This window comes from Synechococcus sp. OH30 (assembly GCF_047462175.1).
Taxonomy (GTDB): Bacteria; Cyanobacteriota; Cyanobacteriia; order Thermostichales; family Thermostichaceae; genus Thermostichus.
Genome location: NZ_JANSIP010000001.1, coordinates 54,391 through 109,767, shown reverse-complemented (window position 1 = coordinate 109,767; position 55,377 = coordinate 54,391). Strand labels below are relative to the sequence as shown.

At 58.0% G+C, this 55,377-nt stretch carries 53 protein-coding genes, 3 tRNA genes and 2 pseudogenes (2 of these 58 cut by a window edge); 19 read left to right on the top strand and 39 right to left on the bottom strand.

Going from position 1 to position 55,377, the window contains the following annotated elements:
• Both NW830_RS00595 and NW830_RS00590 read right to left on the bottom strand, forming a co-directional pair.
• Positions 1 to 3 carry the 5' portion of a methyltransferase domain-containing protein gene (locus NW830_RS00595; protein WP_414359869.1) on the bottom strand. It extends 984 nt beyond the left edge of the window, so the window shows 3 of its 987 coding nt (coding positions 1–3); it begins with the start codon at positions 1 to 3; its stop codon lies beyond the left edge, outside the window.
• A gap of 283 nt (positions 4 to 286) precedes the next feature.
• Complete coding sequence (locus tag NW830_RS00590; protein WP_414359871.1) at positions 287 to 703, bottom strand: DUF4278 domain-containing protein; 417 nt, start codon at positions 701 to 703, stop codon at positions 287 to 289.
• A 196-nt stretch (positions 704 to 899) separates the two neighbouring features.
• Between NW830_RS00590 and NW830_RS00585 the strand changes: the two genes are divergently transcribed.
• Positions 900 to 2,819, top strand: coding sequence for a cation:proton antiporter (locus tag NW830_RS00585; RefSeq protein WP_414359874.1), 1,920 nt, complete (start codon positions 900 to 902; stop codon positions 2,817 to 2,819).
• On the opposite strand, the gene NW830_RS00580 is transcribed toward NW830_RS00585, so the two are convergent.
• Positions 2,816 to 4,180: a CRTAC1 family protein gene (locus NW830_RS00580; protein WP_414359877.1), complete on the bottom strand. Its 1,365-nt coding sequence runs from the start codon at positions 4,178 to 4,180 to the stop codon at positions 2,816 to 2,818. The genes NW830_RS00585 and NW830_RS00580 overlap by 4 nt on opposite strands.
• Before the next feature lie 72 nt (positions 4,181 to 4,252).
• Here NW830_RS00580 and rpsT point away from each other — a divergent pair, with 72 nt between their 5' ends.
• Positions 4,253 to 4,555, top strand: coding sequence for a 30S ribosomal protein S20 (gene rpsT, locus NW830_RS00575; protein ID WP_414359880.1), 303 nt, complete (start codon positions 4,253 to 4,255; stop codon positions 4,553 to 4,555).
• A gap of 25 nt (positions 4,556 to 4,580) precedes the next feature.
• On the opposite strand, the gene NW830_RS00570 is transcribed toward rpsT, so the two are convergent.
• A complete protein-coding gene (locus NW830_RS00570) occupies positions 4,581 to 5,042 on the bottom strand; it encodes a hypothetical protein (RefSeq protein WP_414359883.1) in 462 nt (153 codons plus the stop codon).
• Positions 5,043 to 5,180: 138 nt separating this feature from the next.
• Between NW830_RS00570 and NW830_RS00565 the strand changes: the two genes are divergently transcribed.
• Positions 5,181 to 5,253 (top strand) — tRNA-Arg (locus NW830_RS00565).
• Here the strand turns inward: NW830_RS00565 and NW830_RS00560 are convergent.
• The 4 genes from NW830_RS00560 to zds form a co-directional block, all read right to left on the bottom strand.
• Positions 5,215 to 7,521 carry a GAF domain-containing protein gene (locus NW830_RS00560; RefSeq protein ID WP_414360086.1) on the bottom strand — a complete coding sequence of 769 codons (2,307 nt, stop codon included), beginning with the start codon at positions 7,519 to 7,521 and terminating at the stop codon, positions 5,215 to 5,217. The genes NW830_RS00565 and NW830_RS00560 overlap by 39 nt on opposite strands.
• Positions 7,522 to 8,087: 566 nt before the next feature.
• Positions 8,088 to 9,218: a citrate synthase gene (locus tag NW830_RS00555; RefSeq protein WP_414359885.1), complete on the bottom strand. Its 1,131-nt coding sequence runs from the start codon at positions 9,216 to 9,218 to the stop codon at positions 8,088 to 8,090.
• 67 nt (positions 9,219 to 9,285) lie between these two features.
• Complete coding sequence (locus NW830_RS00550; protein ID WP_414359888.1) at positions 9,286 to 10,245, bottom strand: sugar phosphate nucleotidyltransferase; 960 nt, start codon at positions 10,243 to 10,245, stop codon at positions 9,286 to 9,288.
• Between the two features lie 125 nt (positions 10,246 to 10,370).
• Positions 10,371 to 11,816 (bottom strand): 9,9'-di-cis-zeta-carotene desaturase, encoded by a 1,446-nt coding sequence (gene zds, locus NW830_RS00545; protein WP_414359891.1) that lies wholly within the window; start codon positions 11,814 to 11,816, stop codon positions 10,371 to 10,373.
• Positions 11,817 to 11,953: 137 nt separating this feature from the next.
• Here zds and NW830_RS00540 point away from each other — a divergent pair.
• A tRNA-Gly gene (locus NW830_RS00540) sits at positions 11,954 to 12,025 on the top strand.
• Positions 12,026 to 12,073: 48 nt separating this feature from the next.
• On the opposite strand, the gene NW830_RS00535 is transcribed toward NW830_RS00540, so the two are convergent.
• From NW830_RS00535 to NW830_RS00520, 4 genes are all read right to left on the bottom strand, one after another.
• A complete protein-coding gene (locus NW830_RS00535) occupies positions 12,074 to 12,679 on the bottom strand; it encodes a D-alanyl-D-alanine carboxypeptidase family protein (RefSeq protein WP_414359894.1) in 606 nt (201 codons plus the stop codon).
• Between the two features lie 178 nt (positions 12,680 to 12,857).
• A complete protein-coding gene (locus NW830_RS00530) occupies positions 12,858 to 13,295 on the bottom strand; it encodes a peroxiredoxin (RefSeq protein ID WP_414359897.1) in 438 nt (145 codons plus the stop codon).
• 45 nt (positions 13,296 to 13,340) lie between these two features.
• On the bottom strand, positions 13,341 to 13,979 hold the full coding sequence (locus NW830_RS00525; protein ID WP_414359900.1) for an HD domain-containing protein: 639 nt from the start codon (positions 13,977 to 13,979) through the stop codon (positions 13,341 to 13,343).
• Between the two features lie 261 nt (positions 13,980 to 14,240).
• Complete coding sequence (locus tag NW830_RS00520; protein WP_414359902.1) at positions 14,241 to 14,597, bottom strand: hypothetical protein; 357 nt, start codon at positions 14,595 to 14,597, stop codon at positions 14,241 to 14,243.
• 381 nt (positions 14,598 to 14,978) lie between these two features.
• On the opposite strand from NW830_RS00520, the gene treY reads away from it, so the two are divergent.
• The gene (treY, locus tag NW830_RS00515; protein WP_414359904.1) at positions 14,979 to 17,780 is read left to right on the top strand and encodes a malto-oligosyltrehalose synthase; all 2,802 of its coding nucleotides are present in this window, start codon (positions 14,979 to 14,981) and stop codon (positions 17,778 to 17,780) included.
• 5 nt (positions 17,781 to 17,785) lie between these two features.
• Here the strand turns inward: treY and tpiA are convergent, their stop codons facing one another.
• The 3 genes from tpiA to NW830_RS00500 form a co-directional block, all read right to left on the bottom strand.
• Complete coding sequence (tpiA, locus tag NW830_RS00510) at positions 17,786 to 18,550, bottom strand: triose-phosphate isomerase (protein ID WP_414359907.1); 765 nt, start codon at positions 18,548 to 18,550, stop codon at positions 17,786 to 17,788.
• A 92-nt stretch (positions 18,551 to 18,642) separates the two neighbouring features.
• A complete protein-coding gene (locus tag NW830_RS00505; protein WP_414359908.1) occupies positions 18,643 to 19,353 on the bottom strand; it encodes a hypothetical protein in 711 nt (236 codons plus the stop codon).
• A 7-nt stretch (positions 19,354 to 19,360) separates the two neighbouring features.
• Entirely contained in the window at positions 19,361 to 20,038 is a 678-nt protein-coding gene (locus NW830_RS00500; RefSeq protein WP_414359911.1) for a hypothetical protein, read from the bottom strand.
• 138 nt (positions 20,039 to 20,176) lie between these two features.
• Here NW830_RS00500 and NW830_RS00495 point away from each other — a divergent pair, with 138 nt between their 5' ends.
• Positions 20,177 to 20,557 (top strand): hypothetical protein, encoded by a 381-nt coding sequence (locus NW830_RS00495; protein WP_414359912.1) that lies wholly within the window; start codon positions 20,177 to 20,179, stop codon positions 20,555 to 20,557.
• 19 nt (positions 20,558 to 20,576) lie between these two features.
• On the opposite strand, the gene NW830_RS00490 is transcribed toward NW830_RS00495, so the two are convergent.
• Both NW830_RS00490 and NW830_RS00485 read right to left on the bottom strand, forming a co-directional pair.
• Positions 20,577 to 21,692, bottom strand: coding sequence for an aldo/keto reductase (locus NW830_RS00490; protein WP_414360087.1), 1,116 nt, complete (start codon positions 21,690 to 21,692; stop codon positions 20,577 to 20,579).
• Positions 21,693 to 21,780: 88 nt separating this feature from the next.
• A complete protein-coding gene (locus NW830_RS00485) occupies positions 21,781 to 23,070 on the bottom strand; it encodes a cysteine desulfurase (RefSeq protein WP_414359914.1) in 1,290 nt (429 codons plus the stop codon).
• A 143-nt stretch (positions 23,071 to 23,213) separates the two neighbouring features.
• On the opposite strand from NW830_RS00485, the gene NW830_RS00480 reads away from it, so the two are divergent.
• Both NW830_RS00480 and psb35 read left to right on the top strand, forming a co-directional pair.
• Positions 23,214 to 23,432: a hypothetical protein gene (locus NW830_RS00480; protein WP_414359916.1), complete on the top strand. Its 219-nt coding sequence runs from the start codon at positions 23,214 to 23,216 to the stop codon at positions 23,430 to 23,432.
• 88 nt (positions 23,433 to 23,520) lie between these two features.
• Positions 23,521 to 23,817, top strand: coding sequence for a photosystem II assembly protein Psb35 (gene psb35 / locus NW830_RS00475; RefSeq protein ID WP_414359919.1), 297 nt, complete (start codon positions 23,521 to 23,523; stop codon positions 23,815 to 23,817).
• Between the two features lie 92 nt (positions 23,818 to 23,909).
• On the opposite strand, the gene NW830_RS00470 is transcribed toward psb35, so the two are convergent.
• Together NW830_RS00470 and NW830_RS00465 are read right to left on the bottom strand one after the other, a co-directional pair.
• Positions 23,910 to 25,061, bottom strand: coding sequence for a glucose-6-phosphate dehydrogenase assembly protein OpcA (locus NW830_RS00470; RefSeq protein WP_414359922.1), 1,152 nt, complete (start codon positions 25,059 to 25,061; stop codon positions 23,910 to 23,912).
• Between the two features lie 125 nt (positions 25,062 to 25,186).
• Complete coding sequence (locus NW830_RS00465) at positions 25,187 to 26,785, bottom strand: glucose-6-phosphate isomerase (RefSeq protein WP_414359924.1); 1,599 nt, start codon at positions 26,783 to 26,785, stop codon at positions 25,187 to 25,189.
• A 156-nt stretch (positions 26,786 to 26,941) separates the two neighbouring features.
• On the opposite strand from NW830_RS00465, the gene ribD reads away from it, so the two are divergent.
• Positions 26,942 to 28,048: a bifunctional diaminohydroxyphosphoribosylaminopyrimidine deaminase/5-amino-6-(5-phosphoribosylamino)uracil reductase RibD gene (gene ribD / locus NW830_RS00460; RefSeq protein WP_414359927.1), complete on the top strand. Its 1,107-nt coding sequence runs from the start codon at positions 26,942 to 26,944 to the stop codon at positions 28,046 to 28,048.
• Between the two features lie 10 nt (positions 28,049 to 28,058).
• On the opposite strand, the gene NW830_RS00455 is transcribed toward ribD, so the two are convergent.
• Positions 28,059 to 28,286, bottom strand: coding sequence for a hypothetical protein (locus tag NW830_RS00455; protein ID WP_414359929.1), 228 nt, complete (start codon positions 28,284 to 28,286; stop codon positions 28,059 to 28,061).
• Positions 28,287 to 28,485: 199 nt separating this feature from the next.
• Here NW830_RS00455 and NW830_RS00450 point away from each other — a divergent pair, with 199 nt between their 5' ends.
• The gene (locus tag NW830_RS00450; protein WP_414359932.1) at positions 28,486 to 28,731 is read left to right on the top strand and encodes a hypothetical protein; all 246 of its coding nucleotides are present in this window, start codon (positions 28,486 to 28,488) and stop codon (positions 28,729 to 28,731) included.
• Here the strand turns inward: NW830_RS00450 and NW830_RS00445 are convergent.
• The 4 genes from NW830_RS00445 to crtE form a co-directional block, all read right to left on the bottom strand.
• Positions 28,695 to 29,555 (bottom strand): DUF1350 family protein, encoded by an 861-nt coding sequence (locus tag NW830_RS00445; RefSeq protein WP_414404513.1) that lies wholly within the window; start codon positions 29,553 to 29,555, stop codon positions 28,695 to 28,697. The genes NW830_RS00450 and NW830_RS00445 overlap by 37 nt on opposite strands.
• Positions 29,556 to 29,735: 180 nt before the next feature.
• Positions 29,736 to 30,122, bottom strand: coding sequence for a hypothetical protein (locus tag NW830_RS00440; protein ID WP_414359938.1), 387 nt, complete (start codon positions 30,120 to 30,122; stop codon positions 29,736 to 29,738).
• A gap of 255 nt (positions 30,123 to 30,377) precedes the next feature.
• On the bottom strand, positions 30,378 to 30,839 hold the full coding sequence (locus tag NW830_RS00435) for a divergent PAP2 family protein (RefSeq protein WP_414359940.1): 462 nt from the start codon (positions 30,837 to 30,839) through the stop codon (positions 30,378 to 30,380).
• Positions 30,840 to 30,897: 58 nt separating this feature from the next.
• Positions 30,898 to 31,791, bottom strand: coding sequence for a geranylgeranyl diphosphate synthase CrtE (crtE, locus tag NW830_RS00430; protein WP_414359943.1), 894 nt, complete (start codon positions 31,789 to 31,791; stop codon positions 30,898 to 30,900).
• Between the two features lie 244 nt (positions 31,792 to 32,035).
• Between crtE and hemE the strand changes: the two genes are divergently transcribed.
• Positions 32,036 to 33,136, top strand: a complete 1,101-nt coding sequence (gene hemE, locus NW830_RS00425; protein WP_414359946.1) for a uroporphyrinogen decarboxylase — start codon at positions 32,036 to 32,038, stop codon at positions 33,134 to 33,136.
• A gap of 182 nt (positions 33,137 to 33,318) precedes the next feature.
• Here the strand turns inward: hemE and NW830_RS00420 are convergent, their stop codons facing one another.
• A complete protein-coding gene (locus NW830_RS00420) occupies positions 33,319 to 33,741 on the bottom strand; it encodes a hypothetical protein (RefSeq protein ID WP_414359949.1) in 423 nt (140 codons plus the stop codon).
• Between the two features lie 674 nt (positions 33,742 to 34,415).
• On the opposite strand from NW830_RS00420, the gene NW830_RS00415 reads away from it, so the two are divergent.
• Positions 34,416 to 34,901 carry a transposase gene (locus tag NW830_RS00415; RefSeq protein WP_414359951.1) on the top strand — a complete coding sequence of 162 codons (486 nt, stop codon included), beginning with the start codon at positions 34,416 to 34,418 and terminating at the stop codon, positions 34,899 to 34,901.
• Between the two features lie 110 nt (positions 34,902 to 35,011).
• Here the strand turns inward: NW830_RS00415 and NW830_RS00410 are convergent, their stop codons facing one another.
• From NW830_RS00410 to NW830_RS00380, 7 genes are read right to left on the bottom strand one after another with little or no spacing between them, the layout of a single operon-like run.
• Positions 35,012 to 35,464 (bottom strand): molybdenum cofactor biosynthesis protein MoaE, encoded by a 453-nt coding sequence (locus tag NW830_RS00410; RefSeq protein WP_414335721.1) that lies wholly within the window; start codon positions 35,462 to 35,464, stop codon positions 35,012 to 35,014.
• Positions 35,465 to 35,728 (bottom strand): MoaD/ThiS family protein, encoded by a 264-nt coding sequence (locus NW830_RS00405; RefSeq protein ID WP_414359954.1) that lies wholly within the window; start codon positions 35,726 to 35,728, stop codon positions 35,465 to 35,467.
• A gap of 8 nt (positions 35,729 to 35,736) precedes the next feature.
• Positions 35,737 to 36,804 (bottom strand): cyclic pyranopterin monophosphate synthase MoaC, encoded by a 1,068-nt coding sequence (gene moaC / locus NW830_RS00400; RefSeq protein ID WP_414359956.1) that lies wholly within the window; start codon positions 36,802 to 36,804, stop codon positions 35,737 to 35,739.
• 4 nt (positions 36,805 to 36,808) lie between these two features.
• Entirely contained in the window at positions 36,809 to 37,747 is a 939-nt protein-coding gene (moaA, locus tag NW830_RS00395; RefSeq protein WP_414359959.1) for a GTP 3',8-cyclase MoaA, read from the bottom strand.
• Between the two features lies 1 nt (position 37,748).
• Positions 37,749 to 38,912, bottom strand: coding sequence for a molybdopterin molybdotransferase MoeA (locus NW830_RS00390; RefSeq protein WP_414359961.1), 1,164 nt, complete (start codon positions 38,910 to 38,912; stop codon positions 37,749 to 37,751).
• A 55-nt stretch (positions 38,913 to 38,967) separates the two neighbouring features.
• A complete protein-coding gene (locus NW830_RS00385; protein ID WP_414359963.1) occupies positions 38,968 to 39,435 on the bottom strand; it encodes a nitrate reductase associated protein in 468 nt (155 codons plus the stop codon).
• A 26-nt stretch (positions 39,436 to 39,461) separates the two neighbouring features.
• Positions 39,462 to 41,540, bottom strand: a complete 2,079-nt coding sequence (locus NW830_RS00380) for a molybdopterin oxidoreductase family protein (RefSeq protein WP_414359966.1) — start codon at positions 41,538 to 41,540, stop codon at positions 39,462 to 39,464.
• Between the two features lie 943 nt (positions 41,541 to 42,483).
• Here NW830_RS00380 and NW830_RS00375 point away from each other — a divergent pair.
• The 4 genes and pseudogenes from NW830_RS00375 to NW830_RS00360 form a co-directional block, all read left to right on the top strand.
• Positions 42,484 to 42,762: pseudogene (locus NW830_RS00375) on the top strand (hypothetical protein); the annotation flags it as partial.
• An 80-nt stretch (positions 42,763 to 42,842) separates the two neighbouring features.
• Entirely contained in the window at positions 42,843 to 45,050 is a 2,208-nt protein-coding gene (locus NW830_RS00370) for a phosphoketolase (RefSeq protein ID WP_414359968.1), read from the top strand.
• Between the two features lie 26 nt (positions 45,051 to 45,076).
• Positions 45,077 to 46,410 (top strand): annotated as a pseudogene (locus NW830_RS00365) (AAA family ATPase).
• The gene (locus NW830_RS00360) at positions 46,403 to 47,047 is read left to right on the top strand and encodes a Rho termination factor (protein ID WP_414359970.1); all 645 of its coding nucleotides are present in this window, start codon (positions 46,403 to 46,405) and stop codon (positions 47,045 to 47,047) included. Before NW830_RS00365 ends, NW830_RS00360 begins: the two are co-directional and overlap by 8 nt.
• 37 nt (positions 47,048 to 47,084) lie before the next feature.
• Here the strand turns inward: NW830_RS00360 and NW830_RS00355 are convergent, their stop codons facing one another.
• Positions 47,085 to 47,639: a GDYXXLXY domain-containing protein gene (locus tag NW830_RS00355; protein WP_414359972.1), complete on the bottom strand. Its 555-nt coding sequence runs from the start codon at positions 47,637 to 47,639 to the stop codon at positions 47,085 to 47,087.
• A gap of 130 nt (positions 47,640 to 47,769) precedes the next feature.
• Between NW830_RS00355 and NW830_RS00350 the strand changes: the two genes are divergently transcribed.
• Positions 47,770 to 47,841, top strand: a tRNA-Met gene (locus tag NW830_RS00350).
• A 113-nt stretch (positions 47,842 to 47,954) separates the two neighbouring features.
• Here NW830_RS00350 and NW830_RS00345 read toward each other — a convergent pair.
• Positions 47,955 to 48,389, bottom strand: coding sequence for a DUF29 domain-containing protein (locus NW830_RS00345; RefSeq protein ID WP_414404512.1), 435 nt, complete (start codon positions 48,387 to 48,389; stop codon positions 47,955 to 47,957).
• A gap of 25 nt (positions 48,390 to 48,414) precedes the next feature.
• Entirely contained in the window at positions 48,415 to 48,864 is a 450-nt protein-coding gene (locus tag NW830_RS00340; RefSeq protein WP_414404511.1) for a DUF29 domain-containing protein, read from the bottom strand.
• 135 nt (positions 48,865 to 48,999) lie between these two features.
• Between NW830_RS00340 and NW830_RS00335 the strand changes: the two genes are divergently transcribed.
• Positions 49,000 to 49,296, top strand: coding sequence for a DUF2470 domain-containing protein (locus NW830_RS00335; RefSeq protein WP_414359976.1), 297 nt, complete (start codon positions 49,000 to 49,002; stop codon positions 49,294 to 49,296).
• Between the two features lie 71 nt (positions 49,297 to 49,367).
• On the opposite strand, the gene grxC is transcribed toward NW830_RS00335, so the two are convergent.
• The 4 genes from grxC to cobA form a co-directional block, all read right to left on the bottom strand.
• Positions 49,368 to 49,628, bottom strand: a complete 261-nt coding sequence (gene grxC / locus NW830_RS00330; protein WP_414359978.1) for a glutaredoxin 3 — start codon at positions 49,626 to 49,628, stop codon at positions 49,368 to 49,370.
• 37 nt (positions 49,629 to 49,665) lie between these two features.
• On the bottom strand, positions 49,666 to 52,464 hold the full coding sequence (polA, locus tag NW830_RS00325; RefSeq protein WP_414359980.1) for a DNA polymerase I: 2,799 nt from the start codon (positions 52,462 to 52,464) through the stop codon (positions 49,666 to 49,668).
• Between the two features lie 61 nt (positions 52,465 to 52,525).
• Positions 52,526 to 53,350 (bottom strand): 1,4-dihydroxy-2-naphthoyl-CoA synthase, encoded by an 825-nt coding sequence (gene menB, locus NW830_RS00320; RefSeq protein WP_414359983.1) that lies wholly within the window; start codon positions 53,348 to 53,350, stop codon positions 52,526 to 52,528.
• A 36-nt stretch (positions 53,351 to 53,386) separates the two neighbouring features.
• Positions 53,387 to 54,886 (bottom strand): uroporphyrinogen-III C-methyltransferase, encoded by a 1,500-nt coding sequence (cobA, locus tag NW830_RS00315; protein WP_414359985.1) that lies wholly within the window; start codon positions 54,884 to 54,886, stop codon positions 53,387 to 53,389.
• A 147-nt stretch (positions 54,887 to 55,033) separates the two neighbouring features.
• On the opposite strand from cobA, the gene NW830_RS00310 reads away from it, so the two are divergent.
• Positions 55,034 to 55,377, top strand: the 5' portion of a protein-coding gene (locus NW830_RS00310; protein ID WP_414359988.1) for an ABC transporter substrate-binding protein. Its footprint extends 661 nt past the window's final position; only the first 344 of its 1,005 coding nucleotides appear in the window; the start codon lies at positions 55,034 to 55,036; its stop codon lies beyond the right edge, outside the window.

The following is a 55,377-nucleotide window of genomic DNA, read 5'->3' as shown; positions in this document are numbered from 1 at the left end:
CATCAATTACTCGGGTCGAGGGCGACCGACCCTTCTAGACTGCTAAAGGGAGCAGGCTTTGGCGCGATCCCTGCTTAGCTCTTGCACAGCTCTGCTGCCCCCGGTAAGACGGCAACAGATGGACTCCAAGAGCCTGCTAGGGCATTATAGCCTCGAAGAGCAACCTCCTGTCCTTTTCGGGGCCTCTCTGCTTCTCCTAGGAAGTTCAAAGTAGCCAAACCTTGCCCACCTGCTAGCTGCAGAAGGAGCCTTAGTCCCACCCCCTAGGAATCCTTTTGCCTGAGGACTAGCTCAGGCTAACTCGTGTGCGGTCGTAATCTAAGCGGAAGGTGGGGTGCACTTTCCCTTGGATACGGTTCCAGAAGTTGCGCACGTTGGTATGCAGGCCAACCCGTTCTGTACCGCGTACCAGCATTGCCTGCTGCCGAATTCGAATAGCGCGTTGGTGGCCCGCCATTAGGAAGCGAGCTAGCTCATCCAAAGCGTGGAAACGCCTAGGAGCTGCTGCTGACTCGGCAGCCTGGGAACGAGAGGCTACTCCCCGGTAGAGAAAGTCCAAGTTGGTGGACAAAACCGGCGGCTTGGTCAGGTGGCGGAACCGCCAGTCCAGCCCCCGATAGCGGCCCCCCACTTTGCCCGGGGAAACAGTTGCCGCTGTCGGTGAGGGGGTGTAGCTAACGCCACGGTAAGAGAGTTTCGTCATTTTCGCCTCCTTTGGGGTAGCTCCTTACTTCCGTATTATAAGCTACCGTTTTGAGGTTTTCTATGTAACCTTTAACAAATTTTAGCCACCCTCCCCGCGACTGCCCCTGCTGGCCTGGAGGAGGCTGAGATCTGTCCAGGGGGCTGAAGAAGGCAGTATCGTGGAAGAGCTCCCAGGATCGGCTACAAATTTCGGGGTGAGCGTCCCTGTGCAGGAAGACTTTCGCCTAATTCTGGACATTGCAACAGTGCTGGCAGCAGCGGCAGCAGGAGGGTTTCTCGCTGCACTGCTCCGGCAGCCGGTGCTCTTGGGTTACTTGCTGGCCGGGATCCTAGTGGGGCCGACAGGGTTGGGGTGGATCAAAGAGGTGGTGCAGGTGGAAACCCTGGCCCAGTTTGGCGTGACCTTTTTGCTGTTTACCTTGGGGGTGGAGTTTTCCCTCAAAGAATTGCGCCAAGTGCGTGGGATTGCCCTGGGCGGCGGTCTTCTGCAGATTGGTCTCACGATTGCCATCACGGCGGTGCTGGCGGTGGCTAGCAGCTGGCTGACACCCGTGCAGGGGATCTTTTTGGGGGCAGTGCTCTCCTTGTCTTCCACGGCGGTGGTGCTCAAAAGCCTCACCGAGACTAACCAGATGGACACGCCCCAGGGCCAGGCCATGCTGGGGATCTTGATCGTGCAGGATTTAGCAGTAGGGCTAATGCTGGCGGTGTTGCCGGCTTTGGACGCTCCTCTGCCGGAGCTGGCGGGATCCCTGGCTAAGTCAGTAGCAGAAATTGGCCTGGTGGGCGTAGGGGCGGTGCTGGGTGGTATTTGGCTGGTGCCTGCTCTGCTGCGGCTATTGGCCCAGCAAGAGAGCAAAGAGGTATTCCTCCTGGGGGTGATCAGTCTCTGTGTGGGGATTGCTCTGTTGACAGAGCAGCTGGGCATTTCCAGCGAGATTGGGGCCTTCCTGGCCGGGTTGATGATTTCAGAAGTGGAATACGCCGACCAAACCCTGGCCTACGTAGAGCCCTTGCGAGATGTGTTTGCCGCCCTCTTTTTTGCCGCCATTGGCATGCTCATCGATCCTCACTTTATTGCCGACCACCTGATGCTGATTCTAGGGCTGGTGGGGCTGGTGATGGTGGGCAAGTTTTGCCTGGTGGCGCCTCTAGCGGGGCTGTTTGGCTATCCCCTCCCGGCAGCGGTGTTGGTGGGGCTAGGCCTTTCCCAAATTGGGGAGTTTTCCTTTGTCCTGGCCAGCGAGGGGCAGGCGCTGGGGCTGGTGTCGCGGCAACTGTACTTGCTCATCGTCAGCACCACCGCTGTTACCTTGCTTGTTACTCCCTTTTTGCTCAAGGGGGCGCCGGGGCTGCTGAGGAAACTGCAAGGTATCCCCTTTGTGTCCCGTTGGCTAGCAGCCGACGAGCAGCCTCGCGACTTGGATGCCAAAGCTCCCCAAGAGGGCCACGTGGTAGTGTGCGGCTACGGTCGGGTGGGGCAGGATGTGGTGCGCATTCTGCAAGCCCGCCGCCATCCCCTTTTGGTAATTGACTCCTCAGAACGGGTCATCCAACAGTTGCGCTCGCAGGGGATCCCCTATCTCTACGGCAATGCTGCTAGTGCCCCGGTGCTGGAGAAAGCTGGCCTAAACCATGCCCGCGCCCTGGTGATTGCCCTGCCGGATCGCCTAAGCACCCGCCTCTGCCTCAAACAAGCGCTGAAACTGGCGCCCCACCTGGAGGTAGTGGTGCGAGCCACCCACGAAGAGGACATCGAACAGCTCTATCAGTTAGGGGCCAGAGAGGTCGTCCACCCGGAGTTTGAGGCCAGCTTGGGGCTGTGCAGCCACGTGTTGCTGAAGCTGGGCGAGCCCCTAGGGGTCATTCAGCAGGAGATTCTGGCCATTCGCAGCAGCCACTACCGCGATTTGCGTCCTCCTTACCCCAGTTGCCTGATCCCCACCCCCGTCAGTTGGCTGCTGCCGGCAGCCCAGATCCCTGCCAGTGCCAACAGCAGCCCAGCGGACTCGGGGCCGGCTTGGTGGGAACACTGGCAGCGACCCGTTGAGCCGGAATGGGCAGGGATCTCAGGCTCCCCTTCTGTCGAGATGCCTAACGAGGAGGCCGCCTAGCCTGGATAGGGGATCCGCAAAAGCTGGTTAACTGGTGGGCAAGCCACCTGCACCTGTTTTCCGTCCGGCCACTGGATCTGGATTTCCTTGACCAGTGTTTCGGATCCTAGGCCAAAATGGGCCACCGGCTCCATCTGACAAAGGTAGCCGCTGCCGGCATCGATGGGGCGGATCTGCGTGCGGGTAGGGGTGATTAGCCGCACCAGGGCGCCGCGGGCCGGGGATCCCTGGCGAGTCAGGGGCAAGACCCTTAGCCAGTTGTTGGCATTAGCCAGGGGCCGGTAGAAGCTCAGGGGCTGGGCGCCCGACTCCCCGTGGGCAATGAGCAGCTCCAGGCGCCCGTCCCCATCCACATCGGCGACTGCCGCTCCTGTTCCCAATCCCTGCGGCTCAGCAGCCTCTCCAATGTCAATGGCCTGCCAGCAGCCAGAGCGCCAGCCAAACAGGCGGTTGGGCTCGCCGATGTTGTTAAAAAACAGCTCCGGGTAGCCGTCGTTGTCAAAGTCGGCAGCAATCACGGTGCGAATGCGGGAGGGCCTGGCCAGCTCCGGGGGGGCCACGTTCTTAAAGAGGCCGCTGGGGGTTTGGATCCAGAGGCGATGCGGCCCTTCCCAATTGCCGTAGACCAAGTCCAGCCGCCCGTCCCCGTCTAGATCCACCGCCGCCACACCGCGCCCGTGCTCGTTGGGATCCGCCAGCCCCACTTCAGCGGCAATTTCTTCAAAGGTGCCATCTCCCCGGTTGCGGAACAAAAAATTGGGCCCCTGCTCGTTGACGGCAAAAATGTCCATCCGCTGCGAGACTAGGGGCACGGCCACCAGCCCCCGCCCGCCTGTTACCCGGTTCACCCCCGCCTCCGGCGCCACATCGGCAATCATCTGGTTGAAGCCCAGCTCGTAAAGGCGCATGGGGCCGCCGTAGTTGGCTACAAAAAACCCATACCGCCCCTGGCCAAAGCGATCCACGCAGGCCACCGAGCGACCTGCTGTCAAGTTGAGGGCATCTTGGTTGTGGGGCAGGGAGAACAGATCCACCCAGCGGGATCCCTGCCAGTCGAAGAGGCGATCCCCAAAGCGCTTGCGCCCCCCGAAGGTATCGGTATTTAAAACATAGAGTTCTTCTTGGCCGTCGCCATCAAAGTCGCCGGCAGCCACCCCAATCGCCATGCGCCCCGCATCGGCCAGGGTATCGTCCACCAGATCCACCAGGGCCTGGCCATTCCACTTCAAAACCCGGTTCCGGCCGCGGAAGCCGCACACGAACAGCTCAAAAGCCCCGTCCCGATCCAAGTCGCAAACGGCAACCCCATAGCAAAGGGCAGGGGGGTTGAACTGGATGAGAGAGCTGCAATCTTGAAACATGGGGATCCCGCCCGACCACGAGCTCCAAGCTCTGATGGTATGCTTGATCTTTGCTGTTTTTCTCTTTTAACCATGCCACGGACTAAATCTGCCATCAAGCGCCTCAAGATTGCCGAGCGGAACCGCCTGCGCAACAAGGCTACCAAAGCCCTGGTGCGCGCCCTCATGAAAAAGGTGATCTCCCTCTCTTCCGCCTACGCGGCCAACCCCCAGCCGGAAACCCTGCAGGAGATCCAGGCGGCGATGAGCGCTGCCTTTAGCCGCATTGACAAGGCAGCCCAAAAAGGCGTGCTGCACAAAAACACAGCTGCTCGTCGCAAGGCCCGTCTGTCCCGGATTGTGCAACGCTCGCTGGCTGCTGCAAGCACCTCCTAAGTCAGTACTTGGGAAGCGGTGCGTTCTACTGGCGGGAATCCAGGGTGCGTACCAGCCAGCGCCGCAGGGGGTGCCAAGGGGGTAGAGACAGGATCCAGCGGGATTGCCGCTCCAGGAGCCAGCGCTCGAAGGGATAGAGGCCAAACAGCTCGTAGCGGCTTTGGGCAACTAGGATCCCTAGGGTAAAGCTGACACAAAGCAGCAGGCCAAAGGTAGGCCAGCTAGGGCGGTAAAAGAGGGCATAGCGCAGGCCCGTCCAGGTGAAGTACTGCCAGAGACGGAGGAGATCTGCCCGCAGAGCCCAGAGACTGGGGATCCCGACCAATAGCCACACCAGGCTCAAAAGGACAAAACTGCCGCCGTGGTAGAGCTGCAGCAGGCGTCTAGCGGCTGGCGAGAGGGATTCGCAGCCGGGGGAGGTTTCCGACTCGCGGACGCAAGCAGCCTTCTTTTCATCGACTGGGCTAGGATCGGGAAGTGGTGGCATCGGGATCCCGGTTCTCCCCACCAAGACCTTCGTTATAACTTTAGCGACTGGGATCCCTGCAGGAAGCTCTTGTACAGCTGGGAAGGAGCAAGTTATAGAGAGGCGAACTTCTCCAAGGATATAATGGCTCTGCAACTTGCCTTGCTAGCTCAATGGATAGAGCACCGACCTTCTAAGTCGATGGTTGCAGGTTCGAGTCCTGCGCAAGGCGCTGAGTGTCTTGCTTGGCGGGTGAGTTTTGGGGCAATCGACTTTGGGATGGACACCACACCCGAAAGATGACCTGACCAGAGTGGCTTTCTACAGTCAGGGATCCCTTTACCATCTCCATAGCCTTTTTGGCTAGCGGCAGGCCTAGGCCTGTCCCTCCGGCCTTGCGGCGATCCAACTGTGGGATGCGGTAGAACTTTTCAAACACATGGGGCAGCGCCTCTGGAGGAATTTCCACTCCCGTATTGCGCACCTCGATCAGCCAGCCGGGACGGCCCTGTTGATGGGTCTGGCTAAAGCGCAAACAGATGCTTTCCCCAGCCGGCGTGTACTTGCAGGCGTTGTTCAAAAGTTCGCCCACCACCCGCGACAGCAAGCCCTCATCTGTACGGAGGGGCAAAAGGTCGGGATCCCATTCCAACTGAAACTGTTGGTTCTGCTGGGCAGCTCGCAGCCGGAAGGGCTCGGAAAGATTGGGGATCCACTCCTGAGGAGATAACCAGGTTAGATTGAGATCCCTATTTCCGCCTTCAATAGCTTGCAATTCCAAGAGCTCGTTGATCAAGTCCAGCTCGCGGTTGGTCTCCATCTCCAAAATCTGCAAGTAGCGCCGCTCCCGCTCCGTCAGGTTGGCCCTGGAGAGAAAAGCAATTGCCAGCTTCATGTTGGTCAAAGGCGTGCGCATCTCGTGGGAGACCATGTGCAGAAACTCATCCTTGAGGTGGTTGAGCTTCTGCAACTGCTGCACCTGCTGCTGCACGGTTTGGAAAAGCCGGGCCTGGCGAATGGCAATAGCACACTGGCTGGCCACCCGCCGCATCAAGCGCTGTTCCCGCTCGCCAAACACCTGCCCCGGCGGACGCGCTCCGCAAATATTTCCCAGCAGGAGAGATTTGCTTTCCTGAGCATCGCAAATGGGAAGTACCAGCAGCGTGTGGCGGTCGTAGCCGGGCCAGCAGGGGTGGCCAAGGTGGCTGAAATAGCAGAACAGCCCACCCTGAAGCGGCTGGAGCACCTCGGCAAAATCGGCAAAGGGGATCTCCAAGGGAAAACGGCGGATCCCTTCTCCAGGTCGATAATCCAAGGCCAAAACGCTAACCTGCCGTTCTGCGTCATGGAGGGCAATCATGCAGCCAGAAAGACCCAGTCTGAGGGCCAGTTCCTGCGCCACGGTTTCCAAAATCTTTTGTTCATCTAGGCTGGAGCGAATTTCTTCCGTGATCAGTTGCAGCAGGGCCTCGTCTTCGTAGGCTTGCTGCAGTTGGCCGTTGCGCACCCGCACTTGGTAATCCAGTTCGGCGTTGGCTTGCTGCAGCCTTTGATAAAGTTCCGCCTGTCGAATGGCGACTGCCAGGTGATTGCCAATTGCCCTGGCCAACTCGATCTCTTCCTCTTGCCAATCGGGTTCAGAGATCAGGCGCCTCAGGGCTAGAGCGCCCCACAGTTTCCCTTGACAGGCCACCGGGATCCCTAGCCAAGGGCCGAGCTGGCAGTCTTGCCTTTCCTGCAATGCAAAGGGATCGGAAACTTGCTTGGGATCCGCCACGTGAAAAACTTGCAGCCACTTGAAGTGCTGGATGGCTGGAATCTCTGGATCATCTGGTATGCGCAGGTGGAGAGCACTGGGCACATCGGGGGAGCGAACATAGCCGGCAATGCCCACCCACACCTTCTCGGCAGGCAGATATTGGTAAAGGGTAACCCGCGCTGCCTGCAAAACCTGGCCTACTTCCTGCACCGCTACCTCAAAGAGGGCGGGTAGATCCAAAGAGGTGCTGATGGCTTGAATGAGCCGGTTAAGCAGTTTTTCCCGCTGCACCTGTTGCTGCAGCTTTAGCTCGGCCTGCTTGCGCTCGGTGATGTCCAGGGTTACCCCGACCACATGGCTGGGATCCCCTTCCGGCCCCAGGAGCACGATCCCCTGAGAGAGGTGCCAGCGCACCTGCCCGTCTGCGAGATGGGCACGGTACTCGACTGCCAAGTTGGGATCCCCCTCCAATGCTCTAGGCCCCGCCAACTGGAAAGCTTCCTTCACCCTCTGGCGATCTTCGGGGTGAACGCTCTCGAAAAACATCTCCAGAGTGAACTTCTCGCCGGGATCCCGTCCGTACTTGGCCTTGCACTGAGGGGAACTGCTCAGCTCCCCGCTGCGCAGATCCAGTTGCCAATAGCCCAGTTGGATGGCCTCCAGAGCCAAAAAGAGATGCTCTGGATAAAAGCTGCCGTCTTCTGGCCGCACCGGCACCAGGCGGTGTTGAGCTGAAGCCATCTCCCCCACCAAAACGGTTGGTTGTTCCAGCAGCGCTACCTCATTGTGGACGATCCTCGAGATCCTCTTGCTAGGAATTCTTAACTTTAAGCATGATTTCTGCTCAAGGATGTGTTAGCCAATATACTTCACGCTAAACTTCAGATCCGGAGAGGCGACTCTTGCCCGAAGCGTGTGGCCGAGGGGGGCCTCCAGGTGCGCCTTGGAGCCCGACACTGGGATCCCTCTAGCAGGCAGGGCCAGAGCAAGCCGAAATGAGTTTGGAGGAGTGCCGCATCAAGCTCCTTCCTTGCGGCCTTGCCCTCGGCGTGGGTAAGTTTCTGCTGACTTTGAGCTGGGCTCTCTTCCGCCGGAACCCAACCTGCTCTCTGTCCGCCGCAACCTGGCTGTTGGTGGAGAAGCCTGCAAGGAGCGTGCACTGGGGTGGAAGCTAGCTTGCAGACCAGTTCAGGGTTTCTCAAGGGCGGCACTTCCTTATCCAGGGCTTTCGCGCCGCGTTCTTCGGGGAGTTCACCTAGGTTACTGTCAAGGTGCGCAGGGCACCCTATGGCAGCGTCAAACAGGACTTAGCTCCGCTCCGAGATGGGGATGTACCGTTGCTGTCGCTTACCGGTGTAGACCTGGGTGGGGCGGAAGAGGCGATTATCCGCCAACTGCTCCCGCCAATGGGCCAGCCAACCTGCTACCCGGGCAATGGCAAACACTGCTGTAAACAAATCCTCTGGGATCCCCAACTTGGCGTAGACCAGACCTGAGTAGAAGTCCACATTGGGGTAGATGCCCTTTGGCCCCAGCAGCTCTGCGCACACCCGCTCCACCTCTAGGGCAATGTCGTAGTACTTGTCGTGGCCGTAGCGCTCGAACAGCTTCTCAGCAATCTGTTGCAGGATGGTGGCCCGCGGATCCTTCACTTTGTAGACGCGGTGCCCCATGCCCATAATCCGCTCTTTTCTGGCCAGCTTTTCCTCAATGAACAAGCGTACATTCTCCACCGAGCCAATCTGCCGCAACAGCTTCATCACCTCTTGGTTGGCTCCGCCGTGCAGCAACCCTGAAAGGGTGCCCACTGCTGTGGCCAGGCTGCTATAGGGGCTAGCCAAGGTTGAAGCACTAACCAAAAGGGCAAAAGTTGAAGCGTTGACGGTGTGCTCGGCGTGCAGGATGAGGCAAGTATCGAAAACGCGGGCCAGCCAGGGATCTGGCTTTTTGCCCGAGAGCATGTAGAGGAAATTGGCGGCATGATCCAGGCTGTCGTCAGGGGGAATGGGATCGTTGCCCTGGCGCATCTGGTGAAACATGGCCACCATCGTCGGCAGTTTAGCCAGCAGACGGGTAACCGTGACAAAGACGTAGTCGGGATCTGACTCCCGCACGGGGTAGAACATACCCAAGCTGGCGACACAGGTCTGCAGAGCGTCCATCGGGTGGCCCGATTCGGGAAATGACTTGATCATGTCGCGGATGCGGTACTTGACCCGCCGATGGCTGCGGACAGCCTGATCAAAATTGTCCAGCTCTGACTGGGTCGGCAGCTTGCCAAAAATCAGCAAATAAGCTGTCTCTAGAAAGGTACTATGAGCCGCCAGCTCCTCAATGGGGATGCCGCGGTATTCCAGGATCCCTGCCTGGCCATCGACAAAGCTAATGTTAGAGCGCGTGGCCGGAACACCTTCTAGCCCAGGCCTGTATTCCGCCATAGTTGAATGCCTATGTGCTCCCTCAAACGAGAGAACTAAGGGCGCTATTAGACTTGCCATCCCCTCATTAAACCACGAGAAGGCCTGGCCCGTAAGCCCCCGGCTGCAGGGAGCCGTTGACCCAACTGTAGCTGCCAAGGATGGTGCCGGGAGGGATCCGAGCATGGGGTCCCAAGCGGGTATGGGCGCCAACGTAGCAAGGGGCTTGCAGCTGGACGGCGGGATGGATCTCAGCCGTTTTGTGAACCCAGATCCCGGGCGCCTGCTCTTCCACATCCTCGAGAGGGAAATCCCTCATCCGACCTAGGAGAATGTCCAATTGGCCCTGGTAGTAGCTGGCCGGCGTGCCTAGATCCCGCCAGTAACCCGTGTGCAAGTAGGCTTGCAGCCGCCGCCCTTGCTGGAGCAGATCGGGGAAGACGTGCCGCTCAAAACTGAGGGGATCCCCGCTAGGGTAGTCCTTGAAAATGGCTGGCTCGAGGACGTAGGTACCGGCGTTGATGGTGTTGGTGGTTAGGGTGAGGGCTTCCGCAGGAGTGGGCTTTTCCCGAAAGGATTGGATTTGACCCCCTTCCCCCACCTCCACCAGGCCATAGGCGGTAATGTCCTCAACACAGACAAGCGTAAGGGTGGCGACGGCCCCACTCTGTAGGTGGCATTGGATCAAGGCCAACAAATCCAGATCGGTGAGGATATCGGCGTTGAAGACTACCAGGGGATCCCCGCTGAAATAGGGCTGGGCCAACACCAACGCCCCCGCCGTATCCAGAGGTGTTTCTTCGACGATGTAGCGGAGCTTCACCCCCCAGGCAGTGCCATCTCCCAAAGCCGCCTCGATCTGCCGGCCCAGATAGCCCACGCTAAGCAAAATGTCTGTCAGCCCCGCCCGGCGGCAGCGCCCAATTAGCCACTGCAAAAAGGGCACCCCCAGCAAAGGCAGTAAGGGCTTTGGCTGCCATAGGGTCAAAGGCCGTAAGCGAGTTCCCTGCCCCCCTGCTAAAATCACCGCCTGCATAGCCGTCCTCAAGCCACCTTTCCCGCCTAGATAGTAGGGGAAAAGGACTTGGTCTGCCAGAGCCGACTGGCCAAGGCTAGCTCAGGCCTAGAGGCGAGCCAGGGACGCCACTGCACCAAACGAGGATCTGCGATCTGCTAAGCTGACGGCTCTAGATCCCGCTGGGCAGCCAGGATGGCCTGGGCAGCCAACTGGCCAGAGAGAGTAGCCCCTTCCATGCTGTCGATGTAGTCCTGGGCAGTGTAGCTGCCAGCCAGGAAGAAGTTGGGCACGGGGGTTTTCTGCTGGGGCCGATAGGGCTCCATGCCCGGCGCCTCGCGGTAGAGGGAGTGGGCTAGCTTGACCACGCTGTACCAGGTCAGGTTCAGCTGCCGCGAGGAGGGGAAGAGCTCATGCACTTGGTGTAGCACCCGCTGGGCAATCTGCTCGTTGGGCATGGAGATAAAGGGATCCCCAGGGGTAAGCACACACTGCAGCAGGGATCCCTGGCCGGGTTTGTAGTAGTCGGCGGGGCTGGTGAGGGCGAGATCCGCAAAGCAGGAGAAATCAGCATCGGCGGTGTAGAGGAGGTTGTCGATGCCGAGCGGCTGGGGGTAGTCGGCAGCGCGTTTGGCCCGGCCCTTCAGCTCCGTCACCCAGCCGTCGAAGCGCAACTGCACCGTGGCAACCGGCACAGAGTCCAGCTTGTAGATGTTGTCGAATTGGGGCCACTGCCGCCACACCTGTGGGATCAGGCGTTTTGCCCCTTCTACCGCCGTTGCACACACATACACATCCGCCTCCACGCGCTCGCCGTTGGCCAAAACCAGGCCGGTTACCGCGTAGGGAGGGGAGTCGCTCACTTCAATGCGGCTGACCCCGCGGCGGGTATAGACCTGGCCACCGCGGGCTTGCAGGTAGCGGACGATGGGCTGGGTGAGATAATTGTCCGGGGCCCCCTTGAGAAGATTGAGCTTGGAGGCCTCGGTTTTGCTGGCAAACATCTGAAAAACGGTCAGCATGCAGCGGGCAGAGATCTGCTCCGTATCGATGAAGCCTAGGGCATAGGCAATTGGGTTCCACATCCGCTTCAGGCTGGCCTCGGATCCCCCGTGGCGGCGGAACCACTCGGCAAAGCTCATCCGATCCAAGGCGCGAATCTGCCGCATTGCTCCTTCGTAATCCAGCAGGCCACGAATCAGAGGGCTAGTGCCCAGCGCCAGAGCGTTGCGCAGCTTATCGGCCCAGGAGAGCTGCTCGGTGGTAAAAAAAGCCTTGAGGCCGTTGAAGGGCGCTCCTAGGGGAAAGCGAAAATCGAGGCTGGCCACCTGCCCACCGCGGTTGATAAAGGTGTGGACGTGCTGCTTGGGCAGCAAATTCTCGTAGGCCCCCACCTTTTTCATCAGAGCAAACAGGTTGCTGTAGTTGCAGAAAAAAACGTGCAATCCCATCTCAATGTGGTTGCCCTCGGCATCCTGCCAGGATCCCACCTTGCCACCAACAAAGGGCCGTGCCTCATAGATCCGCACCTCATGGCCTGCCTCAGCCAAGTGAACCCCCGTTACCAAGCCGGCCAGTCCTGCCCCAATAATGGCTACCCGCATCGCCATTCCCTAAGCCCCGCCAGGGGCTGACGCAACTGCAAAGAAAGATGAACTTCTCCCATTTTGGAACAAAATGCCGCCCACACCCCCCCTTGACAGACAGCCGCAAAATTTGTCACCATACGTGGTCAGCTAGTGCGGATGTAGCTCAGTGGTAGAGCTTCTCGTTGCCAACGAGAAGGTCGCGCGTTCGAATCGCGTCATCCGCTTCTCTGCCGTCTACCCTTAGCCCCTTCCCCTAGGGGGAGGAAGGCCAGTTAGCGCCTGTAGAAGGTCTCTAAGCTGTGGCGGTCGCCCACGAAGCGCCAGTGCCAGGGCTCGTAGCTTACCCCTTGTGGGTTGCCGCGGGGAAAGGATAGCTCAAAGCCGAAACGAGCAGCATTTTTCTCCAGCCAGCGGAACGCAGGAGTCTTTTCAAAAGCTTCCTGGATATCCCACTGCGGAAACTGGGCATCCCCAATGTCGATGGCGTAGCCAGTGTGATGCTCACTATAGCCAGGGGGGGCGCTGACCGCTGCCCGTTCTTCTGGTCGCAGAGCCTTCGCTTGGGCTACTTGAAAAAACAACGCCTCCTGCTCCGCCACTGAGCGAAACCCAGAAATAGGGACAAGACGGATCCCGTCGGCTAGGGCCGCTGCGCTCATTCGCCGGTAGCTCTCGGCAGCAGCGTGGCGCAGGCGCACCTCGCGACCGTGGTAATAGCCCACCACCTGGAGACTCTCTGGCGGAGCTTCGGCATAGGCATAGTGGCCCAGCAGAGAAGGCCTGCCCTCTCCTGGTTGAGGTTGAGAACCAGAGAGCTGGCCAGCCTCCTCCTGCTCTAGGGGCTCTCTCCTTTCCTCTGATCCCGGCAACCTACCCACTGCCCACGCTGTTGAGAGCAGCAGCGCAAGCAAGGCTAGACCTAGACCTAAGCCCAGGCTCCAGGAAGCTGAGGAACTTTGTGCTTTTACTGGAGGGGGAAGGTAGCGACGCGCAACTGGAATGTCGTCGTTCATACCCAAAGAAGGTTAGGAGGCAAGCCCCTCAGGCTCAGCCTCCTCACAGGCCCAAGTCTGCCAAGATATCGCGGGCGTGGGTTTCGGTGTTGATGTTTTGGTAGACCCTAGCAATTTTGCCCTCACCATCAATGACGTAGGTTACTCGCTTGGCGTAGCCGCCTCCGTCCACGTCGTAGGCGCGGGCAATCACACCGTTGCTGTCCACCAAGAGGGGGAAGGGCAGGTTGTACTTTTCGGCAAACTTCTTGTGGGAGGCTTGGTCGTCCATGCTCACCCCCAGCACCACCAAGCCTTTGCTCTGATAGTCAGCGTAAGCATCACGGAAGCCGCAGGCTTCTTTGGTGCAGCCAGGGGTGTCATCCTTGGGGTAAAAATAGAGGATTACCGTTTTCCCAGAAAAATCGGCCAGGGAAACCGGGTTGCCATGGGTATCGATGGTGTTAAAGCCAGGAGCAGGGGTGCCAACCGCGAGAACCATAGACAGGTAACCTAAAGGGGAATAGGACTGCCCTCAGCATTTTCTTCAGCCCTCCTCCTCCCTGTCAAGCGCCGGATTCGGCCCGGCTGTCCGTTGCAACTCGGCCACCACCTCCTGGAGCTCCGCCGCCAACCCCGAAGGTAGCCGTCGTCCTAGGATCTCCGCCAGTGAGCGGTAGTACCAGAGGGATCCCTCCTTACCGCCGGAGAAGCGCTCCCAGAGCTGATCCCCCAGCTGGCGAAAGTCCCGCAGGAGGCAGCGGGCGTTGTGCAGCTTGTCAGCTGCAGCCACCAACAGAACCGAAGCATCTGCTGTTTCCAAATGCTTTAGGTAGGCCGTTTTCCGCTCTTTCCAGTTTTCTTTGGGCTGGCCTCGGGAGCTATCGCTTTCAGTATCCGTGCAGCCCAAGATGATCTGCAGCACTCGTTCTCCAAAGCGCTCCCGCAGCTGCTGTTCAATCTGGGCCCGTGGCTCGCCGCTACAGCGGGGGCCATCCTCGAGGCTGTCATGGAGCAAAGCGGCAATGGCCTCATCCTCATCGGCGCCGTACTCGAGAGCAATGGAGGCCACCGCCAGCAGGTGGCTGAGGTAAGGGATCCCTGTTCCCTTGCGGGTTTGAGCAGCATGCCATCGGTAGGCGTAACGCATGGCCTCGGCAAACCGCGGCGTCAACTGAGTGGACATTTGAGTGGACATCGGTACCTCTCCGGTCAGGGTTGGAACAAGATTGGGCAGGGATTGCAAGCAACTGGTCGAAACCGCAGAGTTCAGCCGCTGGCCGCTGTCTGTTTTACTGCTAGCGGCTCCGGGATCCCAGCCCCCTGCCAAGTGTACTGCCAGGCAAATGACCTGGGCGTGGGTATTTGGCTGCTAGATGGCACCTCTAGGCAGCGGCCCTGGCTTGGGGGTAGGATCAGCTCCCCCTCCCCATTGGCCTTGCGGCTGCTATCGGCATAGGTGACGACCGGCTTGGTTACCACCTAGGTGGTCCAGCTTTCTCAGCTCAGTTAGAGGGGATCCCCATTGCTGAGTGCTGGTGTGCAGGTCAGCGCCGTCAGTGAACACCCCCAAAGCTTGGCGAGTGGGGGCCAACTGTTGCCGCACCAACAGATGCGACGTGGGCCGGGCTTCGAGAGCGTCAATCCGCGCCTGTATCGTCTCCAGTTGAGCCGCTATCTGTTCCTGTTGCTGCCAGCTCTGCCCTAGGGCTGGGCAAAGCCGCTCTTCGCAGCGGCGGACGGCTGGGTACCTTGCTGGCCAGTATGGCGATGAGAGCTGAGGGCAGCAGAAGAGGCTGTCCAAAGGAGAATCCTTCTCCCGCCCTGCCTTAGCCAAGCTGCCATGACTAGAGACCAGCCCCCTTTTGGGTTCAGGATCGACTTGCCCCCCAGCAAGGCCAAACTTTTGAGCTTGGGTCTTGGGGATGTCTACAGCTGCCTTGTAGAGCAGACCCTGCAACCCCTACCAGGAGTGGCCTAGTCGAGGGTTGGGTAGAGCCTAAAAATGGGAGGCATGCTACTGTCAGAAGGCAATGGCGGCTCCAGGGATAGGATCGGAACTCATTGGCGGCTTCAGGGCCCCGCTGGCTGCTGCCCGGAAGCCAGCTGGAGCTGCAGGGAGTATGTCAACCTAGAAAAACCCTTCTAGTCGCGGGTCAAACCTTGTCGTTGTTTTGAGGTCACCATGCGGATCCCGACTTGCACCTATCGCATCCAGTTTCACGCCGGTTTTGACTTCGAGGCAGCACGGCAAATTGTCCCCTACCTCAAGCTGCTGGGTATCAGCGATCTGTACGCTTCTCCCATCTTTCAAGCTCGCAAAGGCAGCACCCACGGCTACGACGTGGTGGATCCCACGCAGATCAACTGCGAACTGGGGGGAATCGAAAAATTTGAAATTCTATGGGAAACTCTCAACCAGCATGGAATTGACTGGATCCAGGACATTGTTCCCAATCACATGGCCTATGACGGCCAAAATCGAATGTTAATGGATGTGCTGGAAAGCGGTCCCAACTCAGACTTTATCGATTACTTTGATGTTGACTGGGATCACTCCTATCTTGGTATCAAGGGCAGAATTTTAGCACCGTTTCTGGGGGATTTCTACAATAAATGTTTAGAGTCTGGACAGATCCAGCTTCGTTACGATGCCGATGGCCTTAGCATTAACTACTACAACTTGAAGTTCCCTCTCAATATCGACACCTACGCCGATGTTTTTACTTACAACTTGGGCAAGTTGCGACGAAAACTAGGACGCAGTCATCCTGACTACGTTAAGCTACTAGGGATCCTCTTCAGCCTCAAATTTATTCCTAGCAAAGAAGATCTTCTAGAGCGTACCGACCAAATTAATTTTGCTAAACACTCTCTGTGGGAGCTTTATACCTCTAGCCCTCATATCCAAAGCTTTTTTGATGAGAACATTGCTATCTTTAATGGCAAACCAGGAGATCCCTCAAGCTTTGATTTACTGGACAGTCTTTTGGCACGGCAAAACTTCCGCCTTTCCTTCTGGAAAGTAGGTGCTGAAGAGATCAACTATCGTCGCTTCTTTACCATCAACGACTTGATCTCACTGCGAGTAGAAGACCGAGAAGTCTTTCGCAAAACGCACCAGCTCATCTTTAAGCTTGTAGAGCAAGGCCGTTTTACAGGCTTGCGTGTTGACCACATTGATGGTCTCTTTAACCCCGAGGAATACCTCCACCGTCTCCGGGAGCGCTGCCCAGATCTCTACATTGTAGTAGAAAAAATACTAGGGCCTGAAGAGAAGCTGCCCCAGCAGTGGCCAGTGCAGGGTACGACAGGTTATGACTTTCTAGCTAAGCTGAACGGTATCTTTTGCTGCTCTGAGAACGAAGAAGCTTTTGAGACTCTATACCAAAGCTTTACTAATCTACGTCAGTCTCCCGAACAGGTAATCGAGGACAAAAAACGCCTAATCATTGAGCGCAACCTTGCGGGAGACATGGACAACTTGGCCTTTTTGCTTAAGCGGATCACCAGCCATCACCGCTACGCTAACGACTTTACCCTCTACAGTTTGCGCCGAGCCCTGGCAGAGGTTTTGGTGTGTTTCCCAGTCTACCGGGTCTACATCCATGAAGGGATCCTCAGCCCAGAAGGTCAACAGGCTATCCGCCAAGCTGTAGAGAAGGCTAAGGAGAACCTGCCCATCTTGGTCAACGAGCTGAATTTTCTGCAGCGTTTTCTCTGCCTTGAGTTTCCTGAAAATGCTTCAGAAGAAGAGAAAAAAGAGCAAATCTACTTTGCTATGCGTCTACAACAGTTGGCTGGCCCTCTCATGGCTAAAGGGGTAGAGGACACTGCCTTCTATGTTTACAATAGGCTGCTATCCCTAAACGAAGTGGGTGGGGATCTGTGTCGCTTTGGTATTTCTGTCCAAGAGTTCCATCGCTTTAACCAAGAACGAGCAGCCCAGTGGCCCTTCTCAATGAATGCTTCCTCTACCCATGACACCAAACGCGGCGAGGATGTGCGGGCTCGACTGAATGTACTCTCGGAACTACCTGCTGAGTGGGAGAGACATATTAACCTTTGGCACGAGCTAAATGCTGGCTATAAAGCTTACCGCAAGCAAGCGAAGCGTTCGGAGATGCCGGATCGCAACGATGAGTATTTTCTCTACCAGACTCTGATTGGCTCCTATCCCTTTCAGCCGGAGGAAGTTCCCACCTTTATCCAGCGAGTTAAAGACTACGCCATTAAAGCGGTTCGGGAAGCCAAAGTTCACACTGCCTGGCTTCGCCCCGATACCGAATATGAGGAAGCTACCCTTGCTTTCATCGATCAGATCCTGCGGCCCTCAAGCCCCTTCCTGGAGTCTTTCCTGCCCTTTCAGCGCAAAATTGCCCACTTTGGCATCTTTAACTCTCTCTCTCAAACCCTGCTGAAGCTCACTAGCCCCGGGATCCCGGATATCTACCAGGGCACGGAGCTGTGGGATCTCAGTATGGTAGATCCCGACAATCGTCGGCCCGTGGACTTTTCCCGTCGCCTAGCTTACCTCGAAGAAATCCAGCGGCGAATTAAGCAGGATCCTCTGCAACTTATCCAGGATCTTCTGCTCCACCGCCACGACGGCCGCATTAAGCTGTTTCTCATCCACCAGGTGCTAAGGGCCCGTCAGGAACAGCGGCAGCTGTTTCTAGAGGGCAGTTATGTTCCCCTGCAAGTAAGCGGCTCCTATGCCAACCACGTCATCGCTTTTGCCCGTCAGCACGACAAACAAGTCGTCCTGGTGGTGGCGCCCCGCTTCTTAACCTCGTTAATTGACGAGACGCAGGATCCTCTAGGAGAAGCTGTTTGGAAAGATACGGAAATTCAACTGCCGCGCTGGAAGCGGCTGGAGTGGGTAAATGGTCTCACCCAAGAAGGGATCCCAGCTGGCGACACCTTGCCGGTGGGCGCCGTCCTCAAGTCTTTCCCGGTGGCTCTGCTGTGGGGGCAATCTCGCTGAGGAGCCTAGGGAGCCGCTGCCGCAGGGGTTAGGGTCTGGAAGTTGACAATGCGGGCAAACTCTTGGGGATCGAGGCTAGCGCCCCCCACCAGGACACCATCAATCTGCGGCTGGGCCATCAGCTCGTCAATATTGCTGGCTTTAACGGAGCCACCGTAGAGGATGGGCAGGTGGTCGGCACCCAGATGCTGGCGGATAAGGCCAATGACGCGGTTGGCCTCAGCCGCTGCACAGGTTTTCCCCGTGCCAATAGCCCAGATTGGCTCGTAGGCAATCACGAGGTTTTGCAGATCGATCCCTGGCAAGGCGCGATCCAACTGTCCCAAAATCCAGGACTCGGTTAGGCCCTGTTCCCGCTGTGGCAAGCTTTCCCCCACACAGAGGATGGGAGTGAGCCTGTGCCGCTGGGCCGCTGCCAAGCGCCAGTTGACGGTTTCATCGGTTTCGCCAAAGTATTGCCGCCGCTCGCTGTGGCCGACGATCACGTAGCGCACCCCCAGCTCTGCCAGCATGGGGCCGGAGATCTCTCCCGTAAACGCCCCTTGATCCTCCCAGTGCAGGTTCTGGGCTCCCACAGCAATGCCGGATCCCCGCGTTTCTTCTACCACCACAGCCAGGTCTGTGAAGGGCACGCAGAGAATGATCTGCCGCTGCGGCCTCACCCCTGCAGACGAGGCTTGCAGGGCTGGACGAAACTCGCGCAGAAACTGGCGAGCCTCAGCCTGAGTCTTGTGCATTTTCCAGTTGCCGGCAATGAGGATGGGGCGCAAGATGGATCCTCCCTAAGCGACACAACGATGTAGTCAATCGCTGGGATCCCGAGCCTGGGGGATCCCGAGCTTTTTTCGTATGTCACAGTGTATCAGCAAGAGGTTTCAGAAGAGGGCGAGGGACACCGCTCCTCCAAGCTGGCCGCAAGGGCAGCTAGGCAGTCTTGGAGGGGGGATCCCTGCTCTAGGTGCCGGACGGCAACGGCATAGGCTTTGGGGTGAGCTTGCAACAAGGCCCGGCTCTGGCGCAGAAAGCGGTTGATGTAGGCCCTCATTTGAGCCGCAGAGGTCAAGGGCTGGGCTGCTGAGATCCCTGCCAGCAGCTTGGCCAACTGTTGTCTATCCTCCTCATCTCCCACCACTTGGCCATATTGGAGAGACTCCGCGGCAGCCCCTGCCATCCAAAACAGGCCGTAGCGCTCTAGATCTGCCCAGGGGATGCCCCCCTGGGTTTCCCAGGTGCGCATGGGGGCTTGATCCAGCTGCACTCCCCCGTAGCCGGGGATCCCGTGTCGGAAAGCCTGCCAGGGGCCCAGCACGTAGCCGCGCAAGGGGATCCCTAGCAGGTGGGCCACCAAAAGGTGTCCTGCCTCGTGGCAGATGACCCGCCGCCGATAGGCTGGAGAAGCCCAATCCAGGAGCGCGCCCAGTAACCCCGAGAGCCGCCCCCCAAAGGCCACCTGCTCGACAATCACCAAGCCCACCATCCCAGCCAAAGGCAGAGCCAACCGCGGCCCCAGGGCTGCCGACACCACCAAGGCCGCCACGATCCAAGCTGCGCGGGTGATTCCAGCCTCTGACATAAGGTTTCTATGCCTTCACCTCCGGTCCTAGCTCGAGCGCCAGCAGCTCGTCGGCCAACTCCAAAAACGCCTCCCGATCCAGATAGGAGACATCTCCCACCCACTCCCCTAGCTTGACCACGTAGACTTCGCTCAAGGTCGGTCGGCGCCGCAGATCGCGGGAATAGGCCTTCACCAGCGCCAGCACCGATTGCTTTTTAACAATTCGCCGGTAGCGGGGATCGTCCCTGGCCCGCACTCGGTAGAGGACTCCTGTTTCATCGCCAATTTCCATCTCAAACTGGCGCTCGCGCACTTCTTCGATATAGAGTTGCCCATCTTCACCCACCTTTTCCCGCTCTTCCACCACCACCTCGTAGCGGCGGGTGCTCAACACCTGCCCAAAAAACAGTCCTCCGTACGGGATCTCGCGAAAGGCTAGCTGCCGGCGGGAGATGGTGTACAGCGGCCCCCACAGAAAGGGATAGAGCAACGAGAGAAACCCCGCCAGAAAGGAGACCGCCCCCAGGAAGGATCCCTCGCCAAAAGCGCGAGACAGCACCAGCAGTGCTACGCCCACCAAAATGGCTGTAATGATCCGGCCTACGCTGTTGAGGGCATCGCTCCAGTAGGCTAGGTACTGAATCCGGGTGGGCAGCAGGGGAATGACCGACTCGCACTCTTCTGGGGTGAGCTCCAACAACATGCCCTGGGGTCCTCAAAACAACCAGGCCCACCCTTCTCCCTGATGAGGGTGAACTAGACCCCATCTTAGAATGAGGCAGAGATGCCTTGCTGCTCAATTTGCCCTTGCCACTCCCCCTAGGCGCCGTCGACATTCACAATGCCCGGATCCCAGGTTTCTTCGACCATCAGACAGGAGGTGGCCCAGTTGGACGAGGGATCTCGGCGGGACAAGGCGTGGCTGGGAGATGCAGTGCTGAGCCTATTTGCCCGCCAGTGGCTGCTCGGCCCGCCGCCCGACTGGCAGGTGCCTTCCCCTCCCGGCTGCGATCTTAGCCGCGCCGAACTCTTCACCTGGCTCACCTCCAACCAATTTTTGTCGGCTCTCCGGGACCCTACCCAGCTGGAAGCAGAAATCGGCCTCATCTACGAAAGAGAAGGCCTCCAGGCCGCCTTTGCCTACATTCAGGAACAGCTACTGCCCTTGTTCGTGAGACAGGTACACAACCGCGCCAAAACCCTGCGCGGCAAACGGCGCTAGAGTCTTGAACTCCCCTCTCTCACTCCCACAGCCGCCGGATGGGAGAGCGGTGCAAAAGGCGGTGAGTTTCCGCCAACAACTCTGGGATCGGCAGGTGCTCCGGACAGCGGGGCAGACAGTCGCCGCACTCGCTGCAGCGGTCGGCAGGCACTCCTGGAAACCAGTGCCCCGCCTGGCCAAACATGTTGTAGCGGTACTGGGCAAACTCGGTCATCTCATGGGCAAGGGCCAAGTTGCGCAGCCGCAGCACCTCTGGGATGTGGATCCCTTCTGGGCAGGGCAAGCAGGCATAGCACTGGCTACAGCGACTGGATCCCAGGCGTTCTTGCTCTGCTTGGCGCAGCCGCTCCTGCACCTGCAGGCCCTCTGTCCACCAGCGCTCGGGATCCCGCAGGGCTGCCAGGGCTGTCTGCAGCTCGCTGGGATGGGTAACGCCCAGACTAAGGGTATGGATACGGGGATCCGCCAGCAAAAAGCGGTAGGCAAACTCCAAGGGGCTAAAGGGCGCACAGCTCTCCTGCAGGCGCTGGGGCGGGCGGTAGAGCATCCCCCCCTTGTCGGCGGGGGAGATGATGAACACTCCCATATCCTGCTGGGCTGCCGCCTCCAGGGCCGCGGCATTGCGCTGCTGGAAAAAGTGGTAGTGCAAATTCACAAAGTCAAAATGGCCCGTCTGGATGGCCTGCAGGATTAGCTCCAGGGATCCATGGGTGGAAAAGCCGATGTAGCGCACCAGGCCCTCCTGCTGCGCCTGCCTAAGGAGCGGCAAGCCCTTCTGCAGTACCCACTCCAGGTGTTCGGGTAGGTTGATGCCGTGGAAGGCAAACTGGTCCAAATACTCCACCCGCAGCCGCTGCAGGGATCCCTCCAGCCGTTCCCGCAGCCTCTCGCCGGGCGTGAGCTTGGTGGTTAGGATCAAGCGCTGCCGCGGCACCGCCAGACTCTGCAAGATTTCCCCCAAAAGCACCTCGGCCTGGCCGTAGGCCTGTGCCGTTTCCAGGTGGTTGATCCCTGCTTCTAGCGCCGCTGCCACCGTGGCCTGGGCCTGTTCTGGTGGCACGTTGACCAGGCGCATACTGCCCAAAGAAAAAGCCGACATGAGCTGCTGCGTGCGCCCAAAGCGGCGGTAGAGCATTGGGGAGCTCCCCCCGCTTTCCGGCTCCGGCTCAGCTGGGTGATGTGGGCTCAGCATCAACTTCCTCGGCGATGGACACCCCCCAACTTTACCCCAAGGCCTCTCTAAAAAACGCCACCGCCTCTGCCAGCACCTCCAGGAAGCGATCCACCTCGGCCAGGGTGTTGTAGAGGTAAACGCTGGCCCGGGCTGTCGACTGCACCTGCAAGTGGCGGTGTAGCGGCTGGGTGCAGTGGTGGCCAGCCCGGATGGCAATCCCCTGCTCATCCAGCAGCGTGGATAGATCGTGGGGGTGAATGCCCTCCACCGCAAAGCTAACCAGCCCTGCCCGGCGCGCCGGATCCTTGGGACCATAGACTGTAATGCCTGGAAGGCGCTGGATCCCTTCCAGGAGGCGAGCGGTTAGCTTTTGCTCATGGGCATGCACGCGCTCTAGCCCAATCTGGCTTAAGTAGTCGACGGCTGCCCCCAAACCCACCGCTTGGGCAATGGCCGGTGTGCCTGCCTCAAACTTGTGGGGGATATCGGCATAGGTGGCGTGATCCCAGTCCACCTCGGCAATCATCTCGCCCCCACCCAAAAAGGGCGGCATGGCCCGCAGCAGCTCCCGTTTGCCGTAGAGCACCCCAATGCCTGTGGGACCGCACATCTTATGGCCAGAAAAGGCCAGCCAATCGCAATCCAGGGCCTGCACATCCACTGGCATGTGGGGCACACTTTGACAGGCATCCAGAAGCACCTTAGCCCCATAGTGATGGGCTAGCGCAATCACCTCCTGAACAGGGTTAATGGATCCCAGCATGTTGGAGACGTGGGTCACCGCCACCAGACGGGTGCGATTGCCGAGTAAAGAGCGGTAGTGCTCCAGATCCAACTCACCCTCGGCCGTGATGCGGATGAACTTGAGGCAGGCCCCCGTCTTTTGAGCCACGAATTGCCAGGGGATTAGGTTGCTGTGGTGCTCCATCACCGACAGGATGATCTCATCCCCCCGCTCTAAGGTGCTCATGCCCCAACTGTAGGCCACCAAGTTAATGGCTTCGCTGGCGTTGCGGGTGTAGATGATCTCCTGCGGGGAAGGTGCATTGACAAAACGGGCAATCTTCTCCCGCGCCCCCTCGTAGGCCTCCGTGGCTTCGTTGCCCAGGGTATGCACCCCCCGGTGTACGTTGGCGTTGCTGTGGCGGTAGTAGTGATCCATCGCCTGCAAAACCGCCAGCGGCTTCTGAGAAGTGGCCGCGTTGTCAAAGTAGATGAGCGGCTGGCCGTTGATCTGGCGCTGCAGGATTGGAAAATCCAACCGCACCTGGGCAGCTAGGTCGGCAGCGGCATCAAAAGCCTGTTCCAGCTTGGGAGAAGAAAGAGGGGATACCGCCATAGTCTGCGCAGAAGCCTACCTCCCTCAGTATGGCATTGCTCTGGCCAGCCGCCCCGAAAACTCTCCCTTGCTGGCAGAAGAGAGTTGTCACGGACTGTAATTTGATGTTAAGTTTGTTTACATCCAGTTACAAGGCATTACCCATGCAACCCTCTCCTAGGATCCCTTCCCGCCTCGACTCCGCTTCTGTGGCCCAATACTACGACACCACCAACGACTGGATCCCGGGCTGGACAGAGCAGGCGGAGCGTTGGAATGGTCGCCTAGCCATGGTGGGTTTGGTGATTAGCGTTGCTACAGAGGCGCTGGTGGGCCACAGTGTTTTCGCCACCACTCTTGCCCAGTGGCTGGGACTGCAATAGTTCAGTACGCCAGCACCAGGTCGGGCGTCTTGCCTAGGTCTAGGGACTTGCCCAAGCGGTTAACTTTTTGACTTAACGGAACAGGCCGATGAGACTCGACAATCCCTTCCTTCCCTACATTGCCGTTATGGTGAGCGGGCTGGTGGCGGCTGTTGTCCTCGGTTCAATAGCTTTCTTCAACTCCAAGCGCCCTGCGGGCTGGGAGGGTGCTGCTCGTCCGCGATACGTGCCTCAGTACGAGGCTTCGCCCACGTGGGAAATTGGCTGGACTGAGCAAGCTGAGCGGTGGAACGGGCGTTTGGCCATGCTGGGATTTGCCATCAGCATTGCAGTGGAAGCGCTGGTAGGCCACAGCGTGCTGGCTTCTGTCCTAGGGCTGCGCTGAGCTGGCTTCAACAGGCAGGGTGGCCTGAGAAGTCAGGGCTTTCGTTGGCCAAACGGGGGTTGGGGCAGATCCTTGCCAAGGAGTTTGGGACTCTACTCCAGCCCTTTGCTTTTCTGCAACTTGAGGATCTGGGCCACCACCCCCAAGGTTTCTTCGTAAAGATAGTCGGGGCCAGGCCGCTGCAACTCGGCAGCCAGGAGCGTTTCTAGAGAATCGTGCTCCAGGGGGGTTACCTGGCGAACCACGCATCTCTGGGCACCTCCCATGGCCTCCATACGCATGCATCCCGTGGTTTCCGAACAGAGCACGGTGCAGGCGTCAACTTCCTGGTTGCTGGAGGTGAGGCGCAGCCCGATGAGATCCCCCGGCTGGCTCATTTCGGAAGCCAAAGGTACGGCAGCCAATTCTGCCCTCACCTCGCCTCCTGTTTGGGTTTGGAAGCGGATGCGGTCAATCTCATAGTCATGTTCCTGAGTCTGGGCTCGCTCGGTGGGCGTCCACCCTAGCCGGCTGGCTAGCCAGCCCAAGAAAAGGAGAGCCTGGCAGGGATTGCCGGCTTTGTAGTCAATCGTTACCTGATCTATCCAGTACAGCGACTCCCGCCGGTCGGGGGGATCGAAGGCTTGGGCAGTAAGCTCCTGCCAGGGCAGCAGCCGGCGCCAGTTGAGATCCCCGCAGTGGTGGCCCTCGCGGATGAGAAGGTCCATTTCCTGCAGGTCTTCCTCAGGATTGACAAAGCCTCGCGAATCGACAATGACCCGGTTGCTCAGGGCCACCAACTTTTGAAACAGCAAGCTGGTTAAGTCCAGGTTTCCTTGCCACCACAAGAAAGTGGGCAAGTTGGGGATCAGTAGCGAGGCAACAGTACTGCAAGCCCGTACAAGAGCTGCTTCCGGCGCTTTCAGGGTGATGTATTCGCAACACACCAGTGAGCTGCGCTGCTCACGGGTTACCGGGCAATAGGCGGCTACCTGGGCCTCGATGGCGTCCTCTGCGGCTCCCTCCCGTTTGGCCCTTAGGTCGATGACGCGGCAGGGGTTCTGACTGGCAATGGCTTCAACGGTGGGGGAGGGCAGCAACAAGGCGTCGTCTAGCGCTTCGTACACCAGCAGGGTAAAGGTGGCAGCCCGGGCGGCGACGCTCTCTTCCCTAGAGGACCAGATCTTGGTTAGTTCCTGCTCAATCTCCTCAAGGGAGACATCTTTTGGGGCTTGCAGAGGCAGGACAGCAGCAGGCTGATCCATGGTCTCCTCCGGCAGTAGGCTCTTGCTCGATCCTAGACAGATAGGCCGGCTGCTCTGGAGGGGCTTAAGGTGAGGTACAGATTGGCAGGCTCCAGCCCTCGCACCCCATCCAGGCAACAGCAGGCTTAGGCGGGCCGGGGCTGGATGCTCAGCTCCAGCGGTCGACCGGGATCCCCCACCAAAACCAAGCCGCGGCCATTGGCATGCAGATGACGCACAATCCAGTACAGGGTCTCGACGCGCTCCGGGCAGCCCAGTTTTTCCGCCAACTGGGGCAAGGTCAGGGATCCCTTTTGCTCTCGCATCACCTCCAGCACCTGACGCTGGAGCTGCAGGACGGCGTTGGCTGCTTTCTTGCCCGCTTCCACCCCCGGCTGGTGGTAGGCGTTGACCTGGATGAGAGAGGCGTAGAGGCCTACTGCCCGTTCGTAGAGAGCAATCAGGGCTCCCACGGAGCGGGCATCCACCCGCGGCAGGGTTACAGTAATGGAGTCGCGCCCGTTTTCGTAGAGGGCTTGGCGGGTGCCCTGCAGCAGGCCGTCTAGGTAGTCGCCACTGGTTACCTCGGGCTCTACAAAGGGGGAAGGGATCCCGGGCTCGCGATCCTGGAGCACCTCGATGAAGGTCACAAAGAAGTTGTTGAGACCATCCCGCAGCTGCTGCACGTAGGCGTGCTGATCCGTGGTGCCCTTGTTGCCGTAGACGGTTAAGCCCTGCTCCACCAGGTTGCCCTTTAGGTCGTGGGACTTGCCCAGGGATTCCATCACCAACTGCTGCAGGTAGCGGCTAAACAGCGCCAGGCGGTCTTTGTAGGGTAAAACCACCATATCCTTGCGCCCCCGCCCCTCGCCGACGATGTACCAGGCCAGGGCCAAGAGGGCAGCGGGGTTGCGCTCCAGATGGGGTACGCGGGTGGCCTCATCCATGGTGGCGGCCCCGGCCAGCAAAGCCCGGATATCGATCCCCTGCAGCGCCGCCGGCAACAGGCCTACCGCCGCGGTTTCTGACGTGCGCCCCCCCACCCAGTCGAAGATGGGAAAAATTGCCAGCCACCCCTCCTGCCGTGCCTGCTGCTCCAATTGGCTGCCAGGGCCGGTAATGGCCACCGCATGAGCAGGAAAGGGGATCCCCGCCTTCTGGTAGGCCAGCGCCACCTCCACCAAGCCATTGCGCGACTCAGGTGTGCTGCCGGACTTGGAGGCAACAATTACTAGGGTTTGTCCCAGTTTGTCCGCTAGCCGCCCCAGCACGCGATCAAACCCGTCGGGATCCGTGTTGTCGATGAAGTGGATGTTCAAGGGCGGCTGCAGCGGAGCCAGGGCCTCGGCCACAAACTGCGGCCCCAGGGCCGATCCGCCAATGCCAATCCAGAGCAGCTCAGTGAAACATCCTCCCCCACTAGCCGGGATTGTGCCGCGGTGGATCTTTTCTGCAAAGGTCTCCACCTGTTCAATACACTCCTGAATTGCCTGCCGGATCTCCGGCGTGGGGGCCAGCTGCGGCGCCCGCAGCCAGTAGTGGCCCACCTGGCGGCCTTCGTCGGGGTTAGCGATGGCCCCGGCTTCTAGAGCCTGCATCTGGGCAAAGGCCTGGGCAAAGAGAGGCCGCAGCGCCTCCACTTGGGCAGGGGTAAAGCGGATGCGGCTGATATCCACAAAAATTTCCAGCTCGGGGTGGTAGTAAAGCCAATCGCAGTAGCGCTGCCAGAGTTGGAGGCTGTCCATGGGATCCCTGCTGCCAAAGCCGTAACCAGCTTACCAAAGCCGCCCCGCTGGGAGGTGCCGCCGGCGAGATAGATCCCTGGGCCAAGAAGCCGATAGAATTCGAGGCACGGGTTGTTGCAATGCTGGCCTAAACGGTGCAGGCCCAGGCCTCCTCCCATGCCCCTCGAGTGTGATCGGCAGTGGATGGAACGCTGCCTCTTTTTGGCTCGCTCCACACCACAGCGCCCCTCCCCTAACCCGCGGGTAGCCTGCGTTATTGTCCGGGGGGATCAGGTGGTGGGGGAAGGCGTTCATCCGGGAGCCGGCCAGCCCCATGCCGAGGTGTTGGCCTTGCAGCAGGCGGGATCCCTGGCCAAGGGCGCTACCCTCTACGTCAACTTAGAGCCCTGCAACCACTACGGGCGCACTCCTCCCTGTACTGAGGCCATCCTGGCTGCCGGGATCCGGCGGGTGGTGGTGGGGATGCAGGATCCCAACCCGCTGGTGGCCGGCAAAGGGATCCGCCGCCTGCAGGAGGCCGGGGTCGAGGTAACCGTGGGAGTGCTGGAGCGGGAGTGCCAAGAGCTCAACGAGGGCTTTGCCTTTGCCATTGTGCGGAAGCAGTGCTTTGGCCTGCTCAAATACGCCATGACCCTAGACGGCAAGAGCGCTGCCGTCACCGGCCACAGCCAGTGGATTAGCAACCCCCTGGCGCGAGAGTGGGTTCACCGCCAGCGGGCCTGGCACGACGCGGTCATCGTGGGATCCAAAACCGTCTGGCACGACAACCCCCGCCTGACCTGCCGCCTGCCGGATTTTCAAGGATCCCAGCCCCTGCGGGTGGTTCTCAGCCGCTCCCTAAACCTACCCTCCGTGGCCCACCTCTGGCAGGTGGAGGAGGCGCCAACTTTGGTGATGACAGAAGCCACCGAGACCCATCCCCTCTGGCGATCCCTGGCTCAGCAAGGGGTGGAGCTGCTGCACCTGGATCAAGTAACCCCGGCTCGAGTAGCGCAGGTTCTCTTTGAGCGAGGCTGTCTGAGCGCCCTCTGGGAATGCGGCGGCACCCTAGCCTGGGCTGCCCTCAAGGATGGGGCCATCCAGAAGGTGGCCGCCTTCATTGCTCCCAAGCTCCTGGGGGGGGCCAACGCCCCAACCCCGGTAGCAGGCGAAGGGATCCCTGACGTCAACCAGAGCTGGCAACTGCTGGAGCCGCAACTGCAGACCTTGGGAGACAACTGGCTCATTAGCGGAAAGCTTGCCCCCTCCCCCCCTACCCGCTGAGACAGTTGTTTTAGCGACTCCGGGGAATTCGGCTTACTGGCCTAGCTCGGAGATAGAGAAGACTGGCCCGATATTGCACCAGCAAATTGCGCAGGTAGAGGAGCAGGTTGCGCTGGTAGAGCAAACGGGTGTTGCGGTAAATAAGCTTGCTGCGGCAACTAAGCGCTTGGCTGCGCCGCTTCAGGGAGGCCTGAAGAGAACGCTGGAGAGCTAGGGAGCTACGCCTTTGCCGTGCCATATCCAAACCCTTGAGGCTGGATCCAGTGTAAGGGAGCCCTAGTCGGGCAGTCGCCAAGGGACTAGCTAGCCCAAGCAGCAGCCCAACCGCCTGTTGTCCGACCTTCTCTCCCAGAAGAGGCAAAGCAACTTCAGCGCCTCTTTGCCAATGACAGGTCAGCAGCAGTGTTGTTACACTAAATTGCAGCGCAGATTACGATATGTTGATTATCCTTGCCATTGTTATCCTGCTGGGATTTTGGGCGCTGCGTCTGATGGAGCAAGCTTTCCAGCGCCAGGAGTTCTCGCGCATGCTGGCGGGAACCTTGGTAGCCATGGCTGCTGGCGGCGTCTTGACCTGTTACTTCCTGATGAGCGATATCCTACGCCTGTTGTTTCCTCTGCAAGCCCACTCTTCTTCCTCCTATGTTCAAGATCTCCTCTCGGATCTCAGCTGGCTCGAATAGGCCAGTTGGGCTAACAACCAGGCTTTAATACGCTGGATCATGAGATAGTTGGGGGCAAGCAAGTTTTGGTAGAGCAACTGTGTGAAAGCGTCGATAGGGCTGAACTCTTGCCCAACTGGGAAAGGATAGCTAAAGCCCAGTGGAGTTAGGTGATCCCCCTCGAGACACTGCCATTCGGTCTGCTCTCCGTACTTGCGAGAAAGCTGTTGGTAGAGCAGCGGAATATCATCGATATCATCCCGCTGAAACTCAACAAGCAGGTTGTTCCTAACTGGGTATTCCTCTTCAACGAGGCGATTGGTCTCTGCTGGAGAAGGCTCAAACTCTAGCCACAAATTCACGGGTGGCGACGAGGATCCCATCCACATCCGCCACAGATCGCTGAGTTGTTGTTGGGGCCACGCCTGGGCCAAGGCCTGCAACACTGGCAGTGCCCGCGCTAGCCCGGCATTGCTGTAGGCCAAAAAAATATTGCCGCGCCGCTGGGATCCCAAAGAAGGAAGGGCTAGGCAGGAAAGGATCTGCAGCTTACCGCCAAGGCTGTGGCCCAAGCCAAAGAGGGGCAACCCCATCAAACCTTTGCTCTGCAGGCTTCTATGGAAAGATTGGGCTGCCTTGAAAGCAATTTGGGCGTGATCAATGTCGGTGGGGTAGGCGGTAGCCACAACGGCCATGCCCATGCGGGCCAATTCTTCCAGCAGACGGCTGTAGAAAAATTGCGGGGCGGATCCCACAAACGCTCCGCCCAGAAAGTGGATCACGGCACGGGGTTGGGGAGGCAGAAGCAACCAAGTCTCTCCGTCTGTTTGCCAAGTCAGTGTCACGGCGCTGCACCCCTGCCCGCAATGTTGAATAGGCCCCACAAGCTGTTACTAGCGGGATCCCACTCTATCCTACCGAGTCGACGGGTTTGGATCCCTAGCCAAGTCAGGGGGTAGCCCCCTCCTCCCCAAGGGGATAGGCTTCTTGGGCAATCCAGAGGGCCCCCAGCAAGAGGGAGGTTTTTAGAACAGCAGCGTGCAGAAGCTGGTCAACAGCAACAGCAAGGCTGTCAGGAGCAGGCTAAAGCTCCACAACCACAAAGCGGCAACCAGCAGGATCCCGATAACCCAGATAAGCAAGGCATTCCAGTAGGGTCGGTTGGAACCTTGGGAGACGTTAATCTTCTGAAAGAAAGGCAGCAGGATAAACGCCACATCCACCATTAGACGCGGCAGCCGCAGATCCTGAGGCAGCGGCTGATTGCGCACCGCCAAATACAGCAGTCCCCAGCTTACTACTAGCGGGATGGCCAACAGATAGCTCGACTCAGCCAGCAGCGGTCGATCCACCAGTAGGGGAAACAGAGGGCTAATCCCCCAGCCTAGGTAGAGGTAAAAGTCGAACTTCAAAAGGGGCTGCAGCAGAGGGGGCAGGTTAAGGCGCTGCAGCTGTTGCTGAAGCCTACTCCCCTGAGCTCTCGCTGCCCTCTTTTGAGGGATCGGCTTTGCCCCAGCTCGCCAACCGCAGTGGTCACAGTAGGGAGACTTGTACCGATAGGCCGGGATTGGCTTACCGCAGGAAGGGCAGCGCTGGAGAGGACGCGGTTGAGAACTGGAGGCCATAACCACCCGTGATGCTCCTGCTCTAGCATGCCTCAAGTGCGTTCAGTTGATTCCCAGGGCAAAAGATAACGTGATACAGGCTGCCCCCAGGGCTGCCCCGGCAAGAACCTGGAGGGGCGTATGGCCCAGCAACTCTCGCAGGTAGGGTTCCTGGAAGCGATCGGCGCCCTTTTCTTCCAGCCATTCTTCCAGAAGGCGGTTCAACACCCGCGCCTGCTTGCCAGCGGCCTGGCGGATCCCAGCAGCATCGTACATCACCACCAAAGCAAAGACCACTGTTGCCGCAAACAGGAGGCTATCCCAACCTTCCTCCAGCCCCACTCCCACGGCCAAAGCGGTCACCAGCGCCGCATGGGAGCTGGGCATCCCCCCCGTCTCCACCAAGACCCGCAGGTTGAGCTTGCCCGAGCGCACATAAGCTAGGACTAGCTTGATGGCCTGGGCTAACACACTGGCCAGCAGAGCAACCCAGAGAACGTGATTAGCCATCAACTGTTGCAGCATAGGGCTCTCCGGCGCAGGAACAGGAGCAAGGTCTCCACGGGGGGCAGGAGGGATCCCTCTAATGCTGGCGGCGAGTGATGAAATCGGCCAGGGCCAACAGCGGTTCAGCTTGGGATCCGTAGGGACGCAGCGCCTCCTTAGCCGATTGGATCAGCTCCTCGGCCTTCTGCCGGGAAGCTTCTAGGCCCAACAAGCTGGGATAGGTAGCTTTGGCGGCAGCTTGATCCTTACCTGCCGTTTTGCCCAATTGCTCGCTGGTGGCGGTAATATCCAAAATGTCGTCCACGATCTGGAAAGCCAGGCCGATATCCTGGGCGTAGTGGCCGAGGCGGGCCAGCAGCTCCTCATCGGCCCCTGCTAGGATCCCTCCCGAGACCACCGCCGCTTCCAGGAGAGCGCCAGTTTTGTGGCGGTGGATGTATTCCAAGGTCTCCAGGGAAATGACCTTGCCCTCCGACTCCAGATCCACCACCTGGCCTCCCACCAAGCCAGTTGCCGCAGCCGCATGGCCAATGCGGGCAATTACCTCCAGCACCCGCTGCGGCGGCACCCCTCGCGTTTGGCTAGCAATATGCTCAAAGGCATAGGCCAGCAGGGCATCGCCCGCCAAAATGGCAATATCCTCGCCAAACACCTTGTGATTGGTGGGTTTGCCGCGGCGAAAATCGTCGTTGTCCATTGCCGGCAGGTCGTCGTGGATCAACGACATGGTGTGGATCATCTCCAGGGCGCAGGCAGTGGGCATAGCCTGCTCCACAGAGCCACCGGCCAACTCACAGGCTGCCAGGCAGAGGATGGGCCTAAGGCGCTTCCCTCCTGCCAAGAGGCTGTAGCGCATTGCCTCATAGATGCGTTCGGGGTATGCCGGCCTAACTGCAGCTGAAAGCGCCTCCTCCACCTGTTGCTGCCGCTGGCTTAGATAGGTTTCTAGGTCGAAGGTTTGGGCAACCAAGGGAGATTTCCTCTTAACTCAGCAACAGCGGGATCCCTGGCGGGCAGCTGACATTATCGCATGTTGCTCGAACTCGGGATCCACGCTCTAGCCCCTCCAAGCTGCAAAAGCTTACTGGGGCTTATGGCGAGGATGGCAAATTGCAGCTAGGGAGGAAAGTGCCGGGATCTCTGGAGGATGAGCTTGCGCTGTTTGTCATCTCGATGTCAGGATTCACTAAGGATCTTCACCTGCTTGGTCTTTCATGTCCCACTCACCTGCCTACCTTAGCGCTTCTCCTGCTACCAATGGCGATGGCAATCGCCTACTGCGGGCAGCCCGCGGGGAAGAGGTGGATCGCCCGCCAGTTTGGATGATGCGCCAGGCGGGCCGCTACATGGCAGCCTACCGCGAGCTGCAGAGCAAGTACACCTTCAAGCAGCGCTGTGAGATCCCGGAGCTGGCCATCGAGATCTCCTTGCAACCCTTTCGCGCCTTTGCCCCCGACGGCGTGATCCTGTTTAGCGACATCCTCACTCCCCTCGAGGGCATGGGCATTGCCTTTGAGCTGGTGGAGAACCAGGGGCCGATTATCGACCCGCCAATTCGCTCCCAGGCCCAAATTGAGCAAATCCGACCCCTAGAGCCAGAAGAAAGCTTGCCCTTTATCAAAACTATCCTCACTACCTTGCGCCGTGAGGTGGAAGGGAAGGCAACCCTGCTGGGCTTTGTTGGCTTACCTTGGACCTTGGCCTGCTACGCTGTCGAGGGGCGCAGCTCCAAAGACTATGCCTACATTAAGAGCTTGGCTTTCACCCAGCCTCAGCTCCTGCACCAGCTGCTGAGCAAGCTGGCCAATAGCATTGCCCGCTACGTGATCTACCAAATTGAGAGTGGCGCCCAGGCGGTGCAGTTGTTTGATACCTGGGCCGGGCAGCTCAGCCCCAGCGACTACGAGACCTGGGCTTTGCCCTACCAAAAGCAAGTGGTGGAGCAGGTCAAGGCTCGGTATCCCCACGTGCCGCTGATCCTCTACATCAACGGCAGCGCTGGTTTGCTAGAGCGGGTGGGTAAAGCTGGTATCGATGTGTTTAGCCTCGATTGGATGAGCGACATGGCAGAAGCCAGGGCTCGCCTAGGATCCCTGGCTGTCCAGGGCAACCTCGATCCGATGGTGTTGCTGGGATCGCCGGAGTTGATCCGCCAACGCACCCTGGAGGTGATTCAGAAGGCGGGACCCCGGGGGCACATCATGAACCTGGGACACGGGGTTCACCCAGCCACCCCTGAAGCTAATGTCCACTACTTCTTCGAAACAGTACGCCAGTCCCCCGAACTCCTGAGGGCTGCTTCGCAAGCCCTGTGAACCACCCCCCAGCTGCAGCTTGCTTCCGCAAAGCAGTAGCTGGGGCTCTTGAGTAGCCCTGCAATTGACAAGCCAGCCACGAGTTTGCAAAGGCAGCCCCCCAGAGCGCTTACCTTGGCCCTGTTGAAGTCTGCCTCCTCTTCAGATCTCTCCCGTCCGCAGAGCTCAGCCAGTCATTACCCTCAATCAAGCTCGAAAGAGCCGCCCTCCTCTTCCAGGCTCCAGCTTGCTGCCAAGGCGTCTGCCATTGCCGCCTGCAACGCGCGAGTATCCGCCCACAGTTGCGCGGGATCCGACAGCGGATCCGACAGAGGCACCAAACGCAAGATGCGGTTCTCCCGAACCAAGTCAATGACCACGCTGGGCCGTTCCGTGTCCCCCTCTGCTAGCTCCGCGGGGGAGGGATCGCGTAAGCAGGCGTAGTCAAAGCTGTTGAGGTTTAGGTAAAGGCTGCGGTTGGCCACCAAGGTAGCTGCGGTTGCATCCTGAAATACCTCCATCACATAGCCCTCCCCCTGCCTTTGCACCTGACCCTCGACAATATCGAAGTAGCGAACCCGCCCCAAATCCGACAAAAGACGGTAAATGTCACGCTTGTTAACCAAAATTCCGTTATCTACGATACAGGGGGCCCAAGGACGAGTGTCTGTCATGGGGCAGTTGGTCTTGAGGAGCAAGCGGATTGACAACAGCCAAGAAGCAATTAGAAGTAATGCTCAACAACAGCTAACCAATCATCGCAAATCCTCTAGAAAATAGCAATCCCCCACAACTCTCAGACTGGAGCAAACAAAACCCGAGAGCCTCAGCCAACCAAGATGAGAAAAGGCTTAGCTCTGCCCTCCCTCGAATGTACCACAGCTTTCCAAAAAGGGGCACAGATCTCCTCCTTCAAGTATCTCCAAGGTAAAGGACAAGGGAAGCTGGTCGATAGCCAGCAAATTTTCACCTGTATATTGGGGGAAAATAGGCAGCTAAAGGGTTTGAGACACTAGATATTGTAGGTAATGGTGGGGACAGCCCATTGAGACCGAACCTCTGCCCTAGGATGGCTCCCGGCTATCCCTTTCATTTGCCCGGAAAGTGATGCGCGAAGGCCCCTAGCTTTAGCTATGGGGAGGAAGCGCTGTCTTTCTTATCCGCTCGAGCCTGTGATGTTGCATGCTAGCTAGGGAAGCCAAGCTACTCAACGGAACACCAGAGCAGTACCAAGCTCTGAATGAGGCCATTCGTATCCTTCGAATACAAGCAGTCGGGGTGGAAACTTTCACCTGACGGGATGGCCATCACCTTCACCGACGGCAACCAGGCAGGTACCTTTGCCTTGTACTGCAACGGCAAAGCCAGACAGCTTATCCTCGGCTCCAAGATCAACTGGGTGCGGGTGGTGTGCAGAGCGGATGGATACTACGCCCAGTTCTGCCTGGACAGAGAGCGCTGGGCCCAGGGCAAGTACACCGGCCAGGTGGTGGGTCTCGATCTGGGGCTGCACCACTTCTACACCGACCGCAAGGGGAACACGGTAGATTGTCCCAAGTTTTTGCGCCGGAGCGATGAGCGGCTGAAAAGACATCAACGCAAGTTGAGCAGGATATTCGTCAAGGGAGCTGAGCGGAACTTCTACCAGAAATGGAGAAAGAGGTTGGGCAAGGTACACCTGAAAGTCCAGCGCCAGCGTAGAGACTGGGCTATGAAGCTGGCCCGGTACGTGGTGCTCGCCTCTAGCGGTGCAGAGCGCTTTGTCGAACAACGTCGTGGCGTATGAGGATTTGCAGGTGAAGAACCACCGCTTGGCCAAGTCCATGCTAGAGATCCCCACACTGCTCTTGGTTCAAACAATGACACTCTCTAACGCCAGCCTAGAAAGCCTAGAAATTATTCATCAAATGATTGTTCGAATAGCGAGGGTGTTTTTTGGCACAAAACCCACTGCGGTTCCTCGTCACGATAGTACTCTTTTTTCCAGATTGGCAGCCGATGCTTGATGGCATTGATGATGTAGCGTGTTCCAGCAAAGGCAGCAGCTCGATGGACAGCGGTAGTACCGACCCACACTGCGATGTCGCCAATCGCAAGATGGCCCTGACGGTGACAGGCGATAGCGCCACAGAGATTGAACTTAGAGCAGGCCTCCCGGAGGATCCTTTCGCCCTCCTTCTCGGCGAGGATTTCATAAACTTCGTACTCTAAGCTGAGAACAGTCCTTCCCCTGTTGTGATTGCGTACCCAACCCTCGAAGGTTACGAGGGCACCCGCTGTGCTATCGGCAAGTAAGCGGCTGAGCTCGGTTGTTTGGATAGCAGTGTCACTAATCAAAAACCGCAGCATCTAACCTCCACAGACTGGCGGAATAAAAATTACGAAGGCATGGTCGTCAACCGGACTAGTTAGGTCACAAAATTCGTGATTGACAGCAACTTTAATATCTTTCGCTGCCAGTGGGAAGCCATACTTTGCCTTCACCTGCTGATACAACTCCAGGTAGCTTGATGCATTGGTTTGGAGCACTTCTCTACTTCGTTGAGCCTGCTCCCTCAGCATCGCCACATACTGGATAGTTACAGTTTTGGTCAGGATGGACTGAGTTGTCATAGTTTCGATTACCTTGGGCTTAAAAGACGTTCAAAGGCAGCATACTCCTCTGGGGTATTGACGTTCATCAGTTCGGCCTCACAGTCAGGAGTGACTAGGGTACAGGGTTGGCTGCCAAGGACTTTAACAGGGCAGTATACCCCGGCTGCATAGGCAGCCCTCAGCACTGCTGCAGCCTGAGGAGTATAGATTGCACAGAGAGCCTCTGGAAAGCCAAGTTTGGGGTTAGCATAACAGGTCACCACCGTTTCAGCTTGATAGTGCTCCAGTAGCTTTTGGATTGTCTTTGCTTGCAGATTGAGGAGATCGCAAGCAACAACTAACCAGTTAGCTTCGGGATGGGTGTTCAGGGCAGTCAGCAGACCACTGATTGGGCCAACGCTTTCTACTTGATCCGGCAGCGTGGGCAGCAACTCCAGTGGCGTACCCAACCACTGACCGGCACGCGCTGATAGATAAACTCGCTGGCAGTAGGGTTGTAGCAATTCATAGAGATAGGCAGCATAGGGTTTGCCAGTGTGGTTCAGCAGAGCCTTATCCCGGCCCATGCGCTTGCTCTGACCCCCTGTGAGTACCAGACCGTAGAGAGGACGCTCCAGGAGGGCGTTTTTGCCGCCGGACTTGGTCACTAGGCGGGTGTCTCGAATACAGATGTGGGGTGACACCGACTTGCACATGTCGTAGATCGTCAGCGCCGCTACCGAAGCACCACAGAGGGCCTCCATTTCAACGCCTGTTTTGGCGCTAGTTTTGACGGTGCAGTGAATAGTTACAAGCAAACGATCATCAATTTTGATATCAAAGGTGCAGCTCTCGACGGGAATCTGGTGACAAAAGGGGATCAGTTGCTCAGTCTTTTTAACAGCCATAGTACCCGCGATAACTGCTGTCTGAAACACCACTCCTTTCTCAAGGTAAATATCTTGACCAACAATATATGTACTCAAAGCAGGCGGCAATTGAACTATTGCTTGAGCTGTCGCTACTCGCAAAGATGCAGATTTGTTACTGACATCCACCATCTGCGGTTGGCCCTGAGCATCAAGATGCGCCCATACACGATCAGCCTCACCCATAGATCTAGCCCCCTAAACTGTACATCGGATGTAAAACCTGCTCGATCCTGCGCATTGGCTTCATCCCTAAAAGCTGTTGGTAAATCTGTCGGCGTTGTTCTGGTGTCACATCACGGATTGGCAAGCCGTTTTCGGTAAATAGGCAAGCAAAGAGACGTCCATCGGCGGTCAAGCGCCAGCGCGAGCAGGTGCTGCAGAAAGGTTGCGACTCGGAGGCAATAAATCCGATTTTGGCAGCCCCATCGACTGTGAAGTAGAGTGCTGTAGAATCGGGTACCGTCGGCAGCTGGGTTAGGGTATAGCGTTCCTTTAGGCGAGCAATACACTCTTGTGCTGAAATGTAGCACTCATCATAAATATGGTTGGCATAGCCAATCCGCATCAGCTCCAAAAAGCGAACTGTCACACCTGTCTCGCGAGCAAATTCAACAAAATCAAACAGCTCATGATCGTTGACGCCGCGCATCAGAACTGTGTTGAGCTTGATGCTAAACCCCTGAGCAATACCCTCCCGGATATTACGAAGAATATCGGCAAGGCAGTCTCGGTGTGTGATCCAGGCTTCAGTAGCAGGCTGAAGGCTGTCGAGACTGATGTTAAGGTTACGAACATTGGCAGCTTTAAGGACATCCCAGTAGAGGTGCAACAGCAGTCCATTAGTCGTGAGGCTGAGGGAGGGAATTTTCAGCTCAGCAAGCCCCTGCATGATTTCGGCAAACTCGCGCCGAACCAGGGGTTCGCCACCTGTGATACGAACTTCCTCGATGCCATAGTCCAGCAGCTCACCGATAATGTCTTTGTATTGCTGCGGACTTAGATAGCTGCTTTTGTCCATGAACTCAGGATACAGGGGCATACAGTAGCGACAGCGCAGGTTGCATTGATCGGTCAGGGAGACCCTCAGCTTGCGAATGCGGCGGTTCCATTGATCAACTAGTTGCATCCTAGTACCAGGGATAGAATAAAAAGACTTCGCCAGCCTTAAAGACCACTTGATCTTGGGGGAGCTCTACAAAGCCATCGCTGGTTGCCAGAGCAACAAAGTCGCCAGAGCTCTGAGGCATGATTAGTGTGAGGGCTTGGTTGCTACCAAGCTTGGCAGGTACAAAAAAAGTGAGATTAGGCTCAAAGGTAATGGTCTCACCCAGATAGCCGGAATAAACGGTGCGGTTCAGCAGATAGCGATGCAGACACACAAGAGCTGAGACAGGATTGCCTGGTAGCCCCCAGACAATCGTGTTAGCTTGATGATCAATGCCAAACCACATCGGCTTGCCCGGTTTTTGGGCGACACCGTGAATATAGGCAGTAACGCCACAATGTTGCCAAATTCGAGGTAAGTAGTCGCGTTTTCCCTTCGAGATACCGCCGGTGTAAATCAAGAGGTCATAGCTTTGGGTGTTAGTTTGGTAGTGGGCGATAATGCTAGCCGGATCATCGGGGATGTGGTCAATCTCGACCTGGGTGTAACCGTAGGCGAGGAGAGCAGCTCTGAGGGCGTAAGCGTTGGAGCATCGCAGTTGATAGGGTGTGGGAGTTTGCTCGATGGAGACCAATTCATCACCTGTGGCTACAAGTTTGATGCGGGGAGCTGCTTCGACTTGGACATGGCTGTAGCCGAAGGAGGCTAGAATGCCGATATGAACGCTCTTGAGGGTAATGCCGGGGTGGAGAACGAGTGCCCCTGCGATGCAGTCGCTGCCTTGTCGATGAATAAAATCACCTCTGCTGCGCTCAACTTCATAGGTGATGGTAGCGACTCCCTGCTCGATACGAATCTGCTCGTAGGGGACGACAAGATCGCTACCCAGCGGCAGGGGACAGCCGGTCATCACTTCGAAGCACTGCTGCGGGTCGGCCAGCGTGGCAGCGCTTACCCCAGCGGCAGCCATGCCCGCAACCCTAAAGCGGCGCTGCCCAGCGGCATAGGCAGCGTAGTTAATGGCAATGCCGTCCACCATGACGCGGTTAATCGGCGGGTAGTCACGATCGGCATAGATCGGCTCAGCAAGAACCCGGCCTGCGCACTTCGCGATTGGGATCGACTCGGTTCTAGGTGGCAGCCACTGGGCTTTGATAACGGCTTCAGCTTCTTGGACGCTGATCATAAGCGCTGAAAGTAAGGCCAACGAATGGAGTGTCCGAGTATGAGCTGCACCTACCCTAGCAGCGCTTATCTTGGCTCCAGGGTGAGGAGAATTCCTGAAAGGCAGGTACAAAGTTACGGTTTTCGTGCTTGGAGCAACTAAGCTTAATGAGGGCAAAGCGCTGCAAGGGCGTTAGCTTTTGCCACAGCTCAAGGGTCAGCACAACCCCCCTGGCTGCTGCTTGCTCAAGGACGCTGGCAGGGATTGCGGTGGCATCTTCCCAAGCCGGTTTTGGATCAACAGGCAGCTCACTAGCTTGTTCTTGGCAGACATTTTCAATAAGGTGAATCAGGTACTCGCGGTAGGCAGCACGGTCGGCAGCAGTATCAGTTGGTCGGTCAATCAAGCTTTGGCGCTGCTGACGACTAAAACGCAGCCACTGATGTAGTTTGAGTTTGATGCCACACTGATCCAGCTTCAAGCGCACAACCATAGGGATGCAGCGGAGGCTCTCGGCAAAGTCTTGCTCGAACTGAAAGATCATCGCGTTACCCAAGACATAAAGTGGGCTTAGATTGACAGGGGTTCGATGCGACGAAGTCTGACGGCACAGGCTTTAAGTTCAGGTTGCTTCGAGCTAGGGCAGGCAACCGAGTGGGTGAGGGCATTGCAGGCGGCATCTTCACCCCACAATGGTCCCCAATGCATCGGCATAAATACCGTGCCGGGGCTGATCGCCCGGGTTATTTTAACCGGGAGGGTAGCCTTGCCTCGCCGTGATTCAACCCTTACCCAGTCGCCCTCGGTGAGCCCTAACCTGTCAGCATCACGGGGGTGAATCTCGAGAAAAGGCTGGGGGTGCATTGCTCGAATTTTGGCTACATGGCCAGTACGGGTTTGGGTGTGCCAATGGCCATAGAGGCGTCCTGTAGTGAGGACATAGGGATAGTCGGGATCCGGTGGTTCGGCAAGGCCGTGTGAATGACTGGCGATGAAACGAGCGCGACCTGTAGGCGTTGGAAAGTGGTGATTGGTATAGAGGTTGCGGGTCTCGATTGGTCCAGTACGGGGATAAGGCCACTGTTGGGGGCCTTGGTGCAGGAGCTCATGACTGAGGCCAGAAAGATCACAGGGACGCCCAGCAGTAAGACCGACATATTCGGCAAAAACTGCTGCGCTATCGGCAAAGCTAAACGCCTTGGCAAAGCCCAGACGGCGGCCTACTTCCGCCCAAATTTCCCAATCAGCCCGTGCTTCACCGGGGGGATGGCGCCACGCCGGACAGAGGGTAACGCGGCGCTCGGAGTTGGTCATGGTGCCTGTTTTCTCACCCCACTGAGCAGCAGGCAGCACCAGATGCGCGTAGGCAGTGGTTTCGGTAGGAAAGTAGGCATCTTGGACAATCGTGAAAGGCGATCGCGAGAGCGCTGCTGCTACCCGGTGCAGGTCGGGCAAGCTCACCAGCGGGTTGGTGGCGGCAATCCAGAAAACATCCAGGGCGTCAGCCTCCAGAGCGCGAATCATCCCGAGAGCATCGAGGCCAGGCTCAGGATTGATTGGGCCAAGCTGCCAATACTGCTCCACAGCAGCGCGATCTTCCGGGTTCGTAACCTTGCGATAGCCGGGCAAGAGGTGGGCCAAGCCACCCGCCTCTCGGCCGCCCATGGCGTTAGGCTGCCCCGTCAGCGAGAACGGCCCTGCCCCCGCAAAGCCTATTTGGCCAGTGAGCAAATGGAGATTGATAAGACTTGTAACCTTGGCAGTACCTTCGCTGGACTGGTTAAGCCCCATTGACCACATGGAAAGGGTTTTCCGGGAGTGCTGCCAGAGTCGAGCGACGGCAATTACATCCTCAATTTCTATGCCGCAGCGACTAGCCACACGCGCAGGAGTGTACTCGGCCACCAGAGCTGCATAGGTCTCAAAGCCTTCGGTGTGTTGGGCAATGAAGTCGTGGTTGATGGCCCCCCACTGAATGAGTAGATGGGCAATACCATTGAGCAAATCAATGTCGCTGCCTGGAGCAATCCCAAGATATAGATCTGCACCCTCAGCCGTCTCGGTACGGCGGGGATCCACAACCACCACCTTCAAACTCGGGTCGCTCTTGTGGCGCTTGCGTAGGCGATTGAACAAAATTGGGTGGCACTCAGCGGTGTTAGTGCCGATCAAAAAGGCAAGCTCACAGCTATCGAGGTCAGAGTAGCTACAGGGAGGGCCATCTGAACCCAAGCTTTGGCAGTAGCCCTCCACGGCAGAGGACATGCAAAGGCGCGAGTTGCTGTCAAAGTTATTACTGCCCAGGCAGCCCTTGAGTAGCTTTTGAGCAACGTAATAATCTTCAGTATGCAACTGCCCTGAACCATAGATCGCAATTCGCTCGGGGCGACTCTGGCGAATGCGCTCCACGATCAAATCCAGCGCTTGATCCCAGCTAATCGGCTGAAAATCATCGCGGAGGCTGGAGCGATAAAGAGGCACGGTGGCACGGTTGTGATCAAGGGTTTCGAGAAGGGTGGCACCCTTAACACAAACCATGCCTTGACTGGAGGGATGAGACCGATCCCCACGAATTCTTGTGCCGCCAGCCAGAATTTCCAGGCCACAACCAACCCCGCAGTAGGGACAGAGGCTACGCACGTTATCCATTGCTGATTCTCATCTGAAGCTGGTTTACTCCTCCTGGGCAAAGTGACGGTGGAGAAAGTCGAGGACTTTGTTGCTTGGGTTGCAAAGCTTGGGTGCCGCAGGGATCCCGACAGCCAAGCGGGGAAGGGTGCGGCCATGCTCAAGCCCTTCACGCAGGCCAATATAGGGGTTTCGCCTCCAGATCTTTGGTAATGTGTGCTACCGTTTGTTACCTATTATGCAGTTATGTCATCTTAAAATGCTCATTCAGCATAAAAGGTGCTTTCTGCTCCAGATCAGCCCTCAAACTCAGCAAGCGATAGCTAGATTGAGCAGCAACGGGCCGGCCGCCCTTGGCTCAAGGAGGCATCCCTTACCTACAAATCGCTTCTGATGAAACCTGCTGCCTCAGGGATCCATAGCTTCATCCAAGTCACAGTGTCCACTTGGATGTCGAGGCACATGTGAGCTACAGATTTAACCGTCCACCCTTCCTGCTTGCTGCCAGGGTCAATGCCCACAGCAAGGGGCTAAGTTTTGCAGTCAGATAGTTTTGCGTTCAGATGCACGCAGAACACTCCCCTTTTCCAGAAGGGAGCAGCTTTGCCGCTCCTAATCCGCCACCGAGCACAGCTAGTTGACCCTCCCTCGACTGAAGTCGGGAGATTCCTAAGTAGCCCACAAACGGACTTGTAAAGGTGCTGTCAAACCGCCCTTAGACAGTCCCTCGAGGCAAAGCCCCAAAGTTCTGCTTACTTTTCTCAGTAGGTTAGCCGCAGCGTTAGCATCAGCGTTCACTAACCACCCTTTGGCTGTTTGGCACAGTCCCCGCTTTATCCACTTCCCAGATGCTTGCCACCGGTCGGGTCTTTCACCGTAGTTAGGTAGCTCATCCCTATCCAAGAAACTTGCCTGGGAAGTGTACACCTCGTCTACCTCAATGAACTCAATACCATAGCGTCCTGTAAGAGACCACTACTCCCGGTTGAGGGCTCCTCTTCAACACAAAGCCAGTCAGGGCACATGCAGTTCACGGCGCAGGTGCCGGCAACTGTTGCAACGGCTGTCTGGCAGGGAGAGGCGCTTTCAAGCGTGGGTGGACCCCTACATCTCCACTGGCGTCAGCGGGACGGAGTCGTTTGTGATTGCGCTCTTGGGGGCTGCCGCAAACCAGCCCAGAGGTCCGTGGTTGGCTTGTCAACTGCAGGGCTACCAAGAGCCCGTACTTTATACGTCAGCATGAGTGCGGGTAGTTTACAACATCCAAAAGGCCCTATCAGGTTTAAAGTGAGGAGTAACCCGACAAAGAGTGAGGCTTGGCCAATGACGCTGGCTCAGGAGGCAATTGCCCAAATCCCTGCCTTTTGCCAAGGGATCCAATACTTTGGGGATCCCTGGCCGGAATTTGATCGCCTAGGCCAGGAACCTGCAGTCGATGCTGCCACAGGCAAGCTGCGGGATCCCGGCAGTCCCATGGCCGCCTACCAAACTTTGCTCTATGCCGATGCGCTGCGCTACCTCACCCTGCAGATGACGGCCAGCAAAGCCTCGGGCCACCCAGGGGGCTTTGCCAGCCAGGCGGAGGCCTACGCCGCTTTGGTGTACTTGGGCCAGAAGAATATCCCCACCGAAGTGGGCCACCATGCCCCCGGCTTCTATGCCGCCATGTTCTTGGATGGATCCCTGGCCGAGATGGGCATCCACACCGTCTCTGACTTGCAGGCTCGCTTTCGGGAACGGGAAGGGCTGCTGGGGCACCTCTCTGGCTACATCCCCGGCTTGCTGGCGCCGGCAGGGCCCCTTGGGCAGGGGCAGCACTTTGCCATGGCCGCTGCTTTGCTTTACCCGGATCGCCTCTTTCCTGTCACCATCGGCGATGGGGGGCTGGGGGAGCCCTACGTGATGAGCTCCATGATCCACTTTCACACCGCCTTCCCGCAGCGCACCAACTTCCTGCCGGTGCTGGTCTGGAATGGCTACAGCCAAGAGCACCACAGCATGATCTCCACCCTCACCAACGCCCAGATGGTTGAGTACTGGCGGGGCAACGGCTTCGAGGAAGTGGTGCTGGTGGATGCTAAGGAATTCGACGATGCCCAGCAGCCTGGCCCCTATGTGGACAGCACTCTCTTTTCCCTGGAAGCCCGCTTGGCCTTTGCCCAGAGGGTACTGACCGAAATGGAGCGGGCCATTCAGGCAGCTCTAAGCGGCCACCTGACGGTTTTCATCCTCAAGCAACTGAAAGGGGCGGGCGTGCACGCCAAGGGATCCAAATCCCACAACCTCTACGCCCACCATACCTTGGATAACCCCGACATTGTGGCTGCTCTGCAAGCGCGGGCCCTGCATCCGGCAGCTTGGGCCCTGGTGCGACAAAACTGCGAGCGGGCTGCTGGGGGGCCGGCAGCCAAGGTGGTGGTCACTGAGTCTATCCGGCCTCTGCCGCCGCTGGGATCCCTCAACTTGACGGAGTTTCCCCTGGGCGATAAGCAAGTCTCCACCACGGCCATTGGCGCTCTAGTGGTGCAGGTAGGGCAGAAAGACCCTGACTTTCTGGTGGCCAACGCGGACGGCAACGAGGCCTCCGGCCTTGCCAATGTCAACCAGGGCCTGAAAGTCATCCACCCCACGGTGGATCCCCTCTACAACCAACAGCCCCAGGGCCAGGTTTACGAACCCCTTAGCGAAGATGCCTGCGCTGGCCTGACGGGGGGCCTGGCGCTTTTCGGCGGGCGCTCTCTCTGGTGCTCCTATGAATCCTTTGCCGTCAACGGACTGCCCATCTGGCAGACGGTAACCCAGGCGATGGCGGAGCTGCGCCGTCCCACCCCTTCCGCTATTGCCCTCTTCACGGCTGGAGCATTGGAACAGGGACGCAACGGCTGGACCCACCAACGTCCGGAAATCGAGGCCTATCTAGCGGCCATGATGCGCAACGGCAACATCTTCCCCCTCTTTCCCCCCGACGCCAACTGTGCCCAAGTCGCCTACGAGTGGGCCCTATCGACCTTCAACAAAGGGATCCCGATCTTTGCCAGCAAAACCCCCCTGCCCATCCGCACCACCCTGGAACAAGCGCGCCAAGCCGTGGAGCAGGGCTGCACCGTGCTCCAGGAACTGCCTGGATCCCGCACTGTGGTCTTTGCTGTGGTGGGGGATATGATCCTCCTGCCAGTCTTTGCGGCGGCTGACCAGCTCAAGGCCCAGGGGATCGGCAGCAAAATTGTTTCGGTAGTCAACCCTCGCCGTCTCTACCGCCCCAGCGATATAGCCTGGTCCACCTGTGCCCAACCCGATGGGGAGTTCATGTCTGACCAGGAGTTTGCCGCCTGGTTTGCCGGCGAAGCCCTTATCGGCGTGACTGGCGGATCCAGCCTGATGTTGGAGCCCCTGTTGTTGCGCTACACCGGCCCGCGCGATATTTTTGCCTGGAAACGCGGCGAAACCACCGCTACCCCTGCCGAACTCATGGACTACAACGGCCTAACGGCCCAGGCACTCGCAGAGAGGGCAAAGCAACTGCTAGACTGAGGGGCACATTGGGATCCCTTCAGTCTATGACCAGTGCTATCCCCCTCCGAGAGAAGCTTGAGAGGATATCCCCCACCGAGGGCAAGGAGCAAGTCATTGTCCAACATTTCGCTATCCCCTTGCTCCATGAGCTAGGCTTTGGAGACCTGGAGATTAGGCCTGAGTTTGAAACAGGGTGCGGAGAAGTAGACTTTGCGGCTAGAAAAAACACACAACATACAGACATCTTCTTCAACTCTAGGAAAAAACCATACCTTCTCTTGGAAGTTAAGTCCAGGACAGTCAATCTTAGTGAGGGATTCGCTGCCTATAGAGATGCAGTAGATCAAATAAAAAGGTACTTGCTTGGAGAGCATAGCAAATCAGCAAAGTGGGGAATAATCACCAATGCAAATTACATCCAGCTCTGGAGGAGGCACGGGAAGGTTGTTCACCCTGTTACAGCAAACCTTGCTATCGACCTGGATAACATTGAGAATATCGTGCATGATTTACGAAACAAGATAGAAAACTACGAGCGTGCTTTGACCATATGTGTGTACAACAATAAAGGCGGTGTGGGCAAAACAACAACGGTTATTAACCTTGCAGGAGCATTAGCATATAAAGGGAAAAAGTCTTAGCTGTTGACTTTGATTCCCAAGGAGATTTGACAAGAAGCTTGGGAGCTACTCCTGGAAAAGTTACACTAACGCAGTGTTTAAAGGATCCCAGGATAGACGTCCACACGATTGTTCAGACATATAGGCTCAAGACACCTAAGGGAATAGTTCCCGTCTTCAACCTCATCCCAAGAGACCCTGAGCTGGAGACACTGACCAACAGTGACGCTGCAGCCTATATCCAGAAAGGAACCAGGCGCCTTCGGGATCTGCTTGCCCCCCTTCGTCATGAGTATGACTACATCCTAATCGACTGCCCAACTCAGTGGCTTTACTTCAGCCAAAGTGGGCTTTTTGCTGCCGACGTTATTTTGATACCTACCCGACCTGACGATCTGTCTTCTTTAAATAATGCTGTTAGAGTAATTACCAAATTCATTCCAGAAACTGTTAAATCACGACATGACGGAGGCCCTATCGCTTTGCCTATCTTTTTTAATGGCGTCTCCTCGAAAAATCAAAACGCTACCAAACTGGCAAACGAAGAAATACAAAAGCTTATTAAGCAAGAGAAAGATATGGACTTAACCCCGTATTTCCGACTGCTCCTTAAAAAGGGCAATGAAGACAAATGCATTATACCCGACTATGCACTGATATCTTCTGCCACTTTCGCTCGAATTCCTGCTGTTTTTAGGGACAAAAGGATTTTAGAATACTACCAAAGTCTCGCCGGCGAGTACTTTATCGATGAGTGAGTTCTCCGATCTCGGCAAGCTGGTTAACTTACCCCTTGAGAGCATCATGCCTGCCGAGGGGTTTTCTGCTCCCTCTTTCCTGGTTACTGCAGCAGCCGCTCAGTTAAGGGCAACAGGAGGGCGCAACTGGGTGCCGCTGCTAGTGGTTGAAGCTGGCGACTACCAGTACAAGGCTGTTGGCAACCATTTTGTCTATGCAGTTGCTCAAGAAGCAGGGCTGGAGAGGCTGTGGTGTATCATTGTTGACCCAGCTCCGGAGCAGGTGGAGCAGGCCCAAGTTCTCGCCAGAGAAAGGATTCCGAAGGTCAATCTGACTGAGGCTTCTAGGGAAACTATCTTGGCTGCGCTGAGATACCTGGCTGAGCAGCCCGGCACTCCGCTTAAGGGAGTTGATGTAACCACTGCAGCCGCGCGAATTGCGGAGGCGGATAGGAGCTGGTGGCAGGATCTAACTCCCATAACCAAGCTAGGATGCAGAATTACGCGAGGCAAAAAGTTGGATGCTCTGAAGGAGGTATTTTTCCTAGCTCCTACAGCACCACCTCCTAGTAAGAAGAAATCGTCTAAAAAAACCACGACATCCGCCAGCGTCAAGAAAACAAGCTCAAGTCGCTCGCGGAAAAAGAAAGAGGGCTAAAAGGGATCCTCCCCCCACTGCAGAACAAGGCCGGCCTTTAGTACCGCCGTTCCCCCGCCCAAAGACCCACCAGAGCTGCTTTGCCCCAGGGATCCACCTTCACCTCTGCCCGCAGGGTTTCTGGGCGGTGGCGGATTGCTTCTTCCAGAACCTCTCCCAGCGCTTCTGGAAGGAAAAACTCTTCGATCCCAAACCTGAGCTGCCACCCATCGAACCAACCCTGCAGGACAACTTCCCCAGGCCGCAGATCCCTGGGTCGGTCGCGACTGATGCCAACGGCCTGCCAAGGTTGAGCAGGATCCCCGGCAGGAGGGGCCAAGCGCAGGTAGAGGATCCCTGGCTTACGGAGCTCAGGGGACCAGCCGGGCAGTTTCTTCAGAGTGGAAAGTTGGGCAACGGCATAGCTCAAGGTTACGTAGCGGCCCCGCAAGGGGTCGTAGGGATCCCGAGGAGCAATTTGCAAGTAGATGGGGGTTCCCGTGGCAAGGGTAAGCGCCTTCCGGGTCGGCACCAGCGCAACCAGGCTTACCTGCAGCAATAGGGCCAACCAGAAGAGGGATCCCTTGAGAGGCCGAGGAGAGGGCGTCTTCATTACAGCACGGTTCTAGGTGGCTTGCTGGAACAAGTTACCCCAAGCTGTGGAGGAAGTTATGCCTGTGGGGATCCTCTTTCAGGGCAGACTTCCCAGCCATAAAGATGCTATCCTAGTTAAGTGTCTTCTCGGCTCAGTAGCTCAGCGGTAGAGCGGGGGACTCATAAGCCCTGGGTCGCGTGTTCAAATCACGCCTGAGCCATCTCTAGCAAGGCTTTGGTTGCAGCCTTTGGAGGCCAGGTTGAGCTGGAGCCCCAGCTTTCGCTCTCAGGTTGCAAGAGGCGGCATTTCCAAGGGCGAGCCAAGCCCCTTGAGCTATCCCGATCCCGGATAAAAGCCGAGATCTAGCACCTGCTCAAGGGTGTAGGGACACTCGGCGGGCAGCTCCTCTTCCGAGAGCGGCGTTTCTTTCACCACCAACAGGATCCCGTCTTGGTAAGCCTCTGGCAGAGCTACCAAAAGCTCAGGCTTGAGGCTGGGACTCTCTTTGAGCAATCGCTGGATTTGGCGACGTTGTTCGCTAATAGTTGCCCGCCAACTTTTGCCGCGAAGCTGGGGCTGGAACTGCCATTTGAGGAGGTGCCCCAGCAGGATCCCCAAGCGATTGACCAATTCGCGGCGCTCTTGCCTGCCCAAAGCCTCGATTTCCTCTGCTAGATGGACAGTATCCAACTGCTGCAACTGTCCTGCCCGCAGCAGCGCTGCCTGCTCCTGAGTCCAGGCATAAAAGTCGCGCTCGTAAAGCTGCATACTCACTCCCGGCGCAATCTGGCAGTTATTCTTCAGGGTAAAAGTTGGGATCCATCGCCTGCTCAAAAGTGTAGGGGCAGGGGCACCGGTCAGGCAGATCCTGCAGAGAAAGAGGCGTTTCTCTCACCACCAGGAGCAGTCCTTTTCGATAGGCCTTTTCCATCGCTTCAGTTAGGTAAGCTTTGAGGCTAGGGCTCTCCGCAATGAGCTCCTGGATATCCTGCCGCTGTTCGATGATCGTGGCTTGCCAACTTTTGCCGCGAAGCTGGGGCTGGAACTGCCATTTGAGGAGGTGCCCCAGCAGGATCCCCAAGCGATTGACCAATTCGCGGCGCTCTTGCCTGCCCAAAGCCTCGATTTCCTCCGCCAAATGCCCAGTATCTAGCTGCTCCAGCCGGCCCGCTCGTAGCAGCGTCGCCTGCTCCTGGGTCCAGGCATAGAAGTCGCGCTCGTAAAGCTGCATGTCTACCCCCATCTGGGCGCTGCCCGGGTATCAACCAATCCTACTGGCTCTACAAGTGGCTGGGCGCGGGGGAGCTGGCCTGCCTTTAACTGCCGCTTGAGCCAAGAGTCCGCTAGACTAAAATCTGGACATCCCTTTTGCAACTCTATGGCCGACCCTCTCACCCCTCAGGTTAGCGAGCGCATCTGCAAGCACATGAACGAAGACCACGCCGATGCCCTGGCGCTCTATGCCAAAGTCTTCGGCCAAGTGGAAGGGGTGACTCAGGCTCGCATGCAGGCCATTGACTCAGAAGGGATGGACCTGCAGGTAGAGGTAGACGGGGCCCTACGAACCCTGCGCATTCCCTTTGATCACCCTCTCAAAGATTCTGAAGATGCCCACCACACCCTGATTGCCATGCTGAAACAGGCCCGTGCTCGCCTCCGGCAAGCCAGTAGCTAATCTGGGCCTGGCAGCAAAAAAGGAGAAGACCCCAGCACCAGCTAGCCAGCCGAGGCCGGCAAGAGACGGCTCTAGTGAGCTTGCTGCAGGAGCAGATCCAACTTGCCCTGGGCCTCAAGGGCATAGAGGTCGTCGCAGCCGCCGATGTGCTGGTTGTTGATGAAAATCTGGGGCACCGAACGGCGCCCGTTGGCCCGCTTAGCCATCTCCGCTCGCGCCGCCTCATCCCCATCAATGGCGTATTCGATGTACTTGACTCCCTTGCGGTCTAGCAGTTGCTTGGCGCGAATGCAAAAAGGGCAAAAACGCCAGGTGTAGATCTCAACAGCCATAGGGAGATAACGAACGCTTTCACATAGCTTAACATTCTTAGTTGGCCTCCTTCCAGTTGTGGCCAATTTGAATATCCACCACCAGCGGTATGGAGAGGGGCACCGCCCCTTCCATTTCTCTTTGAATGAGGGGCTGTAAGTCCTGCCATTCTGAGGGCTCTACTTCAAATACTAGCTCGTCGTGAACCTGCAACAGTAAACGCGAACGAAAGTTCTGGAGCTTTTCCTGCAGGCGCACCATAGCTACTTTGATAATGTCTGAAGCGGATCCCTGAATGGGGGCATTCACAGCAGCTCGTAGCTCGGCTTGTTTGCGGTGGCCCGATAGCTGAGACAAATTGGGGAAATAGCGGCGGCGACCCAGGATGGTTTCCACATAGCCGTGTTCTTCCACAAAGGCTTCGGTGGCGCGGAGATAGGCAAAAACGCCAGCATAGCGCTCATTAAATCGCTGCAAGAACCGCTTAGCTTCTACCAGCGATACTCCTGCCGTGCGGGCAAAACGCTGGGCTCCCATGCCATAGATCACGCCATAGTTAATCGTCTTGGCAAGGCGGCGTTCCTCACTGGTTACCTCTTGCTTTTCAAAGAGCAAGCGAGCGGTTAGGGTATGCACATCTTCCCCGGAGCGAAAGCACTCAAGGAGGGTTGGCTCTTGGCTGAGGTGGGCCAGGATGCGCAGCTCAATTTGTGAGTAGTCAGCCGAGGCCAACAGCCATCCCTCCTGGGGAATGAAGGCCTGGCGAATGCGGCGGCTAAACTCGCTGCGGATGGGGATATTTTGCAAATTGGGGTTGGAGGAGCTGAGCCGGCCAGTGGCAGTAACGGTCTGGTTAAAGTTGGTGTGCACCCTGCCTGTATCGCGTCTTACCAGAGCTGGCAGCGCATCCACATAGGTGGATTTGAGCTTGGCCAGGGTGCGGTACTGGAGAATAGTTTCAATAACTGGGTGATCCCCTTCCAGCTTCTCTAAAACAGAAGCGTCGGTGGAGTATCCGGTGGCTGTCTTGCGAGTTTTTCGGACATCTAGCTTGAGCTTTTCAAAGAGTAGGGATGCCAGCTGTTTGGGAGAGTTGAGGTTAAAGACCTCCCCCACTTGGGCATAGGCCTTTTGCTCCAGGCTTTGTAGCTCTTTTTCCAGCTCCTGAGAAAACTGCTGGAGAAACTCAGTGTCGATACGGATGCCGACCCACTCCATTTCTTCCAAAACATGAGCCAAGGGCAACTCCACCTGGATAAAAAGATTCCAGAGGCGTGGGTCAGTCTGTTGCAGCTTCTCGGTGAGGATAGGCACCAAGCGATAGGCGCAATAGGCATCGGTGCCGCAATATTCTGCCACTTTGGCAATGGGCAGATCGGCAATGGACTTTGCTTTGCCCAGCAACTTTTCGTAGCTGGTAGTGGGCAAATTTAAATAGCTAGCTGCCAAGTCGGCCAAGTTGTGGCTGGCCTCTGGGTTGAGAACGTAGCTGGCCAGCATGGGATCAAATTGGATCCCTTGTAGGCGGATGCCATGGGCGCGAAAAATACTGAGATCATACTTGCAATTTTGCAGGCTTTTGGGCCGATTGGGATCCTCCCAAATAGGCTTTAGGCTCTGCTTAACTAGGTTCCAGTCCAGGTTGGATCCCTGGCGGTGACCAATGGGCAAATAGGCCACATCCCCCTCTGACCAACAGCAGCCAATTCCCACCAGTTGGGCGTCGCGGGGATCCAAACTCGTGGTTTCCGTATCCCAGGCTACGATCCCAGAACAGGCCAACAGCTCTTGCCGCAACAGCTCCAATTGCTCTGGGGTATCCACAATGCGCACTGCCGGCAGAGAAGGGGCGGGAGCAGCGGCAAAATCAAACCAAAGGGCCTCGTCGTAGGCAGAGCCATCCCTTGCAGCTTCTGGGGAAGCTGTTCTTGCTTGAGAGGCCTGAGGGGGGATCCCGCCCAAAGTAGCCTGGAGTTTCCGCACTTGAGTAATGAAACTGCGAAACTCTAGTTTCTCCAGCAGCGGCAGCACTTCCTCTGGGTCAAAGCCGGTCAACCTCATGCCCTCCCAGTCAGGCACAAGGGGGACGTCGCAGTGAATCCGAGCCAGAAATTGGGAGTGCCGGGCCGCCGTGATCCCTTCCCTAAGGTACTGCTGGACTTTGCCAGGGATCTCCTCCAAATGGTTGAAAATCTCCTCCAAGCTGCCATAGCGCTGCAAGAGCTCTGCCGCTCGCTTGGGGCCAATCCCCTTGACGCCGGGAATGTTGTCGGAGGGGTCACCACAGAGGGCTTTGTAGTCGACCACTTGCCAAGGCCAGATGCCCAATTTCTCTTTGACCTCTTGGGGGCCAAATTCGCTGACGCGATCTTTGCTGTTGAGGTGCAAAACCCTAATTCTTCCCTCGCGGTCAATCAATTGAAACAGGTCCTGGTCACCGCTTAAGATCTGCACTCGATACTTTTGGGGAACAAGCCTACAGAGAGTCCCCAGAATATCGTCGGCCTCAAAGCCGGGCACTGCCAAAATGGGAATGCGCAGCGCCGCCAACACCTGCTGGAGGTTCTCCACATCTTCAAGAAACTCCGGCGGCGTTTCCGGGCGGCCTGCTTTGTAGGTTTCATCAGCCTCGTGGCGAAAGGTGGGCTGCCGGGTATCAAAGGCAACAGCTACATGGGTGGGGGGGTACTTCTCCAGGACCTCCAGCAGCGATTTCAAAAAGCCAAAGCTAACACTCGTCGGGATCCCGGTGGAGGTGCGCAAGCCCCCCTCGCGACTGTGGGCAAAGGCGTAAAAAGCGCGGTAGGCCAAGGAGTGACCATCGACCAAGAGCAGCGTCGGAGTGGGTGCAGCCATCGGCTTAGACCAGGAACTAAGTCCAGCCTAAGGGATCCCGACCTGGACAGGGAGCCGCTCCCTAGGGCCGCCAGGGAAACTGGCGAAAGTTAGGAGGGCGCTTCTCCAAGAAGGCGCGTTTGCCTTCGGCAGCTTCCTCGGTCATGTAGTACAGCAGCGTCGCGTCCCCGGCTAGCTCCTGCAGCCCCATCTGGCCGTCGCAGTCGGCGTTGAAGGCGGCCTTGAGGCAGCGGATGGCCAGGGGACTGTGCTGGAGGATCTCCCGCGCCCAGCGGATCCCTTCTGCCTCCAGTTCCTCCACGGGCACCACCGCATTGACCAGGCCCATTTCCAGCGCCTGCGCGGCTGTGTACTGGCGGCAGAGGAACCAGATTTCGCGCGCCTTTTTTTGCCCCACCACCCGCGCCAAGTAGCTGGCCCCAAAGCCGCCGTCAAAGCTGCCCACCCGCGGCCCGGTTTGGCCAAAGATGGCGTTGTCGGCGGCAATGGTTAGATCGCAGATGAGATGCAAAACATGGCCCCCGCCAATGGCGTAGCCGGCCACCAGCGCAATCACCACTTTGGGGAGGGAGCGGATGATGCGCTGCAGATCCAGGACATTGAGGCGGGGAACGCCTGCCTCGTCTAGGTAGCCGGCCTCTCCGCGCACGCTCTGGTCGCCCCCAGCACAGAAGGCATATTTTCCATCCGTATGCGGCCCGGCGCCCGTCAGGAGCACGACTCCAATATTGGGATCCTCCCGCGCATCCAGAAAGGCATCGATCATCTCGGCAACCGTCTTGGGGCGGAAGGCGTTGCGCTTGTGGGGGCGGTTGATGGTGATCTTGGCAATGCCGTCGGTCTTCTCGTAGAGGATGTCTTCGTAGAGCTTGGCCGTCTGCCACATGGTGTCTAGCGTTCCAACTGACCTCCCATTATCCCGCTAGGGGACAGTCTGCAGGAGGGATCCCACCAGCCCTTCCAGGGTGTACTCCTGGGCCACCACATCTACCCGCCCCAAGATCTGCCTGCAGGTTGCCGCCGTTTTGGGGCCGATGGCCGCAATCTGCACCGGCGGATCCCAGACTTCAGGGCCCAGGCCGGCCTGGTGGAGGAGATGGGCAAAATGCTGCACGGTTTTGGAGCTGGCAAAGGTGAGGATATCCACCTGGCGCTCCTTGAGGGCAGCCACCACCTGGGGATCCGCCGCTGCCGGACAGGCCGACTGGTAGGCCGCCACCTCCACCACCTCGGCTCCGCGTTGCCGCAGCCCCTGCACCAGCTCCTCCCGTCCTCCGGATTCGACGCGGGGAAAGAGGATGCGCTGCCCCTGCACTGGCTCCGGCCAAATAGGCAGCAGGGCTTCGGCCACAAACTCAGAGGGCAGCAAATCTGGGCGGATGCCGTACTGGGCCAGTACCGCCGCCGTTTTGGATCCCACCACTGCCACTTTCAGAGAGTAAAGAGCCCGGCTATCTCGCCCCTGCTGCTGCAACCGCTCGAAAAAAGCCTGCACGCCGTTGGCCGAAGTCAGGAGCAGCCAATCGAATTTCTCCAGGTCGGCAATGGCTGTATCCAAGGGATCCCAGCTTGTAGGCGGCTGGATGACCAGGGCGGGCATTTCCAGCACCCGCGCCCCCTGAGTCTGCAGCAGCTCGCGCAAAGCTGGCGACTGCCCCTCAGCCCGGGTGACCAGCACCGTTTTGCCTGCCAAAGGAGCCGGTGGCGGTAACGGTGGGATCCCCGGCAAAAACTCCTGCCGCAGCCGCACCACCTCGCCCACCAGCAGCAGGCCAGGCAGCTTTTCCGGCTCCAACCCTTCCCCCTCTTGCAGCTCTGCCAGGGTGCCCACCCAAACCTGCTGCTCCGCCTGCCCTGCCCCCCAGATCACGGCGGCGGCGCGCTCCGGTGGGATCCCAGCTGCCACCAACTGGGCCGCAATCTGCTGCCGCTGCCGGGATCCCATCAAGATCACCAACGTATCCAACTGGGCCAGAGCGCCCCAGGGCAGGGCCTCCAGCTCGTGGGCGGTCAGCACGGCAAAGGTGCGGCTCAAGTGCTTATCGGTCAGAGGGATCCCTGCCCACAAAGGGCCGGCCAGGGCCGACGACAAGCCTGGCCAGATCTCAAACGGGCAGCCCGCCTCCCGCAGGGCCTGCACCTCCTCGCGGGCACGGCCAAAGATCAAGGGATCCCCCGCCTTGAGGTGAACCACCTGCTTCCCTTCCCGGCAGCGCTGGATAAGCCAGCGGATGCCCTCCTGCAAACTTGCTGCTTCGGAACGTCGCCACACCTGTGCCTGGGGGGGCAACTCCGCCAACAAGCGCGCGTCCACCAGCTCGTCCACCCAAACGGCCTCCGCCCGCCGCAGGATCTCCAGCGCCCCTTGCGTCAGGCCGGCCCGCCCGCCCAGCCCCGCCCCCACCAGATACACCTTGCCCATGAGGCCGCACCTCTTCTCTTGCCCTCTACCTGTTGATCCTGCCGCAAAAGCGGGATCCCGCCTGCTTGGCAACTCTTCCTCCAAGCTGAGGCAAAAACCGCCTGCTTGCGAGATACTGAAAGCGTTGCAGTCTGAGGATCCCTGCCCATGGCTAGTGTGACTGCAGAGCTCTGGCCCCGACGGCGCTTTTTGGCCAGTGGAGCTGCTCTAGTGGCAGCGGCAGCGGGATCCCGCCGCTCCAGATCCCGGCCCCTGCGCTTAGTCACCAACTGGTACGCCCAGGCAGAACACGGCGGCTTTTACCAGGCCCTGGCCCTGGGCATCTACGCCGACTACGGCCTGCAGGTGGAAATCCGCATGGGGGGAACGGCGGTTAACGTGCTGCAACTGCTGGCCGGAGGAGCGGCGGACTTTGTCCTCGGCGGCAGCTCCGACGCCCTAGCGGCTCTGCAGTCAGGGATCCCCGTGCTCACCGTGGCCGCCTTTTTCCA

Bases quoted from the DNA above. Each gene is read 5' to 3' on its own strand.
- NW830_RS00590 (WP_414359871.1), bottom strand. From the start codon at position 703: ATGACGAAACTCTCTTACCGTGGCGTTAGCTACACCCCCTCACCGACA.
- NW830_RS00580 (WP_414359877.1), bottom strand. From the start codon at position 4,180: ATGTTTCAAGATTGCAGCTCTCTCATCCAGTTCAACCCCCCTGCCCTT.
- rpsT (WP_414359880.1), top strand. From the start codon at position 4,253: ATGCCACGGACTAAATCTGCCATCAAGCGCCTCAAGATTGCCGAGCGG.
- NW830_RS00570 (WP_414359883.1), bottom strand. From the start codon at position 5,042: ATGCCACCACTTCCCGATCCTAGCCCAGTCGATGAAAAGAAGGCTGCT.
- NW830_RS00560 (WP_414360086.1), bottom strand. From the start codon at position 7,521: ATGGCTTCAGCTCAACACCGCCTGGTGCCGGTGCGGCCAGAAGACGGC.
- NW830_RS00555 (WP_414359885.1), bottom strand. From the start codon at position 9,218: ATGGCGGAATACAGGCCTGGGCTAGAAGGTGTTCCGGCCACGCGCTCT.
- zds (WP_414359891.1), bottom strand. From the start codon at position 11,816: ATGCGGGTAGCCATTATTGGGGCAGGACTGGCCGGCTTGGTAACGGGG.
- NW830_RS00530 (WP_414359897.1), bottom strand. From the start codon at position 13,295: ATGGTTCTCGCGGTTGGCACCCCTGCTCCTGGCTTTAACACCATCGAT.
- NW830_RS00525 (WP_414359900.1), bottom strand. From the start codon at position 13,979: ATGTCCACTCAGTTGACGCCGCGGTTTGCCGAGGCCATGCGTTACGCC.
- treY (WP_414359904.1), top strand. From the start codon at position 14,979: ATGCGGATCCCGACTTGCACCTATCGCATCCAGTTTCACGCCGGTTTT.
- NW830_RS00505 (WP_414359908.1), bottom strand. From the start codon at position 19,353: ATGTCAGAGGCTGGAATCACCCGCGCAGCTTGGATCGTGGCGGCCTTG.
- NW830_RS00500 (WP_414359911.1), bottom strand. From the start codon at position 20,038: ATGTTGTTGGAGCTCACCCCAGAAGAGTGCGAGTCGGTCATTCCCCTG.
- NW830_RS00495 (WP_414359912.1), top strand. From the start codon at position 20,177: ATGCCCGGATCCCAGGTTTCTTCGACCATCAGACAGGAGGTGGCCCAG.
- NW830_RS00490 (WP_414360087.1), bottom strand. From the start codon at position 21,692: ATGCTCTACCGCCGCTTTGGGCGCACGCAGCAGCTCATGTCGGCTTTT.
- NW830_RS00485 (WP_414359914.1), bottom strand. From the start codon at position 23,070: ATGGCGGTATCCCCTCTTTCTTCTCCCAAGCTGGAACAGGCTTTTGAT.
- NW830_RS00480 (WP_414359916.1), top strand. From the start codon at position 23,214: ATGCAACCCTCTCCTAGGATCCCTTCCCGCCTCGACTCCGCTTCTGTG.
- psb35 (WP_414359919.1), top strand. From the start codon at position 23,521: ATGAGACTCGACAATCCCTTCCTTCCCTACATTGCCGTTATGGTGAGC.
- NW830_RS00470 (WP_414359922.1), bottom strand. From the start codon at position 25,061: ATGGATCAGCCTGCTGCTGTCCTGCCTCTGCAAGCCCCAAAAGATGTC.
- NW830_RS00465 (WP_414359924.1), bottom strand. From the start codon at position 26,785: ATGGACAGCCTCCAACTCTGGCAGCGCTACTGCGATTGGCTTTACTAC.
- ribD (WP_414359927.1), top strand. From the start codon at position 26,942: ATGCCCCTCGAGTGTGATCGGCAGTGGATGGAACGCTGCCTCTTTTTG.
- NW830_RS00455 (WP_414359929.1), bottom strand. From the start codon at position 28,286: ATGGCACGGCAAAGGCGTAGCTCCCTAGCTCTCCAGCGTTCTCTTCAG.
- NW830_RS00450 (WP_414359932.1), top strand. From the start codon at position 28,486: ATGTTGATTATCCTTGCCATTGTTATCCTGCTGGGATTTTGGGCGCTG.
- NW830_RS00435 (WP_414359940.1), bottom strand. From the start codon at position 30,839: ATGCTGCAACAGTTGATGGCTAATCACGTTCTCTGGGTTGCTCTGCTG.
- hemE (WP_414359946.1), top strand. From the start codon at position 32,036: ATGTCCCACTCACCTGCCTACCTTAGCGCTTCTCCTGCTACCAATGGC.
- NW830_RS00415 (WP_414359951.1), top strand. From the start codon at position 34,416: ATGGCCATCACCTTCACCGACGGCAACCAGGCAGGTACCTTTGCCTTG.
- NW830_RS00410 (WP_414335721.1), bottom strand. From the start codon at position 35,464: ATGCTGCGGTTTTTGATTAGTGACACTGCTATCCAAACAACCGAGCTC.
- NW830_RS00405 (WP_414359954.1), bottom strand. From the start codon at position 35,728: ATGACAACTCAGTCCATCCTGACCAAAACTGTAACTATCCAGTATGTG.
- moaC (WP_414359956.1), bottom strand. From the start codon at position 36,804: ATGGGTGAGGCTGATCGTGTATGGGCGCATCTTGATGCTCAGGGCCAA.
- moaA (WP_414359959.1), bottom strand. From the start codon at position 37,747: ATGCAACTAGTTGATCAATGGAACCGCCGCATTCGCAAGCTGAGGGTC.
- NW830_RS00390 (WP_414359961.1), bottom strand. From the start codon at position 38,912: ATGATCAGCGTCCAAGAAGCTGAAGCCGTTATCAAAGCCCAGTGGCTG.
- NW830_RS00385 (WP_414359963.1), bottom strand. From the start codon at position 39,435: ATGATCTTTCAGTTCGAGCAAGACTTTGCCGAGAGCCTCCGCTGCATC.
- NW830_RS00380 (WP_414359966.1), bottom strand. From the start codon at position 41,540: ATGGATAACGTGCGTAGCCTCTGTCCCTACTGCGGGGTTGGTTGTGGC.
- NW830_RS00370 (WP_414359968.1), top strand. From the start codon at position 42,843: ATGACGCTGGCTCAGGAGGCAATTGCCCAAATCCCTGCCTTTTGCCAA.
- NW830_RS00360 (WP_414359970.1), top strand. From the start codon at position 46,403: ATGAGTGAGTTCTCCGATCTCGGCAAGCTGGTTAACTTACCCCTTGAG.
- NW830_RS00355 (WP_414359972.1), bottom strand. From the start codon at position 47,639: ATGAAGACGCCCTCTCCTCGGCCTCTCAAGGGATCCCTCTTCTGGTTG.
- NW830_RS00345 (WP_414404512.1), bottom strand. From the start codon at position 48,389: ATGCAGCTTTACGAGCGCGACTTTTATGCCTGGACTCAGGAGCAGGCA.
- NW830_RS00340 (WP_414404511.1), bottom strand. From the start codon at position 48,864: ATGGGGGTAGACATGCAGCTTTACGAGCGCGACTTCTATGCCTGGACC.
- NW830_RS00335 (WP_414359976.1), top strand. From the start codon at position 49,000: ATGGCCGACCCTCTCACCCCTCAGGTTAGCGAGCGCATCTGCAAGCAC.
- grxC (WP_414359978.1), bottom strand. From the start codon at position 49,628: ATGGCTGTTGAGATCTACACCTGGCGTTTTTGCCCTTTTTGCATTCGC.
- polA (WP_414359980.1), bottom strand. From the start codon at position 52,464: ATGGCTGCACCCACTCCGACGCTGCTCTTGGTCGATGGTCACTCCTTG.
- menB (WP_414359983.1), bottom strand. From the start codon at position 53,350: ATGTGGCAGACGGCCAAGCTCTACGAAGACATCCTCTACGAGAAGACC.
- cobA (WP_414359985.1), bottom strand. From the start codon at position 54,886: ATGGGCAAGGTGTATCTGGTGGGGGCGGGGCTGGGCGGGCGGGCCGGC.